Consider the following 56,117-nt stretch of genomic DNA (forward strand, 5'->3'; position numbering starts at 1 on the left):
GCCTCACTGCGGCCACCGGAACGCGCCAGCAGGTCCAGGGCCCGGTTGACGGTGTCGTCGTCCTCGATGGGCCCGGTGAGGATCTCGCGCAGCTGGGCGCCCACCTCGGTCTGTTCACGCATGGCGTAGAGCACGGGCAGGGTGAACACGCCCTCGCGGAGGTCGGTGCCGGGGGTCTTGCCGGATTCGGCGGTCTCGGAGAAGATGTCGATGATGTCGTCGACGATCTGGAAGATCATGCCCACGGCCGCGCCGAATTTCTTCAGGGCATCCACGTGTTCCGGGGTAGCTTCGGCGTGCATGGAGCCGAGGAACCCGGCGGAGGCGATGAGCACGGCGGTCTTCTCGCGGATGACCTTCATGTAGTGGTCAACGGGGTCACCACCGCGGGCACCGACCGTCTCACGCATCTGGCCGGTGACCAGTTCACCGAAGGTCTCGGCGAAGTGGGCGACGGTTTCCATGCCGAGCTGGCTCATCAGCCGGGAGGCGTGGGCCAGGAGGATGTCGCCGGCGAGGATGGCCACGGAGTTGTCCCACCGGGAGTTGGCGCTGGGAACCCCGCGGCGCATGGTGGCCTCATCCATCACGTCATCGTGATAGAGGGTGGCCAGGTGGGTGATCTCCACGACCACCGCGGCCTTGATCACGTTGTCGCTGAGTGGTTTGGCACCGAATTCGGAGGCCAGCAGCGCGAACATGGGGCGGAAGCGTTTGCCGCCGGCCCTGGCGAGGTGGGTGACCTTGTCCACGAGGAAGTCCTCCCCGATGGACAATTCCCTCAGCAGGCGGTCCTCGACCTGCTGCATTGCCGTGTCGATCCTGGCGGTGAGCGCCGGGTCACCAAACTCGACCTGAGATGCGTTGTTTCCTGACGCACCTTCTTGTCCGAGCCCGTGGGAACGGGTTGGAACGGTTCGGCCGCTACTCATTCATCGCTACCTTTGGTGATCGTGGGTGGTTCCCGCCGGTAGATAACCCGGGGATACCAGAAAATGGACGTTATAGCTTTCCGTTTAACCGTAGTCGACAGCAGGGACCTAAAGCACCCTGGGGTGGCTTTCACCCACTGCCCCCTGCGACAATGGAATGCGTGTCTGTATCTTCCGGTGTGTCCTCCTCTGCCTCCCTGTCCGTCGATGTTCTCGTGGTCGGTGGTGGGCCCTCGGGGTCGGCGGCGGCGGTGTACGCCGCCCGGCGGGGCCTGTCGACGTTGCTTATCGACGCCTCCTCCTTCCCCCGCGACAAGACCTGCGGGGATGGTCTCACCCCACGCGCCGTGCACCAGCTGGAGAAACTCGGAGTAGCCGAGCAGGTGACCTCAACCTATTCCAACAGGGGCCTCAAACTGCACGGTTTCGGCGGATCGGTGGAGGCCCCCTGGCCCGAGTCGGTGTTCGGGACCCGTGGGTCCGCGATGACCCGGGCGAGTTTCGATAATCTCCTCTTCGAGCTGGCCCGGTCCCATCCCGAGGTCACCACCTGGGAGAACGCCACCGCAGAGACACCGGTGTTCAACGGCGCGCGACTGGACGCGGTGGAGATCAACCACAACGGCCAGCGGCGCACCGTCAAGGCCAACCATGTGATCGTGGCCGATGGGGTGCGTTCCACCTTCGGTAAGAAACTGGGCCGGATCTGGCACCGCGGGGAGGTCTACGGCATCGCCGCGCGCTCGTACTGCACCTCGCCTGATTCCACGGAACCGTGGATCCACTCCCACCTGGAGCTGCGCGATGAGCCGGGCACCGTCCAGCCCGGGTACGGGTGGATCTTCCCCCTGGGTGACGGCACCGTGAACCTGGGGTGTGGTGCCCTGTCCACCGATCAGCGCCCGGCGAAGGTCAACACGAAGAAACTGCTGGGTTTCTACGCCTCCCAGCAGCGGGAGGAATGGCAGCTGGGCCCGGAGCAGGATGTCGCCTCGGCGATGCTGCCGATGGGTGGGGCCGTCTCCAATGTGGCTGGCCCGAACTGGATGCTCATCGGTGATTCCGCGGCGTGTGTGAATCCGCTCAACGGTGAGGGCATCGATTACGGGCTGGAAACCGCTGAGCTTGCCGTGGAGCTCATCCACGCGTACCCCCGGCGCGATATCACCCTGGTGTGGCCCCATGTGTTGAAGACCCACTACGGTGAGGCCTTCGTGCTGGCGCGTACCGCAGCCAGGCTGCTGACCTACCCGGCGTTCCTGCCCGCGATGGGCCCGCTGGCCTTCCGGGGCCCGTTGAAGAAGGTGGCCATGCCGGCGGCTGCCCGGCTCATGGGCAACCTCATCACCGAGGAGGATAAGGACATCCTCGCCCGGGGATGGCGCCTGGCGGGCAGCACTGTCAGCGCCGCCCGCAGGGGAACCCCACTGTGGAATTCAACCCTGTGAGCCCTGTGAGTTCCTAATCCTCCGGTTTGATGGCCGAGTGCATGGCCACGATGCCGAAGGTGAGGTTCTGCCAGCCGCATTCGGACCAGCCGTTGGCGTTGATCTCCCGGGCCAGGTCCTCCTGGTCGGGCCAGGCGCGGATGGATTCGGCGAGGTAGATGTAGGCCTCGGGGTTGGAGGAGACCACGCGTGCCACCTTGGGCAGCAGGCGCATGAGGTATTCCTTGTACAGGGTGCCGAACACGGGGATCACCGGGGTGGAGAACTCCGCCACGGTGAGGCGTCCGCCGGGTTTGGTCACGCGTGCCATCTCTCGCAGCCCGGCGCGGAAGTCATGGATGTTGCGCAGACCATACGAGATGGTGACAGCATCGAAGCTGTTGTCGGCGAAGGGCAGTGTCATGCCGTCGCCGACCACCATGGGCACATTGCGGTCCTTGCCGGCGGCCAGCATGCCCTGGGAGAAGTCACAGGCCACACACCAGGCACCTGATTTGGCCAGTTCCACGGTGGACACCGCGGTGCCGGCGGCGAGGTCGAGGACCTTCTCCCCCGGTTTGAGATTCAGACGTTCCCGGGTGCGTCTGCGCCACACGCGGTCCTGCCCGAAGGACAGCACCGTGTTGGTGAGGTCATATTTGTCTCCGACGTCATCGAACATTGACGCTACGTCGAACGGGTCCTTGTCTAGAGATGCCTTAGCCACGCTCAACAGTCTATGCCACCAGCGACGCAGGACAACGCCCGAGGGCCGGGCGGATTACACCTCGACCCGGATGGGAACCTCCGCGCGCACGCCGAGCATGCGGGCGACCCACTGTGGCATCCGGGTGACCTCGGCGTTGGGGCCGAAGAAGGTCAGGGGGATGCGGCGGGACAGTGCCACCACATCGGTGTAGTGCTGGAACAGCTGCTCGCACAGGGCGTTCCAGCTCTTGTGGCGCACCCCCTCGCGGGCCGCCAGGCACATGGTCCGGTGGCGGGTGTCGTCGAGGATCCACTCCGCGGCGGCGGGCAGTTTCTCCTTGAAATCCACCACGTCCAGCAGCAGACCGTTGACGCCGTCATCGATGAGGTCGATGGGGCCGCCGGCACGGGGGCCGATGGTGGGCACTCCGGAGGCCTGGGCCTCCTGGATGGCCTGGCAGAAGGTCTCGAATTCACCGGGGTGGACGAACAGGTCCAGGGAGGCGTAGGTGCGGGCCAGTTCCTCGCCACCGAGCGCACCGGTGAAGATGGCATCCGGCATCATCTCGCGCAGGTACTTGGCCTCGGGGCCGTCACCGACGATGACCAGCTGGATGTTCTCGCGACCCGACAGGCTGACCAGGCGCTCCACACCCTTTTCCGAGGCGAGCCGACCGACGAAACCGACGACCTTCTTCGTCCCGGTGGGATCCCAGCTGCGGCGCAGGTCCTCGCTGCGCTTGGAGGGGTGGAACCGCTCGGAATCCACGCCACGTGCCCAGTGGAAGATGTCGTTGACGCCGTGCTCACGCAACTCATCGATGCTCATCGACGAGGGTGCGAGCGTGCGCTGGCAGGTGTTGTGGACGGTGCGGATCCATTCCCAGCTGGCGGCTGCCAGCGGTGCCAGATGGTAGCGCTGGGAGAACCCGGCGACATCGGTCTGGTAGATCGCGATGGCCGGGATGCGCAGCTGCCGGGCGGCGAACGCGGCGGCCCCACCGAGGACGAAGGGGGACGCCAGGTGGATGATGTCCGGGTTGTACTCACGCAGCACGGTGGTCACCGAGGGCAGCGGCACACCGATGGGGAGGGAATCAATGAGGGGGACCCGGACGGTGGGGACACGGACGATCTCAAAGCCGAGGTATTCACCGATCTCCTCCTCGAACTCCCGGGCACCCGGCGCGATGACAAGCGCCTCGTGGCCGTTGGCAGCCAGGTACTCCAATACGCGGAGGACCGAGTTGGTGACTCCGTTGACGTTCGGGAGGAATGACTCTGCAACGATTGCTACACGCATGCGTCTGATTATCTCCATGTCTTACCACCGGGGCGGTGAACCCTGGATGGCTTTATCGAGAACTTTGTTTAATTCTTGGATCAAGGAGGGTGAATTCCCCCTTAACCGGCCCGCTGTCACAGGCTGGCCGGATCCCTGGAGTGTCGTCCGAGGAGCCCGGCTGCCACCCATAATAACCCTGCGATCAGTGTTGCCACACCTGCAACGCTGAGCGCCGGGATGATTGACAGTGTCCATTCGCGGCCCTCCACCTTGACCAGGGTGGGGTCGGTGGTGGCGTAGGTGACCCAGACGCGCTGCCCCTCCCCCAGTCCCGTGGGGTAGAGCAGACCGGTGGCCGGGGAGTGGAAGATGCCGTGTTCATCCTGGAAATCCACCGTGGTGCGCAAGGCTCCCACATCGGTGACCTCCGCCAGCGCACGTCCGGGGTCGGCGGCGATGGTGCGGTCGTTGAGGAACGGGCCGATCACCAGGGCGCCACAGCCCAGGATGGCGGCGATGTAGAGGGCGATCACCGCCTGGCGTGCCCGACGCCGGATTCTCCCCCACTCCACCTAGCGGACCTTCGCGGTGAGCTCGCGCTGCAGGGCGCGGCGGGTGTCGCGGACGGTGAGCGCCTCGATGACGGTGAACCCGGGGATCTCGATGGTGTCCTCCAGTTCCATCAGCAGTTCCTGGAGGGTGTTGGCGCGTCGGTAGTCAACGCCGTAGGCATCACAGAGGTCGGAGATGTTGACGTCGTGCGGGGTGCCGAAGGCCCGCTCGAAGCGGGAGCGCAGGCCGGGGGCGCCGGTTTCCAGGAGTTCGAAGATGCCGCCGCCGTTGTCGTTGGCCACCACGATGGTGAGGTTCTCAGGCCGTGGTTCATCAGGGCCGATGAGCAGACCACCGACATCATGGACGAACGCGAGATCCCCGAGCAGCGCCACGGTGCGCGGGGCCCGGATCTCATCGGGGTGGCGGGACTGGATGGCCAGTGCGGTGCCGATGGCCTGGGAGACGGAACCGTCGATGCCGGCGGTGCCGCGCGGGGAGTGCACATCCACACCGGCGAACGGCAGGCCGACGATGCTCAGATCGCGGATCGGGTTGGAGGCGGCGCAGAACACCGTGTCCCCGGTGCCCAGTCCATCGGCGATCGCCGCGGCGACATGCAGACCGGTGAAGCCGTGGTCCTCCTTCGCCAGCACCTCGCGCACGCCCTCGGCGGCCAGGTCGGAGGCGGCGTCGCAGATCTTCAGCCACTGTTTCTGCTGCTCACCGGTAACTTTCACGCGGGACCCCACCCGGTCGGCGCAGCGGCCGGGATCGGTGATGACATCGGTGCGCGACAGCACGGTCAGTTCGATGCTGGGATCCGTCATCAGTTTGATCACACCGCGGTGCAGGGTGGGGTGCCCCACCACGATGACATGATCGGGACGGGGGTTGACCACATACCCCTCGGCTGAGACCTGTTCCTTGAGCAGGAACTCCGCGGCCAGCGGGTGCACCGGGTGGTAGGCGACCGGGGCGGTGGGTTCGGCGATGGTGGGCACCTCGGCGAGCTCCTCGATCTCCCAGGCCTCGTCACCGGCGATGACCAGTGTGTTGCGGGAGAGATCCACATCGACCACCCCGTGATCCACCCAGCGCTGCTCCCAGTCCACCGGGCCCGGCTCCCCATGCGGCTCGGGCAGGTCCGGTGCCACCAGCGGCATGTCGAGTGCGACGTTGATGTGTCGTGGGCTTTGCGACGCCCCGTTCCCCAACGCCTGGCCGATCCGTCCGACGTGCTCGGGGGCGGCCACCGTGACGGTCGGTGCCAGGGCACCGAAGATGGCGGTCTGGTCGATGGTCTGGCTGGACCCGGTGCCGATGAGGTGTGCGGGGCGGTCCGCGGAGACCACCAGCAGCGGGATGTGGGCGTGGGCGGCCTCGGTGACCGCCGGCAGGCAGTTGGACACCGCGGTGCCGGAGGTCATGATCACCGGCACCGGACGGCGCTGGACGCGCGCCATCCCCAGGGCGAGGAACGCGGCGGAGCGCTCGTCGATACGCACATGCACGCGCAGGTCCTCCCGGGAGAGCACCTCGAGCGACAACGGTGAGTTACGCGAACCCGGGCATAACACCACGTCAGTGATGTGGGGGCTGAGGGCTTCGATGACTTCGCGGGCAAGTTCCTGTGCAGACGTGACGGACATGGAAACCAGTCTAGATCCCGGCCAGGACAGAATAGGATTCCCGCACGCGCTCAAACCACCAGTCGCGCCGGTCCGGGGTCGCGGCCAGGCCTGCCAGACGGTCCGGCTCCGGGGTGATCACGCGGGTCTCCATGAACCCATCGGTGATGGTGTGCGGGGCGGCGACATCCTCGATGAAGAACTGCGAGGTGGCGAGGCCTGCGGCGGCTGGGGGGACGTCGATCAGGTCGTCGTCGTCAAGCTTGGGCAGCGCCGCCACCGCGGCGAGACCCGCGTTCATGCCCACCACCGTGTCCAGGGCGCTGGCCACCGTGATGTCCATGGTGCGCGCCCGCAGATGCGCGGCGACCTCCAGCACGCGGCGCACCCCGCCCAGGGGCGCGACCTTGACCACCGCGACATCCGCGGCCCGCAGCTCGGCGACGCGGTAGGGGTCATCGGAGCGACGGATCGACTCATCCGCCGCCACCCGCGCGAAGATCCCGCGACGTTGCAGGGAGGCCCGCACCTGCGCCAGCTCCTCCACCGTGGCGCACGGCTGCTCGAGATAATCCAACGGCCCGAGGCTCTGCGCGGCTTCCAGTGCCTGCTCGACCGTCCAACCGGTGTTGGCGTCCACCCGGATCACCGCGCCGGGGCGGGCCTCACGTACCGCCTGCACGCGCGCGATGTCATCGGCGAGGGTCTGGCCTGGCTCTGCGACCTTCACCTTCACCGTGCGGCAGCCGGGGAACTTCTCCAGCACGGCCGCGACCTCATGCGCGGGGACGGCCGGCACGGTGGCGTTGACCTCGACGTGGGTGCGCAGCGGCTCCGGGAACCCCTGCCAGGCGGCCTCGATGCCCGCGGCCAGCCACGCGCTGGACTCCACGGCGTCATACTCCAGGAAGGGGGCGAACTCACCCCACCCGGCGGGCCCATCGATGAGCAGGGCCTCACGCGTGGTCACCCCCCGGAATTTCACATTCATGGGCAGGGACACCACGTGGGCGCGCTCGAGGATCTCAGTCAGGGAAGGAAGCGTCATGAGGCTCTAGCTTAGGCCCTGGCTCAGGCTGTATCAGTGCGGGCATGATGGAGGGCATGACATCCACAGACCGTGTGACCCCGCAGCAGATCCGCGACGCCGGACTCGATTGGACCATCAACGACAAGACCATCACCGCCACCTTCTCAACCGGCGACTTCGCCACCGGCCTGGCCCTGGTCAACCTCATCGGCGAATCCGCCGAAACCCACAACCACCACCCCGACATCGAACTGACCTACCCCACCGTGACCGTCACCCTGACCAGCCATGACATCGACGACCTCAGCGAACGCGACCTGCGCCTTGCCCGCCTGATCAACGACCATGCGGAGCAGCTGGGGGTGAAGAAGGCGTCCTGATGCCTTCCGTTCGGGGCGGAGGGGCCCGCCTAAGCTGTATGCATGACCAACTACAGCACCGACAACCCCTTCGACCCGACCCAGTGGGCCACCGTCCCCGGCTTCGATGACCTCACCGACATCACCTACCACCGCCACGTGGGCACCGACCGCCGGGACGGCATCGTCCGCATCGCCTTCGACCGCCCCGAGGTCCGCAACGCCTTCCGCCCCCACACCGTCGACGAGCTCTACCGCGCCCTCGACCACGCCCGCCGCACCTCCGATGTGGGCACCATCCTCCTCACCGGCAACGGCCCCAGCACGAAGGACGGCGGCTGGGCCTTCTGCTCCGGCGGCGACCAGCGCATCCGCGGCCGCTCCGGCTACCAGTACGCAACCTCCCATGACTCCGACGATGCCGTGGCCGACGAATCCACCGTCGACCGCAACCGGGTGAAGGCCGAGGGCGGACGCCTCCACATCCTTGAGGTCCAGCGACTGATCCGCACCATGCCCAAGGTGGTCATCGCCGTGGTCAACGGCTGGGCCGCCGGTGGTGGACACTCCCTCCACGTGGTCTGCGACCTGACCATCGCCTCCCGCCAGGAAGCCCGCTTCAAGCAGACCGACGCCGACGTGGGATCCTTCGACGCCGGTTACGGTTCCGCCTACCTGGCCAAGATGGTCGGCCAGAAATTCGCCCGCGAGATCTTCTTCCTCGGCCGCACCTACTCCGCCGAGGACATGCACCGCATGGGTGCGGTCAACATCGTCGCCGACCACGGCGCGCTGGAGGCCGAGGCCATCCAGGTTGCGCGTGAGATCAACGGCAAATCCCCCACCGCGCAGCGCATGCTGAAATTCGCCTTCAACCTCACCGACGACGGCCTGATGGGCCAGCAGGTCTTCGCCGGTGAGGCCACCCGCCTGGCCTACATGACCGACGAGGCCGTCGAGGGCAAGGACTCCTTCCTGGAAAAGCGCGACCCGGACTGGTCGGAGTTCCCCTACTACTACTAGGGCCTCGGGACATTCCGGGCTGGTGTGGCAAAAACTGTTGTTTTGTGATGGGCGTCCTGGGGTTTTTCCAGCGCCTGCCCCACAAACCAACGGTTTTTGTCGTGGAGCCCAGGGTGTTCATGGGTGCCCTCCCGGGGTGGTGATCGAAATCGTTGTTTTGCGATGGGCGTCCTGGGGTTTTGCGGGGCCGGACACAACAAACAACGATTTCGTTCATGGGGTGCCTGGCGAACCGGCCCCCGGCCCCCCGGCGCCCTCCCACCCACCCCACCCAAAAAGAATTCACTTAAAGTTCATCTGGTTGGTTCTTTTGTACAATGTCCGTCATGTTCGTGCCACCTGGAACGGATGGCACCCCGGCCCGCCCTCGAAAGGCCATGTCAAAGCTGGGCCGAGGCCAACAATACTGACCACCCCAGTACGAACCCTTACCCGAATCCGGGGTTGGCAGAGATGGTCGTCGTCACGCAACCCCTGCTCAGGGGCGCTTTCCCGATGCCCGGATCGCGCCGGTCATGCTGCATACTTCTCAGTTGTGACCGAGTTGATAATTCTTCTGATCGTGATTGTCACGGCGCTTGCCTTCGACTTCACCAATGGATTCCACGACACCGGCAATGCCATGGCCACCTCCATCGCAACCGGCGCCCTCAAACCCAAGGTGGCTGTAACCCTGTCCGCGGTGCTCAACCTCGTGGGTGCGTTCCTCTCTGTTGAGGTCGCAGCCACGGTGGCCAAGGGCATTGTGGATCTGGACCAGTTCAACCTCTCCAACCCCGGGGATTCGCACCAGTTGTTGCTGGTGGTGTTCGCCGGACTGATCGGCGCGATCCTGTGGAACCTGTTGACCTGGTTGCTGGGCATTCCCTCCAGTTCCTCCCATGCACTGTTCGGTGGTCTCATCGGCGCCGCGATCGCCTCCATCGGTTTCGGTGGCGTGGTGTGGGAGGGTGTGCTGGCCAAGATGATCCTGCCGGCACTGGCCGCGCCGGTGGTCGCCGGCCTGGTCGCTGCGATCGGCACCTTCGCCGTCTACGCACTGACCAAACCAGTCGCAGACAAGGACAAGAACCGCTATTTCCGGTGGGGTCAGATCGGCTCCGCCTCCCTGGTCTCCCTCGCGCACGGCACCAATGATGCCCAGAAGACGATGGGTGTCATCTTCCTGGCGCTGGTGGCCACCGGCCACGTGGGCACTGACGCGGACATCCCCTTCTGGGTGAAGGCCTCGTGTGCGTTCTTCATCGCATTCGGCACCTACCTGGGTGGTTGGCGTGTCATCCGCACCCTGGGCAAGGGTCTCGTGGAGATCGACTCACCCCAGGGCATGGCCGCGGAGACCTCCTCGGCTGCCATCATCCTGACCTCCTCCCACTTCGGCATGGCGCTGTCCACCACCCACGTGGCCACCGGTTCCATCATGGGTACCGGCATCGGACGCACGGGGGCGTCGGTGCGCTGGTCGGTGGCCAGTCGCATGGCCATTGCCTGGCTGATCACCCTCCCGGCGTCCGCGCTGGTGGGCATCGTCTGCTGGTGGATCGCCCACGGCATCGGCGCTTTCTCCTCCGATCTTCTCGGTGTGCTCGTGGCCTTCGCCATCCTGATTGCGCTGTCGGTCTACATGTGGCTGCATTCCCGCAAGGCCCCGGTGGATCCGAACAATGTCAACGAGGACTGGGATGACACCACCAACGGTGTTGCCCCCGCACAGAAGAATGCGGAGAAGAACCCCCAGAAGAACACCGATACCACCCAGGAACACGCCCCAGCCACGACCTCCGAGGAGCGCAGCTAGATGAATCTCTCCACCCTCTTCGGCAGTCTCGTCGATGTCACCCTGGTGGGCATCCTGCTGGGTGCAGGCCTGCCCGCCCTCTTCGCACTGGGTATCCGCCTGGCCCACGGGCCTTCGGTGGTGACGGCAGACGGTGCCGTCACCCACCACGCCAGCCCGCTGGGCAAGACCGCCGCGGCACTCTGTTTCGGCATCATCATCTTTGCGGTCGTGGTGGGCATCCTGTGGGTGACCAAGTCGACGATCCATCAGTACTTCGCCTGGGATGTCTTCGGCACCGAGGCTTAAGGCCCGGCAGCCACCATCAACTCATTCACCCCGCCTCGGTTCACCCCGATGCGGGGTTTCAACATTTTAACCAAGGCTTAAATGACCAGCTCACACCCAATAGTTGACACGGTAATCATTTGCACGCTACCTTAATTGACATGTCAACAATCAAGCCACTTGCGCTTCTCCTGTCCCGCGTCCTCCTCGGTGTCATCCTCATCGCCCACGGCTGGGACAAGTTCCAGATCACCGGCCTCGAGGGCGTCAGCGGATTCTTCGCCTCCCTGGGCATCCCCGCTGCCGGGGTCGTGGCCCCATTGGTCGGTGCCATTGAACTCATCGGTGGCATCATGATCATCCTCGGTGTCTTCACCCGCTACGTCAGCGCCGTCGTCGCCGTGGTCATGCTCGGTGCCGCACTCTCCGCACACGTCAGCGCCGGCATCTACGTCACCAACGGTGGCTGGGAGCTGGTCGGTGCCATCGGTGCCGGCATGCTCGCCCTCATCGCCGTCGGCGCCGGCGCCTGGAGCGTCGACGCTGTCCTGGAGCAGCAGAAGACCACCGAGCGCGAGCTCGTCAACGCCTAGGAAACTGCACCACCCACACCGGCGCCTCCTCCGCGAATCCCCACGGGTTCACGGATGGGGTGCCGGTATTTTTCTGCCGGTATAGGTCTTGAAGTGTCGCTGTCTCGGTGCCCGACCCGGTTCCCACTAGACTTTCCAACCATGAACACCCGAATTCTCGAACCGTTGCCTATTGACCCCACCAACCCCGTGGCGATCCTCGGCGACCTCGAGGATGCGATCGCCGGCACCCGCACCTTCCTCCCCATCCCCGCCCGGGACCGGCCACGCGCACAGGCGCTGCGTGATTCCCAGCGCGCCGGGCAGCCCATCGATTCGGGTATCGCCCTGGTGATGGCCACCTCCGGTTCCACCGGCACCCCGAAGGGTGCCCAGCTCACCCCGGCCAACCTGGTCAGCTCCGCGGATGCCACGCACCAGTACCTCGGCGGCGAGGGGCAGTGGCTGCTGGCCATGCCCGCCCACCACATCGCCGGCATGCAGGTGCTCATCCGCGCGCTCATTGCCGGCGTTGAGCCACTGGCCCTGGATCTGAGTGAGGGCTTCGACATCCCCGATTTCGCCCGCGCCGCCCAGGAACTCAAGGACACCGGCGACCGCACCTACACCTCCCTGACCCCGATGCAGCTGACCAAGGCCATGGATTCCCTGGAGGGCATCGAGGCCCTCCGCCTCTTCGACACCATCCTGGTCGGCGGTGCCGCCACCTCGCGCCCCACGCTGGATTCCGCCGCGGAACTCGGCATCCGGGTGGTCACCACCTACGGGTCCTCGGAAACCGCTGGGGGCTGTGTCTATGACGGGCAAGCGATCCCCGGCGCGAAGATCCGGGTGCGGGATGCCCGCATCGAGCTGGGCGGGCCGATGATCGCGCGGGGTTATCGCAACGTCGACAAGCACCCCGACTTCGCGGAACCGGGCTGGTTCCGCACCTCGGACACCGGGGAGCTTGTCGACGGTCGACTCACCGTCATGGGTCGTCTTGACGCCATCATCGATTCCGGTGGGCTGAAGCTGCATCCGGAGGTCCTGGAGAAGGCCATCATGGATCTGGACGGCATCACGGGTGCGTGTGTGCTCGGTGTGCCGGACCAGCGACTGGGGCAGGCCATCGTCGCGGCCTATTCCGGCACCCTCTCCCCCGCCGAGGTGATCCGCGGGCTGGCGGATCTGCCACGGTGGCAGCTGCCCAAGCAGCTCAAGCATGTGGAGGCGCTGCCCATGATCGGGCCGGGCAAGGTCGACCGCAGGACGGTCACCGCCCTGTTCTGACCCCTAATCCTCGGCCTGGCTGAATTCCACCAGCCGCGCCACATCCTCATCGGTGTACACCTTGGCGATCTGCTCATCATTGCCACCGAGGAAGGTGTTGCCCACCACGAGCGCCCCGGCCTGGGTTGTGGGCACCACCGCGAAATGCCGTGGCTGGGCGTAGACCTGGCGGACCGGGTGCCCGGAGCGCAGGGCGCAGACGTGCAGCCAGACGTCGTCGGCACGCTTGCAGGTCTCCAGGAACACATCCCCCTGTGCGACCACGTAGTCGATGAAGCTGGTGGGATAGAGCACCCCGGACACCCCGGTGGCGAAGTGGAGGAAGGAGGCCTCGGAGGTATCCGCCGCGGTCCACTTGACGTAGGGGAGCATGTGGCCGTCGCGAAGCTCGATCCGGTGCGCCCGGTAGGCGACCACCGCGTCGTTGCGCAGATCGCCGATAAACTGGAGACGCTGCAGGAACCACTCGGGGTAGATCATGTCATCATCGACGGTGGCCACCCGCACACCGGTGCCGTGGACCTCACGGAACTGGTTCCAGTACTTGGTATGCGGACCGTACATGCCGTCGCTGCACTTCACCTGCAGACCCCGGCTGACCAGACGCTGGACGGCGACGGGCCACTCCGAGTGGTAATCCGGTTCATCCAGCCACAGCACAATGGGCGCCTGCTGGTACCCGCGGGCCACGGATTCAATGGTGAAATGCACCTTGTTGATGCGTTTGCCGTGGGTGGTCAGGGAGACAATCACCTCACCGGAAGTGGGAATGGTCCGCCGGGAGAATCTGTTGCGCAGCGCCAGGGGTAGCATCCGCAGCAGGGTGAGGAAGATACTCGCCACCTGCCTGATCACATATCCGATCCACATGTTCTCCGTGCCACCTCCATCGATGATTCCCGCGCGACGTTCAAGACTTACTTACCCAGAACACAATAGCGCCAAGTCAGGTAACCGACTGATTATGAACCGCCACCTGCGTTTAGACCCCCACGCCCCGATGGGGAAAGATATGGGCATGTCTTCGACCGCTGCTGATCATTCCCGCCCCACTCCCGCGCAGTGGATGGCGGGTGCCCGCCCACGCACGTGGGCCAATGCCTTCGCCCCCGTTATCGCGGGTTCCGGTGTGGCTGCTCACCACGATAGTTTCGTGTGGTGGAAGGCCCTGCTCGCCCTGGTGGTTGCCTGGGCCCTGATCATCGGCGTCAACTACGCCAACGATTATTCCGACGGCATCAAGGGCACGGATGAGGACCGCACCGGCCCGCTGCGCCTGACCGGTTCCGGGTTGGCCAGACCGGCCCACGTGAAACGGGCGGCGTTCCTCTCCTTCGGGGTGGCCGGGGTGGCCGGACTCGTGCTCAGTCTCACCAGCGCATGGTGGCTGGTGCTGATCGGGGTGCTCTGTGTCCTCGGTGCCTGGTTCTACACCGGTGGTTCCCGTCCCTATGGCTACATGGGGCTGGGTGAGGTGGCCGTGTTCATCTTCTTCGGCCTGGTGGCGGTGCTGGGCACCGAATTCACCCAGACCGGGTCGGTCAGCTGGGCCGGCCTGGCAGCCGCGGTGGGTGTGGGTGCGATCTCCGCTGGTGTGAACCTGGCCAACAACATCCGGGACATCCCCACCGATGCGGACGCCGGCAAGATCACCCTGGCGGTCCGACTGGGTGATGCGGGGGCACGCAGGCTCTACATGGTCCTGGTGTCCATGCCGTTTCTCATGTCGGTGGGGCTGGCATGGGTGGCCACCCCGTTCGCCCTCGTAGGGCTGCTGGTGGCCCCGCTGGTGATCACCGGTGCCCGCCCGGTGCTGCGCGGTGCGGTGGGCAGGGAACTCATCCCGGTCATCGGCGCCACCGGCCGGGCCATGGCGGTGTGGGCGGTGGTCACCGCCGTGGCACTCACCCTGGCGCAGGTCCTGGGCTAGCGGGTGCCGGCCTAGCGGTCAGCCAGTTCGCGCTGCACCCATTCCTTATGGGCCTTTCGCTGGGCATCCCATTCCGCCAGGGCGGCGGAGGCATTCGTCCGCAGCTTGTCGAAGATGAGCATGGACAGCGGGAAGGCCACAATCAGTGCCAGCATCGCTGAGATCAACAGGGGTACCGGGGAGCTGATCAGCAGTGCGATGCCGTGGATGATGGCGGTGAGAACGACGACGAGAAGGACACGCGCGGCACCGTAGATGACCACGTTCTTCCGGGCGGTGCGCTGGACCTGCTGGTCGAGCTCGGGGGGCTGGATACTAATGGACTCACTCACACCTATTCACCCTACTCAACCCCCGCCGGGACTCACGAATGCGCAGAACGAGACGGTTGTTACTTCGACAGGTGTTTTCCGTATTGTGGATATCAACAACATCAACCAGGAGGAGAACGGTGGGACGGCTTCTGTTAATACTGCTCATCATTGCGGCTGTAGTTCTGTTGTGGATGGCGTTCAAGCCATCCACCTGGAAGCGCAATCAGCAGGTGGGAGCGGCCCAGGCACCCAAGCAGGTCAAGGGGCCGGATGATGATGAGGAATTCCTCTGGAACATCGAGAAGAACCGGTTCAAGCAACGCCGGGCCCAGGAGGAGGCGATGCGCGAGGAGGAGGAACGCCTCAAACGCGCCCGCGAGCGGTACCGGCACACCGGGGAGACCTCCGATGCGGAGTCGGAGGATGAATCCGACACCCCGGATGGCGCGCCGGACACCAACGACAAGACCTGACCAGCGGAAATAGAAGATAGTTTAGGCTTACCTGCCCAAACCGGTGGGTGGGGGTTCACACTAAGTCATCCCCCATCTATATTTGATCCATGACCTCCGCTATACCCCTGCCCTCCGTCGGCCGCAACCGGGAGACGACATACCCGGTGTCCCCACCGGAACACCTGTCCAGCGATATCCTCCACCATGCCGAGAAAACCAGCATGTTCTTCAAATCGCTGGCGGACCCGACCCGCCTGTCGATCCTCTACCTGATCGCCACCCACCCGGACGGCAGAGTCAGTTCCAACGCCCTCGCACAGGCGCTGGGCATCTCCGCACCGACGGTGACCCACCACATGAAGAAACTCATCTCCGCGCACCTGGTCACCCGCGAGCAGGTCGGCAAATGGGCCTACCACTCCCTGCACCCAGCCAACGCCGACACCGTGGCCAAGATCTTCGCTGCCGTGACGGCCGCCTGACCGAGACCCCCTCGGGGCGGTACCCGCCGCGGCGGTGGGACGTCGCAAAGCGCCGTGCTTGTCGACGCTCTCTTTTACTCAGTTCCCGAAGGTTGCTCGCCTCACCCGCTCAAGTTTGGCTTTTTGCGATTCACCTATAAGGTGCCCGACCGGCTGAGGATAAAGCACGCGATCCCGTTTCAGAATCGCGGAATGATTCAGATCCGGCAACTGCCGATTACAGAACCGGAGCTTCGACTCATACGTGAATGCGCCGAATGTTGAACCCAACGAACTGTTTTCGGTTACCCACTGATACCGCGAACTCTGAACCAACTGATAATCAATGGCTCTCCCCACTAACGATGCAACCCAATCAGCAAATTGAATATTGGATGAGAGTTCACTATCGATATGCATCGGGGGCTCCACTATTTTTCTCATATCTTCGTGAGCTGCAGCCCGGCCAAGGATGTGTTGATACATGACCGGCAATCGTTGTTGACGCGATTTCTCGTTGATCTGGTCTGCCATGACAAGGATCTGCTGCTGATTAGAGTGTGCATACCGCGCTAAACGATTCAGGGTTTCCCGCATAGCTGATGCTTCTCTTTCAATTATTTCCTCTGCCCCGAGGTTGGTCTCCTTCGGGGAGCCGATCGGTTTCTCATCGGCATAATAGAAAAGCTCTCCCCCAAAGTTTCTCAGTTGACGAATGAGAGATCCCAATACCCTCAGGTTTTGTGGCCTCTCCTCTGCCACCTTGGCATAGAGCAGATTTGCGCCCTTGACTTCCCACCCACCCGGTCTGCCGGCCCTTTCAAATTCGCTCGCATAAAGTGTGCGCTTTTCTTGCGTGAAACGAGAACCGAATTCTCGGGCAGATTCAGCCGGAATCACAAAACCCGCATAACCGAAAGCAGGGCTCTGAGAATATTTCTTATGATCCGGTGAGATATAAGCCCCCGGTTGTCCTATCTCATCAATATAGGCAAGAAGCATAGTAGCAGTGTACCTATCCACTGCATCAGATCAGCTATCGTTGGGATACCTGCAGGTAGAAACAGCCATGGATGAACGTTTCCCTAAACGCGAAAACCCACGCAAATGCGTGGGCTTCGGAGTTGGTGCCCGGGGCGTTCTTGCCATTACGACTCATCCCTGGCTTCCTTGAAAAGTAACCTTACCTACGCTCCGACAACATGACAAGACTTCAGACCCCCTACCCCCATGTCAATTCTCCAGCTGCGTCGCAAAGCAAAACGCGTCTGGGTACCTTCCCCAGACACAACAACGGCCCGCAGGATGATTCCTGCGGGCCGAAGGTTTCGTGCGGGTTAGTTCAGTCCGGCGTAGGAGTGCAGACCGGAGACCACCATGTTGATGAAGAACTTGTAGTTCCCCCAGCTCGGAGCATAACAGCAGGTCACAATACGTTTAATGCGTCCAATACGTCCACGGCATCCACCAGGAATATCCCGGGAAAGGGGGAAATCTGGGGGAAATCATGTAGCTCAACCCCACAAGGTTCGAGTCCTTGTGGGGAAGCTTTACATCACACTCCCAGCCCAGCAGATTCACACGCTGGCCTGGGGGTTCCTCTTTTCACCACGGAGCCTGGGGGAACCTCGGGAAAGGTGAAAGAACCTCGGGTGTCGTGAAAATGTCGTGACTCCTACCCCACTGCGTGGGAACTTATCCCGGTGCGCCGGGAGTCTAACAGGACATGATCTTCTTCGACGCTGACTATGAATGGATCCTCGCCCGCAACCGCCGAGAGCTCATCGACGCCCTTCTGTAGCGCATCAACCCCGACAATGATGACCACCTCCTCCGGCTTGCCGCGGCATGCCTCGGATGAGAGGAAGAGAAAGTGATATTCATAGATATGGACATGCCGCAGGGCGTGATCCATCAAACCTCAAAATCTTGTCTTAATTTTGAGTAAAAAATACGATAGCGACGAAAACTTGCCACTTTTATTAGGGAGATTGAAAACAGATGGATTGGGTAAGCATTCTTATCGGCGCGGCCATCGGTGGTGGTTTATCTTGGTTCATTACTTGGGCCTACTACCGAAAGTCCCTGCAGCAACAGGAACAGCTGAGGCAGGTGGACGCTGCGGAGCGCGCTGCGCAAAGGGCAGCTGATGCGGAGAGGAGGGCGCGCGATAGCGAACGGGCGGTCCTCTATAAAAATCGTGAGAGCAGTTACAATGAGCACCAAGCCAAGCCAGATAGAAGATGGGATCTCACGGTGAATTCTAATGGCACTTTGACTCTGGTGAATCGTCGTAAGGCAATTTCAGGTTTCTTTGAAATCATGTTGCATTCCCCGGATGCGGTTGGCACAAGAGAGCCGGTTGTGAGGCATAGTGCTTTGGGGGAAAGGGGAAGTCTCACTTTCCCCCTGCCTGGCGGAATTAATGAAGTCGACGGGATTTTCGTCCAGACTTATGAGGGCCTTGGCTACCCAGAGCAAGAAATAGTCCCAATCCATCCGAAATATACGATGGCAGATTTCCGTGATCCTAGGATATCTCCACAATAAGAAAAGCTGTCCTCCTCCGGTAAATCCGCGCCGGGGCGGGTGGTTTTGTGCGGGTGTGGGTGACGTGGGAGTGGGGGTGGTCCACCGGTGGGGTGGCGAGCTCCCGGTACGCGCGTTGAGTCTGACGTTTTTGGGTGCGGATCAAGGCATCAGTGAGGTAGCACCAGGCTTTCTCCAGTGCTTCGATGATGGGTTTGAGGCTTTCGCTGATCCGTTCCATTACGGGTTCCATGGATCTAGGGTCACGGGCAGTCATGATTTCTCCGGAATGGGTAAAACCCCGCACGTGGTGTGCGGAGCGTAATTAATGACGGTGGACGCGCCAGTTGCGCTAAAAATGAACTTGTTCTTAATTCAATTCCTTGTCTATTTGTGCGATGGAGCTGCACTGAATGGTGCAGACTGGAAGACGATTCTTGGGTTAGTTCCGAATGCAGAAAGTTGGATACCGATGGAATGGCTAAGAATGTCACTCGATTTCTTAAGCACCCTGGCGTGGCCAGTAGTAGTCTTATGGGTCGCGTTTCTGTTTAGGAATCGTCTCGACGGACTGATCGGTAGAGTTTCGAAAGTTTCTGCTGCTGGGGTTAGTGCGGAATTTGAGCAAGAAATTGCGAACCTGAACAGGTCCGTACACGCCACATCTGATGAAGCTGCCCGGTCTCACGGCGATGATTCCCCATCTACGGGCGGAGTTTTACAGCATTCGGCGAATGCTACAAACGGGCTCCCGAGATCATTTTTGATAGAGGCTCGGGAAGTAGCTGATACTTCTCCTACTGCAGCAGCAGTATTAGGGCGTATTGCTCTGGAACTAGCTCTTGATGAACGCGAATTTCCCGGTAGTGATCCGAAGAGGCCGAAGAGGCCGAAGAGGCCGTCTCAGCATTTAGATGATCTGCGTCCACATATTGGTGACACTGTCTACAGGCAATCAATATCAGCGCTAAACCTCGCCAATAAGGCTGCGCATGGTATGGCTGCTGACTTGACTGCGTTTGGAGCCAACCAGCTTCTCGACACAATCGAAGTGCTAATTAAGGAGATTTCTACCACTTGACCTCCTGCTGAACTCTTAGGGCACTAGGATCAGTCAACTGATTAGTCGTGAGTGTCAGGTTCTACAATGAATGAAGGTTCTTGCGGCCATGATTTCTTCCGAGTGAGTGAAGCCCCACCGGTGGGTGGGGCTTCACTAGTAGCGAGGAGATAAGAAACCTGGGCTCCGTAGTCTTCGAGGCCTAAAGTCCAAAATTGTTGATCAGGTATCTTTACTTTCCCGATTAACGACGTTGTTGGGCAGGTGCATTCTCGCGGTGGCTTCCCGGAGGTCACTTAATAGGTCTTCGAATTGCGGTTCGGGATAATGAGATCCGAGATCAGCTGCTGGAAAAATATCTGTATCTGAATATCTGTTATCTTCACGAAGTGCTTTCCCAATAGTGGCGCTTACCTCCTTTAGGCTCCCGTCCGTGGCAACAAGCTCGAGCATGTCCCATGCCTGGATCACCTTACGGCGCCCGATGTATGCAACTTCTCCGACAATTTGTTCCTCCTTAAGCCGTTCTTCAAAAGTTGGATACTCTTCATCCGCCCGGTTTTCTCGAACAGTAAGACGTGTCTCGGCTATTGCAGCTTGCTGTTCTCGCAACATGTGTAGGAAGCGTTTTACTGCTTCTTCCTGCCGCTCAATATTGGCATAGGCTCGTTCTTGAGAAGTCCTCCTCTCTTCCTGAGCATGCTCATCCTTTTTAAGTTGACGCTCATGCTTACGGTCACCATTCCGGTTTATGTATTGAACACCACCGGTAACTAACCCTCCGAAGATTGCTGCCAGCGCTGGCAGTGCTTGGGAAACTACTTCAGTCCATTCCATGTACCGAGTCTACTTTTCGCCCAGTCCTTGTGCTCCCTGTAGTCACACCGAGTACATGTCCGCATAGCGGAACCTACTGGCTCAATCTTGTCGTTGAGGATGTGGCCGTCGAAGAAGCACCACGCCTGGTTGAAGGCCAAGGCCAGCACATGAGTGATGCGTTGCCACAAGTTAGGTGTTCTCATTGGGTGCTCTCTTTCGGGTTGAGATAGAAGCCGGCTATCGCCTTCGTCAGGTGATGGCGGATATGCGCCTCCACAAGCTGATCGGGTGCCTCGGCTACAGGGAGGCTGAGCCGGACTGTTGCCTTGTTGTCATAGAAGAAAACCGTCAAGTAAGCGGTTCTCGTGGAGAGGAAGAACGACTCTTCATATCGCCAGGTGATCTTCATGCCAGGACGGAACAGCCCCTTGCAGATCTTCCCCACACGTTCCTTGTAGGTGGTCACGATTGCTTTTCCTTCCAGTCGCACATGGCGATGATGGCCTCGGCGTACCTCCGGGCCTGTTTCACGGTTGGGAAGCTGTGGTGGATATCAAAGTCGAGGTGCTTCTTCCCGAATTCTTTGACATCACCGACCCTGCCGCCGGTGACGTAAGAGGTGCCGAATTCGTCCTGCTGGACTTGCAGGGTCATGGTCTCCACGTCCTTCCGAGAGTGGTTGCTGACATCGTCATCCCGGCTGATGCACAGATGTCGTAGATGGGGCGGTGGGGTTTGCGGTGGTGGGGTTGGGTGCCCAGCTCATCCAAGAGCTGGTCGGTGTAGTGGCCGGCGAACTCGTCCAGGAGGTGGTGTAGTGCTCCTGGGTCGCTGAACTGTGTCCCGGCGGCCAGCTTCACCGAGGTGGCGTCCAGGGACCGGTGGTGGAACTTCTCCAACACCTCCGGCATGCTCCGGGCAAGGAATGACCGGTCGAATGTCACTGATGACCCCAGCATGGGGAGCTTCTTATCCGTCCACCGCTCCATGAACCGACGGGCCTCCAAGCTGACATTCGAGGGTGGTTTACCCATCCCATCGACCAGATCAGCCCACAACCCCGAATCCTGGTGCATCTTCTGGACCACATCCCCCACCCGGCGGATAGCGATGTGATCGTCCCGGTGCTGCACCACACTCGACCACGACCCCAACGGGCGAAGGTGCTGATCAAAAGCCACCATCCCGATTTCGAGGATGATGTCGAAATGCGCATCCAGGCCCGTGGTCTCCACATCCAACCCAATGAACGCGGCGGTCATGTGTCCCTCCCGGCGCGTGGTGTGCGTCCGAAGGATCTGGATGAGTGGGTGGAGTCGATGCTCGAGGGCCGGCCGTGGGCGAAGGGTAGGCCGTTGGCGGCGTCGACGGCGCGGAAGAAGCGGTCCCAACTGTCGGCGTTGTTTTCTCATGCGGTGCGTGACGGTGTGGTTGCACGTACTCCGTTTACCTCGGAGGTGCGGAAGGTTACGGCGGTGACGGTGGTTGATGATGACGATGACGAGTCGGTGGTGGATCGACTGTTGACGTTGGATCAGATCACCACGCTGATTGATTCCGCCGAGCATGGTGCGACGTGGGAGGAGGTGGTCTATGTCGGCCGGCGGAAGATCTCGATTGAGAAATCCACCCGCAAGTCGTTGGCCACTGCGGTGCTGCTGGAGATCGGGGCGGGCACGGGCCTGCGCGCCGGTGAGGCCGGGGGGCTTAACGTTGGGGATTGGAACCGGGCAACTGGGATGCTCGAGGTGCGCCGGCAATCAAAGGTGTCAGCCAACGGCACCCGCAAGTTGAAGACCCTGCGGTCTCGTCGTGAGGTGCCTGTCCCCGACCGCCTGGGCGAGATCCTCACCCGGTACCTTTTCGAGAACCCCGGGCCGTCTGACCGCCCCCTGCTGCTGACCACGCGGCAGACGAGGTGGACGGCGCGCGCCATCGGCGGCAGAGTCAGATCGCTGCGCCCCATCATTGATTGCGATTGGGTGCGGTTCCACGACCTCAGACACTTCTATGCCACGTCCCTGATCTCCGGCGGCCTACCGATCACGGCGGTGGCTGAGCTCCTGGGCCACACCCCTGCCACCTTGCTGAAGATCTATGCCCACTACCTGCCCGAGGACTCCGACCGCGCCAAGCGGATCATTGATGGAGTCCTCGGGGATAGGGGAAATCAGGGGGAAATCCGCCAACCCAACCTGAAGCTGGTCCAGGGCTAAAACCCTGTGAACTGGTGTTAGTTCAGTCCGGCGTAGGAGTGCAGACCGGAGACAACCATGTTGATGAAGAACAGGTTGAAGACCATGGTGACCAGGGCGACGACGTTGATCCACGCGGCCCTGGTGTCACGCCAGCCCACCGTGGCGCGGGCGTGAAGGTAACCGGCGTAGAGGATCCAGGTGATGAAGGAGACGGTCTCCTTCGGGTCCCAGCCCCAGAAACGACCCCAGGCGGCCTCCGCCCAGATCGCGCCGAGGATGATACCCAGACCGAAGACCGGGACCGTCCAGATGGCGGTCTTGTAGGCCAGGTTGTCCAGGGTCTTCGCTGACGGCAGTGGCTTGGCCACGGCACCGAAGAAGCCCTTCTCACGACCCTTGGGCTGCCACATGCGCAGCAGGTACAGCAGGGAGGCGATACCGGAGACGATGCCGATGGATCCACCGATGGAAACGGTGGACACGTGGATCGGGAACCAGAAGGACTGCAGCGCCGGGACCACCGGAGCGGAATCGGCGTAGAGTTCGGTGCCGCCGTAGAACAGCAGGGCGATCATCGGGGTGATCACCCAGGGCCACATCACACGCAGCTGCGGGCGCTGCAGGAGAAACGCGGCACCGGCCATGGCACCGAAGGTGACCACGAGGACGTACTCGTAGAGGTTGCCGAAGGGGAACCGGTCCGCGGACAGCCCACGCAACACGATGGAGACCAGGTGCACGATCACGCCCAGCCACACCAGGGTCTGGGTCATGTTCGCGAGCTTGCGGGCGCTGGCCTGACGGGCCTCCAGTGCCTCATCGGCAACCAGGCCATCATTGATGTCAGCCGCGCCGGGCAGATCGTGGTCGTCGTTGAAGTGGTCCCGATCGAGGGCATCGACGGCACCGGCCGCGGTGCTGCCACCGGCGGTACCGGCACCGGCACCCGTACCAGTGCCCACCAGTTCCTTCACCCGTGAAGCCTCGCGGCGGGCATCGATGACGCCCTGGATCTTCACGTAGTAGACCAGTGAGATGATCAGGGCCAGTGCGTAGATGATGAAGGCGCTGGCGAAAGCGGTATCCGAGAAGGTCGCATAGGTCTGATTGACCGGCATGGATTCATCCACCCTATTCATTGGAAATCATGGGATTTTATTGACACCCTACCCCCTTGCGCTGGCGGAAACTAATGGGAAACTCATGCTCCGGCAGGTGGTGGCAGGGTTGGTGATGGGCCTGTTCAGGCCTGTTAACTACGGTCGGGAAGCAACTGTCTGCTAGTCCCGGTCGGCGTCATCGAAGTAGACCTCCTCATCCTCATCCGTGTCCTCTAGGCCGAGCAGTTCGCGGTGGAAGTCCTCGTACTCGGCGCCCCAGCCGGCGCGGTCGGTGCGGGCGAGGCCGCCGGTCTCCACGCGGGTGGTGCCATCGGGCTGCGGGTACATGCGCACCCAGATGCGGCGACGGCGCACGGTGAGCGAACCAACCAGGGCGGCCAGGGAGATGACCGTGGTCACCAGCACCCAGTTCTGGGTGGGGTCGCGGCTGATCTGGTAGTTGGCGAACTCGGAGGCACCGTCGAAGGTGATCTCCGTGCCGTCATCCAGGGTGACGGTGTCCCCCACCTGGAGGTTGACACGTTCGATCTTCTGCAGCTGGCCGCTGTGCATCAGGGAGGGGTCCAGGCTGAACAGCTGCTGGCCACGGCCGGTGTCCAGACCGTTGTCACCGCGGTAGATGTCGATGGCCACGGCCGGGTCACGCATCGCCGGGTAGGAGGAGGTGAGCAGTTCACCGTTCTCCCCGGCCCACTCGGCGGTCGGGGCGAACAGGCCCTGGATGGCCAGCTGGTTCTGGCGGCGGTCAAACAGATCCGGGTACAGGCCGGCCGGGGGGTCGAAACGCATGACACCGGAGGACAGGAAGAAGGTCAGGTCATCCGGGCGCCACTGCACGGTCTGGGTGCGGGTCTCCCCGTTGGGCCAGGTGACCGTGAAGGTCGGGGCGAAGCCGTGGCCTTGGAGGTAGACGCGGTCGCCCTCGACGCGCAGGGGGTGGTTGACGCGCAGCTCATAGTCGGTCCAGGTGTCCGGATCGTTGAAGATGTCATCGCCGACGGCGTAGGAGATATTCGAGCGGAACATCTCGGCCTGGCCGCTGGGCAGGTAATCCGCGCTGAAGTCGTGGGCCTCGAAACAGAAGGTGGTCAGGCCGGTGCCGTCGAAGTTGGCACCGGCACGGAAGGAGTCGAAGTTGGCGGTGGCGGTGTTGCAGAACACGGAGTCCTGGGTGTTCTGTTCACCGTCGGTGACCACGATGACCATGCCCTCGTAGTAGAAGAACCGGCCCAGGCCGGCGGTGATGATCATGCCCACGATGCCCAGGTGGAACACCAGGTTGAAGAACTCACGGATGTACCCCTTCTCCGCGGAGATCGACCGGGCACCGGCGCGGTCCTCCTCGGCGGTGAAGGTGTTGGTCCGCCATCCCTTGAGCAGGCGCAGGGCGTTGTTCTCCACCTCGTCGACAGGCTGGTTGACCACCCCGGTGCCGTGGTGCTGCAGACGCGCGAGGTTGCGCGGGGCGCGGACCACGGGGGTTTTCATCGCCTTGTAGTGCTCGATGGACCGGGGCAGGATGCAGCCGACCAGGGAGATCAGCAGCAGGACGTAGATGGCGGTGAACCACGTGGAGGAGAAGACGTCGAAAAGCTGCAGGCGGTCATAGACCTCCGCGAGGCGCCCGTTGTTCTCGATGTATTCGACCACGTTGGATTCGTTGAGGGACCGCTGTGGCAGCAGGGCGCCCGGGATGGCCGCGATGGCCAGCAGGAACAGCAACGCCAGGGCGGTACGCATGCTGGTCAGCCAGTTCCAGGACTTCCGCGCGTAGACCTTCACGGTTTTAAGCATTGTCGTTGCCGGTTCTCTTCCTGTGGTTCAAACGGGGTATGAAAGGTTATTCAGTTATCGAAAAGGGGCTTCCGGGCCGGGTCGCGCGGGGTGTGCTTTACGACGCCGGTGGCGGGGCCTTCACCCCGCCCAGGGTCATCATCAGATGAGGGTGGCACCGTACTCCACGGTCCACTGACGCACCCAGTTGATGAAGATGGCCCAGGAACCGGACAGCAGTGCCACACCGACGAGGATGAGCATGACGCCACCGAAGATCTGGATCTGGCGGGAATGTTTACGCAGCCAGTCCACACCGGTGATCGCACGCGAGGAACCCAGGGCGATGAGCAGGAACGGCAGGCCGAGCCCCATGCAGTAGCCGAGTATGAGGATCACACCGCGCAGGGCGGTCATGCCCTCGGTACCGGCGGAGACGGAGATGATCGCGGCCAGGGTCGGCCCCAGGCACGGTGTCCACCCCAGGGCGAACACGCCACCGAGCAGCGGGGCACCCACCCAGGTGGTCCAGCGTTTCGGGGCCATGCGGGTGTCCCGCTGCAGGGCGGGCACCATGCCCATGAACACCAGTCCCATGAGGATGGTGATCACACCGCCGATGCGCATGAGGGTCTCGGCGTTGAGGGTGAGCATGCTGATCGCACCGAAGACGGTGACGGTGGCCAGGACGAACACCACGGTGAACCCGAGGATGAACAACAGGGCGGCGGTGCCCACCTGGAGGCGTTTGGTCTTGACCATCGTGCCACCGGAGGTGTACTCCACATCCCCGCCGACCACGCCGGCGAGGTAGGAGATGTAGCCGGGTACCAGGGGCACCACACACGGGCTGGCGAAGGAGACGAGGCCGGCGGCCAGGGCAGCGAGGATACCCAGGAACAGGGGGCCGGAACCGACGATGTCAGCGAACTGCTGGCCGATCCCCTGCGCCAGAATGATCTCGTTCATCTCAGGCCTCTTCCACCAGTGGCAGAGCCACGTCGAGGATCTCATCGGCGGTGATCTCGCGGAGGAACACCGCGGCGGGGCGGTGCTGTTTGTCCAGGACGATGGTGGTGGGGATGACCGAGGCCGGCACACCACCGAGCTGGGCGGCGGTCATGAAGGGTGGATCGTAGATGCTCGGGAAGGTCAGGCCGTTGTCCACCGTGAAGTCCTGGGCGATCTCCCGGGAGTAGTCACGGACATTGATGCCCAGGACGGTGCCACCCGGGGTGGAACCGTCACCGGCTGTCTGGAGCTGTTCGTGGATCTCCTGCAGGTCATCGGATTCCGAGCGGCACGGCGCGCACCACTGCCCCCAGGCGTTGAGGACAACCACCTGGTTCTCGTAGTCGGCGAGGTTGATCTCGGTGTTCTCATCCATGAGGGAGTCACCGCTGATCTGGTCGAGGGGCTGGCGTTCATCCTCCTCGTAGAAGATGTCCATCTGTCCGCCCGGCGAGTGGAACTGGAAGGTGCCGCCGACAGCCACCGCGTCGGTTCCCGCAGTGTCCTCGGCGCTGCAGGCCACCAGGGTGGTGGACCCGATGATGGCGGCACCGATGGTGGCTGCGATTTTCCTGACACGCACGGTTGATCAGAGCTCCTGTGCTGGTTCGGTGTAGTGGACGTCCACGATCTGGTCGTCCTGGAACACCAGTGAGGTGACGGAGGCCAGGTCACACTGGCGCTTGGCCGGGTTGTGCCACAGCCGCTGGCCCCGGGCGGCACGTTGGATGCAGACGATGGGCAGCTGGTGGCTGACCAGGATCGCCTCGCGGCCCTCGGCGGCCTCACGGGCGCGGTCGACGGCCTTCATCACGCGCGCGGCGATATCCACGTAGTGCTCACCCCAGCTGGGCTGCAGCGGGTTGTACATCAGCTGCCAGCGCACGGGGTTGAGCAGCTGGGAACGCCATCCACGGGTGCGCAACCCCTCGAAGCGGTTGCCGGCCTCCAGGAGATCCTCATCGGTGTGGAGGTCCAAACCGGTGACCTCCACGAAGGGTTCGGCGGTTTCCTGCACGCGCTGGAGCGGGGAGGCCGCGAGGTAGGCCACATCGTGGTCGGCGAAGGCGGCCGCGGTGGTCGCGGCCTGTTTCCGTCCGCGTTCGGAGAGCGTGTATCCGGGCATGCGGCCGTAGAGGATCTTCTCGGGGTTGTGTACCTCGCCGTGGCGGACGAGGTGGACAATCGTGGAGCTCATGACACCTTAGGGTTCAGGGTGGGGCCCGGCCTCAGGTGGCACCGGACCCCGGAAGGGGGTTCTGGTTGTTATGCGGTGGCAGCCGCAGCCGCACGGGCGGCGGGAACCAGGGCATTGTCGATCTTCTGGAAATCATCGTCCGTCAGGGCCGAGGACACAAACCAGGTTTCGAACACACTCGGTGGGGCGTAGACACCGTGATCGAGCAGCGCGTGGAAGAACGGTGCGAACCGGAAGGTGTCAGCGTTCTTCATGTCGGTGAAGTTGTGCCCCTCCCCCTCGGCGAACCGGATGGAGAGCATGTTGGAGGCGCGCTGGATGTGGTGCGCCACTCCCTCGCGGGTGAGTGCGTCGGAGATCAAGCCGTGCAGGCGGTCGGCGTTGGTGTCGATGGTGCGGTAGACCTCCTCGGTCGCCGCGCTTAACGACGCCCGGCCCGCCGCCACAGCCACCGGGTTACCGGACAGCGTCCCGGCCTGGTAGACGGGGCCCTGCGGGGCCAGCATGTTCATGATCTCGGCGCGACCACCGAAGGCTGCGGCCGGCAGACCACCGGAGACGACCTTGCCGAAGGTGACCAGGTCCGCACGGACCTTGTCCACACCGAACCAACCACGGTAGGAGGTGCGGAAACCGGTCATGACCTCATCGAGGATGAGCAGTGCGCCGTCGGCATGCGCGATGGCCAGCAGATGCTCATTGAAGTGGTTCTGCGGTGCCACGGTGCCCATGTTGCCGGCGGCGGCCTCAGTGATGATGCAGGCGATCTGGCCGGGGAACTCGGCGAAGGCGGCACGCACGGCCTCGATGTCGTTGTAGGGCACCACGATGGTGTCGCGGGTCTGCGCACCGGTGATACCGGGGGAATCCGGCAGGGCGAAGGTGGCCACACCGGATCCGGCGGAGGCCAGCAGGGAATCCACGTGGCCGTGGTAGCAGCCGTCGAACTTCAGGATCTTGGGGCGCTGGGTGTAACCGCGGGCCAGACGGACCGCGGACATGGTGGCCTCGGTGCCGGAGTTGACCAGGCGGACCTCCTCCACGGAGGTGCGGTTGATGATGTCCTGCGCCAGTTCCACCTCACCGATGGTGGGGGCACCGAAGGACAGTCCGTCGACGATGGTCTTCTGCACCGCCTCCAGCACGGCCGGGTGGGCGTGTCCCATGAGCATGGGACCCCAGGAGCAGACCAGGTCGACATACTCATTGCCGTCGACGTCGATGAGGATGGAGCCATGGGCCCGGTCGATGAACCGGGCCTGGCCACCGACGGAGCCGAAGGCCCTCACGGGCGAGTTCACACCTCCCGGGGTGAACATCTTGGCTTTTTCAAACCACTCGATGGAACGGGAGACGTTGGCGGAAGTACCCGACGGGGAAGCAGACATATCAACCATTGTATTGATTCAACCTCACAAACCAATCCTGCGGATTAACGGGGGAAACCTATGCATGGAGCAGTCGTTCGACTGCGGCCTTCGCATCGGTGATGATGGCGGGCACTCCCACACCGGAAGCCCAAGCTCCGATGGCTTCGAGCCCGTTAACCTTGGAAATCTCTGTGCGGGCCCGGGCGACGGTGGCGATGTGGTCAACACCATAGTTCGGCAGACCCCCGAACCACCGCTGGACAAAGATTTCGGACAGGCCGGCGACGCGGCCATCGAAACCGGTGATGGTCTGGAGATCATCCAGGGCCGCATCAACCAGGTCGTCCTCATCCATGCGGGCGGTGGCCTCGTCGCCAAGCCGTCCGAAGGACGCGCGCACCAGCGCGCCGCCCCGCTTGCCCAGGTGGGGCCACTTCTTCGAGGAGAAGGTGAACGCCTTGGCGGTGATGCCCGGCTCGCCGCTGGCCACGAGCACACCGGAGACATCCGGCAGCCCCTCGGCGGAATCAAACCGCATGCCCACCACGGCCGATGATGCCAGCTGGATGGTCTTGAGGTATTCGGTGGCACCGGGTGCGACCTCGCGCAGCAGGACCGCCGCGGTGGGGGCCGGTACGGCGAGAATCACCCGGTCATAGGTGCCCTCTCCCCCACCCTTGATCTGGAAGCCACCGCCGTTGACCTGGGCGATGGCGGAGACGAAGCTGTCGAGGTGGATGTCGGCACCGCACTGATCAGCCAGGGCCTCATAGAGTTCGGCGTAACCGCCACGGAAGGCCTGGAACACCGGGGTGGTCTCGGAGTTCTTCCGCGCCTCAGCGCGTTCGGTCTCCACGAGTTTCACCGCACCACTCAGGGTGACGGGCTCGCCGGACTCCGCCAGGCGGTCGAGCGCCTCTGCCAGGGCCGGGACGGTTGCCCGGATGCCCAGGTCATCAGCGGAGGAGGAGTACACCCCACCCAGCAGCGCGGAGACCAGGACATCGGCGACCTCATCGGAGTACCTGGCGCGCACCAGCGCGCCCACGGAGGCGTCCCCGCCGACCTGCCAGTCGACTGGGGCGGTGCCGGCTTCAGCGTCGATAAGCACCCGGGTCTCCTCGGAGAGGATCTCCTCCAGGCCCGCGGAGGAGGACGGGATGCCCATGACACCGCCGCGCGGCAGGGGGCGCAGTCTCCCACCGGCGTAGAGCTGCGAGCGGGCACCGGATGGGGTGACCAGCGAATCGCCGAGGCCGAGTTCGTGGAAGAACTCGGTGGCATCGGCGCGGGTGGCCAGGTAGGCCTCCGCACCCATGTCGGTGGGGCCGGATTCGAACGGGACGGTGAAGAGTTTGCCACCGATGCGTTCACCCGCCTCCAGGACATCGATGTGGGTATCCGGGTCGGCCTTGTGGATCTCATAGGCGGCGGTCAGGCCGGCGAGACCCGCGCCGATGATGGCGATGCGCATGTGTGAAAACCCCTCGTGGTCGAAATTAGGAAGCGTGGATGATGGAGACAGCCTCGGTGATGTCCTCCGCCACGGTGTTCGGCAGGACGCCGTGACCCAGGTTGAAGATATGGCCGGTGGCGTTGCCCGCGGCGATCGCGGCGGCGGCCTCACCCTTGATGCGGTTGACCTCGCGGGTCAGTGGTTCGGTGCCAGCGAACAGCAGCGCCGGATCCAGGTTGCCCTGCAGGACCTTCGGGCCGGACACCGCGGCGATGCGCTCGGCTGCCTTGTCCAACGGTACGCGCCAGTCCACACCCATGACCTCGGAGCCGGCGCGACTCATCGCACCGAGCAGCTCACCGGTGCCCACACCGAAGTGGATGCGTGGCAGCTGGTACTGCTCGACCTCCTCCAGGATCCGGGTGGAGTACGGCAGGACATGCTCGGTGTAGTCACGTTCGGTGAGGAAGCCCGCCCAGGAGTCGAACAGCTGCATGGCGTCGATACCGGCGTCGATCTGGGTTTTCAGGAAGTTGACCACGGTGGGCACCAGGCGTTCCATCAGCGCGTGCCAGGTCTCCGGCTCGGCGTGGATCATGGCCTTGGTGCGCTCGTGGTTCTTGGAGGGTCCGCCCTCGACCAGGTAGCTGGCCAGGGTGAAGGGTGCACCGGCGAAACCGATGAGGGCCTGGGTGTCGGTCAGTTCATCGAGGATGATGGAGATACCCTTGGACACCTCGGTGACCTCGTGGTCGAGGATGGGGAGGTTGTCAATATCCGCCCGGGTGCGCACCGGCTGGTCCATGACCGGACCGCGGCCGGGGACGATCTCCACGCCCACGCCCGCCGCACGCAGGGGGACGACGATATCGGAGAACAGGATCGCGGCGTCGACATCATGACGGCGCACCGGCTGCATGGTGATCTCGGCGAGCAGTTCCGGCATGAAGCAGGAATCCAGCATGCTGATGCCCTCACGGACCTTGAGGTACTCGGGCAGGGAGCGTCCCGCCTGGCGCATGAACCACACCGGGGTGCGGGTAGGGGTCTTGCCGTGGGCGGCATCGAGGAGGGGGGCGTTGTTCAGGACACGACGCGTTGCGGGGATCAACTGAGAAGACATGGTCTCAATAGTGCCCCATCCCCCCAAATTTGGGAAAAGAAGCCCCACCTTATATTGATGGCGGGTGTCCACCTAAGGGTGGAGACGGGGTTCAGCTCAAGGCCAGGGAGGGTTCAGAACCGGCGCGCCCACCCGGAGCGCCACTCGATCACCACGGTGGAGGCCAGCATGAGCACGGTGGCCGCCATCGGGTGCAGCACACCGGCCATGGCCGCCAGCACCGTCACCACGTTGTATCCCCAGGCCAGGACGATATTGCCGTTCATCAGGCGGACATACCGGCGGGCCAGCAGGAAGAGCCGGGGCACGGAGCTGACCTCACGGCGCAGCAGGATGACATCGGCGGCCGGATCATCGGAATCATCGCGGATCTCCGCCGGGTCATCGACATCCATGAGCATGCCCACATCCGCCACCCGCAGGGTGTCCAGGACGGAGCTGTCCCCCACCATCGCCACCGTGGAACCCCGGGTGTGGATGGCACGTACCGCCTGCGGTTTCTTCCCCGGCGCGATACCCGCCAGGACGTGGGTGATGCCGAGACCGTCGGCGAAGCGCCGTGCCACGGGGTAGGTGTCACGGCTCAACATGACGGTTTCCACACCGAGGTCCTCCAGGTCGGTGATCGCATCCTGGGCATCGAGGCGTTCCTGGTCGTGCAGGGTGATCACACCCCGGTCCCGGCCCTTCCACCGCACAATGAGCGGGGCACCGCCGGAGATCGCCGCCGCGGCCAGGCGCGGGCTGAGTTGGGAACGGACCTCGGTCATGGAGCTGGGACGCCACAGCAGGGCCTCCACGGCACGCAGGCGAATGACCCCGTCGGAATCACGCAGGGGTACCTCGACGGTGCCGTGGAAGGAGCCCTCCTCGGTGATGTCGACGGTGCCCACCTCGATCCAGTGGGGGATGTCCTCACCGCCGGCGCCGGTGTCGCGGGCTTCGCGGGCCGCGCGAACCAGTGCCTGGGAGACCGGGTGGTCTGATTCCATGGCCAGGGCACCGGCGACGCGGAGCACCAGTTCCGGGTCCTCGCCCTTGTCCGCGGTGACGGTCTCGACGTTCATCACCCCGTCGGTGAGCGTGCCCAGGCGGTTGAAGATGACCGTGTCCACATCATCGATGATGCGCAGGGTCTCACCGGAACTGACCAGGATGCCCTGGCGTGCGGCGGCCTCCACGGAGTTTCTGGTGGCCAGGGCCGTGGACAGTGCCAGGGACATGGGTCCTACACCGGCGAGGATGGACAGGGCGGTGAGGAAGGCGGCGTTGACGTTGCCGGTGATCAGCGCCCACAGGATGAAATCCCCCACCGCGAGGGTCAGGGCCACCGGCACCAGGGTGGCGGCGGACCGCAGTGCCGCCCGGTTGTGCCGGTTCTCCTTGACGGTGGCTTCCCGCACCCACCGAGACACCGCCGCGATGCGGGTGCGGTGCCCGGTGCGCACCGCCCGGACCTTGATCTCGCGTTCCAGGTTCAGGACCCCGGCGAAGACCTTGTCCTGGACCTTCACGGTGCGCTGGTCATGCCCCATGATGATGCTCGCGGCGATGCGGGTGCCGCCACCGATGATCACCCCGTCCACCGGGATCACGGACCCGGGTGGCACGATCACATCATCGTTGACGCGGACCTCCTGCAGGGGGATCTGCAATTCCGCGGGCTTGCGGGTCAGTTTGTGTTTGCGGACCACGGTCACCGGTCGTTGCGGGTCGATCTGGAGTCGTTCCAGCTCCGCGAGCAGGCTGGACTGCGCGGTACGGCGTGCCAACAGCCGGCCGCCGAGCAGGAGCACGGTGATGCCGCAGGCGACATCGAAGAACACCTCACTCTCGGAGTGCACACCGTAGTTGAAGGCGAACCAGGTCAGGTTGGAACGCCACCCCGGATCACCTGCCGGGGTGAAGATGAGCATGGCTGATGACCACGCATAGGCTGCCAGCACCGCCACGGAGCTGGTGGCATCGAGTGCCGACAGACCACGGCGCACTCCTCCGGCCGCCGCCCGGTGGAAGGGCCAGGCCCCCCACGTGACCACCGGCAGGGACATCGCGGCCGTCACCCACTGCCAGTAGTCGAACTGCAGCGACGGGGTGGAGGAGATCACCAGCACGAACAGTGCCAGGGGCAGGGAGAGCCAGAAACGCAGCGGGGTGATCAGGGCACGGGCGGTGAACAGCACGTCCCCCGTGGCACCGATGTCCCCGGCGGGATTACTGCCCCGCCTGCGGGAGAGGAATCCGGCCTCCCGGGCGCGGAGCACCTGGGTTTTCTCCTGCCTGGCATGCTGGCGCACCCGGGGGCTGATCCGACGCGAATCACCCCGGCTGCGGCTGTGTTCCAGTCGTTTCTGATGGCTGTGATCGCCGGCCAGCCGATGGGACCGGCGGATGAGGGAGGAGGTGGTGAGGTGGGCGCTGACTCCAAACCGTTCAAACACGCGGATCAGCCGCTCCGGGTCTTCACCCTCATTGGCGGATATCCAGGCGGTGGCCGAGGGGTAGACGATGGTGGCCGCCACGCCCGGGATCTCCTCGAGCGCCTTCTCGATGGGAATGAGTGAGGGGGCACCCTCGAGGTTCTCCAATTCGAAGGCCAGCGAGACCTTCCGGGCCGGGGCCTGCTCCTCCGCATCCTCCGGGGTGTGCCGTTCGGCGTTCACCCCGACGCCTGCCTTGAGTGCGGCGGACCTGGCCAGGGTGATCGCCTCGAAGACGGAGGTGTCCAACTCCCGGTCACTATCGGCATCAGCCGCACCGGTGTGATCACCTGCCTGCTCGCTGAACTGATCACGTGGCTGATCAGCTGACTGCTCACGCAGCTGATCCGGGTGACGGTCCTGCTCAGTCACTGGGCATTCCTTTCCTGAGGAACGACGCAGGTGAGGTGGAGGGAGGGAAACCTGCTGCCCAAAGTATAGGGCCGCAGGTGCCCATCATTACAGGCACGCCGACGCTGCGTGCTTGCCGACGACCAACCTACCCACGCATCTGCTTGGTGCGGTGATTCTGGGCGACCAGCTGATTGACGTCCGGGCGGAACAGCAACAGACATCCGGCGGCGAGCAGCAGCGCGATGAGGGCCAGCGAGGGACCCCCGGCGCGGGTGACAAAAGACAACAGGTCTACCAGCATCACCAGCAGCGCGATGACCAGCAGCAGCCGACGGATGTTCTTGCCGCCGCGGGGCACCTGGGAGATCAGGGCCGCGACGACGATGCCGGCCAGACCATTGACCAGTCCGATGAATTTCTGGTTGTTTACCACCACCTCCTGGTACTCCATCTCGGTATCGGCGGGGCCGGTGTATCCGGCGGTGTAGAGCACCAACCCGGTCAGGACCATGAGGATTCCCGCCCCGATGAAGAAGGCGAATGCCCACTTGAGGGAGGGGGGAATGCCCGTGCCGTCATAGGGTTTCCGAGGACGGCGGTTGGGGTCATCGCCGCCGGATGCTGGTGTCGGGAACATGGTGGGCACGGTGGACTCCAATGGTGTGGTGCGGGGAAGCACGGGGTCAGGGGTACAGGTGAGAGAGGCGTGGTGTCGGGGATTATACGGGGTGTCCGTCAGCGGTGCTGGCCAGTGCCGGCAGTCACGAGCAGGTACTACTCCACTCCCCCACCGCGTAACCGGCACCCCTCACACAGCGGCTACTTCAGCAGCTTCTTCCCATCGCCTGGGCCCAGCCAAGCCAGGGCCTCGGGTCTGCGTGCCAGCAGATAGGCGAGGACACCGGCCACTGCGGCAATGATCTGGACGGAACCGTCAACCGCGAACAGGGCGAGGGGGACGTCACCGGTGGGGCTGGCGAGGAAGAGGAACATCGCCCGGAGGGCGAAGAAGAGGCTGAAGATCATCAGGAGCATCAACGCGGTGGGCATGCGCTTACCCCGTTTGTTGACGGTCAGGATCATCCAGGCGAGCACACCGACGATGATGAGGTTGAGCAGCCCGACCAGCAGGGTGGCGGCGGTGACCGATGCGTTGATCACCGCATCGGAGACACCCTCGGCTGCGTCCTGACGCCGGGCTGCGGCACGCATGGCGGTGGGGTCGAGCAGCGCCATGACCACGTTGAGGATCTGGTGGAGCAGTTCCAGTCCCACCATCGCCGACCAGAGGATCAACATCTGACGGATGGTCTCGGGTTGCTCCCCGCCGGAACCACCGGGCCTCCCGTCCTCACCCCGGATTCCGACAGGTGTGGATCCGGGGCGTTGTGGTGGCGTGGTGTGGTGTCTACTCGGCGTGCTCATAGGGTTTCCAGTTTAGCGGGTGTCAGCGGTTGTTCAGTTTCCGCGCGGCCTCGGTGGCGAAGTAGGTGAGGATCTGGTTGGCGCCGGCGCGTTTGATGGAGATCAGTGATTCCATCATCACCGCATCGGTGTCCACCCAGCCGTTGCGTCCGGCGGCCTGGATCATGGCGTATTCACCGGAGACCTGGTACGCGGCCACCGGCACCGGGGACATCTCGGCGACGCGGGTGAGCACGTCCAGGTACGGAAGGGCGGGCTTGACCATGACGAAATCCGCGCCCTCGGCAATGTCGAGTTCCACCTCGAGCAGGGATTCCCGCAGGTTGGCGGGATCCTGCTGGTAGGTGCGACGGTCGCCCTGCAGGGAGGAACCCACGGCCTCACGGAAGGGGCCGAAGAAGGCGGAGGCGTACTTGGCGGAGTAGGCCATGATGGCCACGTCCTGGAAACCCTCGGCATCCAGGGCTGCACGGATGGCGGCGATCTGGCCGTCCATCATGCCCGAGGGGCTGACAATGTGGGCACCGGCGCGGGCCTGCGCCACGGCCATCTGCTGGTAGAGGGGCAGGGTGGCGTCATTGTCCACCACGGCCGCACCGTGGCGGTCGGTGGTGACCACACCGCAGTGGCCGTGGTCGGTGAACTCATCCAGGCAGGTGTCGGCCATGACCAGGACATCATCGCCGAATTCTTTACGCACCGCCGCGAGCCCCCGGTTGAGTACGCCCTCCGGGTTCCAGGCCTGGGAACCGTCGGCGTCCTTGTCGGCGTCGACAGGCACACCGAACAGGTCCACGCAGCGCACCCCGGCGTCGAGTGCCTCGTGCACGGCGCGCAGCAAAGATTCCTCGGTGTGCTGGTGGACACCGGGCATGGAGGTGATCTCGCGGGGTTCGGTGATGCCGTCGGCGAAGAACATCGGCAGGATCAGATCCGCCGGGCGCAGGGTGGTCTCGGCGGTCAGTTCACGCATCGCCGGGTTGGCGCGCAGACGACGGGGACGGCGGATGAGGTGGTGGCTGTAATCAGCAGGTGTGGACACAGGTGGGCCTTTCTCAACGGATGCGTGGGTGGATTGCACTCAATCATAGGTCGGCGGGTGGACATCAACGCCCACCCTGCAGATAACCTGCCTAATCCCCTCACCGGGATCCCCGCCTCCCCGGTTCGCCAAGACCGCTGCGAAGCCTCCAACGCTTCGTCATCTCGACGGCGATCGATGGGGTGGCCTCCTGCCCTCGTCGGTGACGACGGCCGGGGTCGCCAGGTTATGACTGCTCGGCGGGGAACTTCTGCCCCTGGGGTTAAACCGGGAGGACAAAACAGGCGCATCCCTGCTGGGTGTCCGGGCTCAACCATGGGGGAAGCATCCAGGGCGCGCAGGAAACCCATCTCCACCGGTGCAACCTAGGCGTCGGGGCAGGTGAATCCCGTTGTTCCGGGCTACTGTTCACGTAGCTCCTCCCGGTCGTGGAGGAAGAAAGCGCCCAGGGAACCGGCCAGGGTGGCGAACACCGCCACGGAGTACACCGCCAATATCAGGTGCAGCAACTTGGCAAAGGGATCGTCGGTGGTGATCCCGGTGCCGGTGATCGTGGTCAGGGCTGCTTCATAGAGTGCTGTGGTGTAGTCCGTCTCCGACCCCATGACGTAGAGCAGTTGACTGGCGGCCAAGATGACCACCACGGTGATCGATACCAGCCAGCCGATCCGGTTCGACAACAACCGTCCGGCAGACCGGGAACCGCGCACCCCGGCGGAGAGAATGCCACCAACCCGCGTGGCCCGGGTGATCCGTGCCAGTCGCAGGGCCCGGACCGCCTGTAATGCCCGGATGAACCGTAGGAACGGCAGCAGCAGGAAGATAACCTGCCACCAGTTGCGACGCCAGAATTCTGCCTGGAAGCCGGCGATATAGGCGCGCAACACAAACTCGGCGACGAACAGCGCCCAGAACACCCACCCGGTGATGCTCAGGATGCGCACCCACCCCGGTTCGGTGACAAGGAGCTGGCCCAGGGCCACGAAGAGGAAGACCACCCCGAGAAACCCCATCGGTCGGTCCAACCGGGTCGCCAGGATCTCGGCTGCCTCCACCCGTTCAGTCCGCGATGACCATCGGCGGCTCATGATATTTCGACCTCCAGAAAATGAGGGGACGCTCTTACCGGGTTGTCTCGGCTCATACCGCCTGTGGCAGAAGCGGTGATTCTGGGCCGAACGGTACAGGTACCCGTCTCCGCACCCCTGGTGTTCACTCCTGCGCCATATCAGGGCTCACGACGGGGTGGCACGTGTGAGGTCTTTTCTCCCCTTACGTAGCCCGATCTCATAGGAGGTGACGGCGATCAGGGTGACTATGACCAGCGGGAGGATGAAGCCCGCCATCACAGCGGTAAACCCCTCCAGGGCATCGTGCTCGGTAGCTGCAAGGACAAGATAACCCGTGTAAGCCACATACAATCCGAGGAAAACCGCCCCCTCCCACCGTGCCACCACAAAACCGGTGAAGACAATGGGCAGCAGAGCTGCTGCTACGGCCAGCATCACCGGGATATCAAAGGCGATGGCGGCGCTGGACACCGGGATGCCGTCGAGGGAAATCAGGGCGGGCAGTCCGAGCACCACTCCGATGTTGAAGATGTTGCTGCCCACGATATTTCCCACCGCGATGTCCCGTTCACCACGGCGTACCGCGGTAATGGAGGTCACCAGTTCAGGCAAGGAGGTACCGATGGCAACGACGGTCAATCCGACCACGAGACTACTGATGCCCAATCCGGTGGCAATGTTGACCGCCCCGTCGACCAGGAGGGTGGCCCCACCCACCAGCAGCGCGATTCCGACCACTATGAGCAGGAGGGATTTGAGAGTGGATGTGGCAGGTGTTTTTTCGTCTCCGTCCCCGGTATCGGAGGCGGCGGTGGTCTCCGTGGAATCGACCGGGGGCCGTGCGCTGCGACGGCTGGCAACAATCGTCCACACCGTGTGTGCAACGACCACGCTGAACAGGATCACACCATCGACCGCGCTGATTACCCCATCGAGGGCCATCACGAGCAACCCGGCCGATAGAACGACCATTACGGGAACATCGAACCGTACCAGTCCGCGTGTGACGACCAGGGGGAGGATCAGGGCGGAGAGTCCGAGAATAAACAGGATGTTGACGATATTGCTACCGACCACATTTCCCACAGCCAATCCGGGCTCATCCTGCCAAACCGCCCCGATGGTAATCGCCAGTTCCGGCGCGGATGTAGCTGCTGACACGACGGTCAAACCGACCACCAGTGAGGAGATTCCCACCCGGCGGGCCAGCGCTGACGCACCTCGCACCAGAAGTTCCCCGCCTACAACCAACAGCACCAGTCCGACAATGATGCGTCCCACATCCAATAATCCCATGCCCCGGAGTGTACCGAGATCACGGTTTCATCGGGATCGTGGAAAGGCAACATAAAACATCACGAAATTACCCACCTGGGCGTTCCTTAAAAGAGCACAACCCATGTGTCCTGGACACAAACGCCGTGTCGGATCAGACAACAGAACGCGCCACACCCAACCTGATGTCCGCCGGGCGGCATGGGTTCGCGGGGACCGCTTATCCAGGATTGAAGATCACGACGCTCCACTAAGACGCTTTACGACGCCGCCGCCTCTTCCTCGGAGGCGGCAGCTCGCCCTTCGCGCGAAGGTCGGCGACGTGATCAGCCAGGGCATCGACCAGGTCGGGAACCTCGGCGATCTCGGGCATGACATCCACACGCAGGCCCAGTTCGCGGGCGGTGTCCGCGGTCATCGGGCCGATGCAGGAGATGATGGTGCGCGGGTGGGGCTTGCCGGCGATGCCGACGAGGTTGCGCACGGTGGAGGAGGAGGTGAAGCACACCGCATCGAAACCACCGGTTTTGATCATGTCGCGGATATCCACGCTCGGTGGCGCGGCCCGGACGGTGCGGTAGGCGACCACGTCGTCGACTTCCCAGCCGAGGGCGACCAGCCCGTCGACAAGCACATCCGTTGCGATGTCCGCACGTGGCAGCAGGACGCGACCGACCGGGTCGAGTTCCTCAACGTATTCGGGGAACACGTCGACGATGCCCTGGGCGTTCTGGCGGGTGCGCGGTGGCAGCAGCTCAGGGGTGATGCCCAGTGCGCGGATCTCGGCGGCGGTCTTCTCCCCCACCGCGGCGATGCGCACACCGGCGAAGGAGCGGGAATCCAGGCCGAATTCGGTGATCATGTCCCAGACGGCGCGCACGGCGTTGACGCTGGTGAGCACGACCCACTGGTAGCGGCCCTCGACGATGCCCTTGATGGCGCGTTCCATCTGCGCCGGGTTGCGCGGTGGCTCCACGGAGATCGTCGGGACCTCCTGCGGGATGGCACCGTGGCTGGCCAGGCGCGCGCTCATGGCGGCAGCCTGGGGCTTGGCGCGGGGAACGAGCACACGCCAGCCGTAGAGGGCGCGGTTCTCCCACCAGGAGTACTTCTCCCGGTCGCTGACGCCCTCGCCGAGGGTGACCACGAGCGGGCCGGGCAGCTCCGCATCCAGTTTGGCCAGGGCGCCGAGGGTGGTGTCGTAGGTGCGCTGCATGCGGGTGGTGCCGTTGACGGTGACCGATACCGGCAGCTCCAGGGGCAGGTCCCGGGTTTTCAGCTCCGTGGCGATGGTGGCCAGGTTCTCGGCGCGGGCCTGGAGCACCAGCGGCTGCGGTGCGCTGGCCAGCTGGTCCCAATCAACGTCGTTGCCGCTGACATCGGTCTCGGTGTAGGTCGAGCCCAGGGCGATGCCCGCGAAGGCGGGGACGGTGCCGGGCAGGGACATGCCGGGCACCACCTGGAAGCTCATGCCGGCCTCGGACACGGCGGTGATCTCGGCCAGGGTGCTGTCACTACTCAGCGGGTTGCCGGTGACCAGGCGGATGACATCGCCGCCCTTGGCCAGCTGTTCAGCCAGGATGCGGGCGATCTCCTCCGGGCCGGCGTGGTCGACCTCGATGATCTCGGCTGCGGTCGGGGGCGCGGGACGTGGTGGCTTACGACGCGCACCGCCCTCCTTCGCCTCGGCGCAGAGCCGTTCGTACTCCTCCTCGGCCGCCTGGAGCTTATCCTCCGGGACGGGAAGTTCAGCGGCGACGAAATCCCGCACGCTGGACAGCACCTGGGCGTCGGTGACGGCGCGGACGGTATTCCCCAGGACCTCGCGGGCGCGGACAGTCAATAGATCCGGGTTGCCGGGGCCCGCCCCCACGAAGATGACCTTGCCTGGAATCAGCTCTTCACCCGGCACCTCATGGGGTACCAGTGACACAAGCCTGCGTGCAACGTGCGTTTCAACCCCGGTGGTCTCGGGAACCTGGCTGGTTCCGATCCCCCTGGTATCAGCCATCTCGGCCTTCTCGGCGATAGTCATCAATATCTTTTCTAGTTCTTGTCCCGGACAAAACCCGTACTCATCACCAGACGGCACCAACCACCCGACTACAATCAGCATCAAGCTCTCATGCATATCGGACGGCCCAGCCGCGGTGGATGATGGGCACTGACCATGCCCGGATGGGGACGTAACTGGTCGGCGCACAAATTCACGCCCTGTCAAGCCGGGCGGCTCCCACTGGGATCCGCAACCGATGTGGTCAAAAGCGACCACCCGCTTGAGGGGCGTTCACCGTGTGGTATATACACGATAATTCAGTGTGCCCGTTTTACGAAAACGGTATGTTTTCCCAGCTTAATATCCTACCGTTAGCCAACTCACGGCCCTGCCCCATTCCATGGGACAAAATGCCGGCCGGCATTCCAGAAAAACCCCCGATACCAGTGGTTCAGGCAGTTCAGCTTTGTGGACCCAGACCTTGTAACATGCTGGCTTGAACCCGTGTCCCGCGTTCCGGTGACGGCACACCCTGCGATCACCCCTCCCCCACAGTGTCGGGCCCTTGTTCTTCCATCGGAGCCTGACACCGACATCACATGCTGTTGTGTGCCATTGCATGCCCACAGCGGTTCCGCTACCTTGATGCCCTCGATAGAATCTGAGGTAGGAAGTTCACAACAATATAAGGACCGTGATGGGCGCATGACACGCTTATTCGAGATGAACCGGATGCGGCATTTCTACGTCTGGTTGGCGGTGTTTCTCCTCGTCAATATCATCGCGGTCAATATCGGTATAAACATTGGACTCGATGCGCACACCGCGGTGGTCATCCCCCTGGCGATCCTCACCATCGTCCTGCTCACCCACCTCATTCGTTCCTGCATTGCACCGCGGATCGGTCTGGGCACACCCGCGCAGGTTCCGGCTGCCCGCATGTGGTTCTACCTACCGCTGTGGTTGCTGGTGGCCTGGCCGCTGTCGCAGGGGCTGCGCACCGATCTCACCCTGATGCTGCTCATCACCATCATCGGGCACTTCATCGCCATCGGCATCCTGGAGGAGATCCTCTTCCGTGGTTTGCTCTTCCGGGCCCTGCTCGATGAGGGCAAACCGGTGCGGGCGGTGATCATCTCCACGCTGACCTTCGGTATCGGCCACGCCTTCAGTCTCCTGATCGGACAGGGCGTGACTGACACGGTGTTCCAGATCATCAATGCCACCGCTGTGGGATTCATCTTCACCATGATCGTCTACCTCACCCGCAGCCTGCATGTGGTCATCGCAGCCCACATCCTCTACAACATCATGGCCACGGTGACCGTGATCTCCGAGGGGTACACCCTCCTGTTCGCGGGCCTGACGGTGGCGCTGATCTACGGTGCCTGGTTGCTGCATCTCACCGGGGTGCGGCCCCGAGTCCAGAGCAACCGGCCCAGGCCCGCGGGAGCTGTCCCCGCGCTACCCTAGACAGGTGCCAACATTTACCGAGCACAAATTGCCCGGGCATGTCATGATGAAACTTTGTCGGCACACTCCCCCGGTGCCCGTTGATTCTTCATCCCGAAAGGCATTTCCATGTCCCAGCGTATGTTCACCCGTCGTACCGCCACCACCGTCCTGGCGCTCGGTACCTCAGCTGCTCTCCTCGTGGGTTGTTCCGAACCGGAAACCGAGGACACTATCGCAACCGGCACCACGGGAGCCACCTCCGAGCAGGCATCGTCGGCGGAGCCGGTGACCATCACCGTCTACACCTCCGAGCCGGAGGAGAAGGTCGATGAGATTAACGCAGCATTCATGGAGGCCAACCCGGATATCAAGGTGGAGGTCTACCGCGCTGGCACTGGTGACCTGAATGCACGCATCGCCGCGGAGAAGGCCTCCGGATCGATTGAGGCGGATGTCCTGTGGGCCGCCGACGCCCCGACCTTCGAGTCCTACGCCGAGGCCGGTGACCTCGCCGAGCTGGAAAGCGTCGATTCTTCCGAGGTGATCGAGGAGGCCCGCGACGAGGAGAACTTCTACGTGGGCACCCGCATCATCCCGACCGTCATCGCCTACAACACCTCCATCGTCGATGAGGCGGATCTGCCCCAGTCCTGGGCTGACCTGACTGACCCGAAGTATGCCGACAAGCTGGTCATGCCTGATCCGGCTGTGTCCGGTGCGGCCGCCTTCAACGCCTCGGTGTGGAAGAACGAGCCGGCCCTGGGTGAGGAGTGGATCAACGCGCTCGGTGAGAACAACCCGATGATCGCCCAGTCCAACGGTCCGACCTCCCAGGAGATCGCCAGCGGTGGCCGCCCGATCGGTGTCGTGGTGGATTACCTGGTCCGTGACCTGGCTGCCGCCGGTTCCCCGATCGCCACCATCTACGCCGAGGAGGGCTCCCCCTACATCACCGAGCCGGCCGGTGTCTTCGCCGACTCCGAGCAGAAGGAAGCAGCCGAGCGCTACATCAACTTCCTCATCTCCGTCGAGGGTCAGGAACTGGCCGTGGAGCAGGCCTACCTGCCGGTCCGTGAGGATGTCGCAACCCCGGAGGGCACCCCTGAGCTGTCCGAGATCGCCCTGATGACCCCTGATCTGGAGGTTGTCACCGCGGATAAGGACGCCGCGGTCGAGGTGTTCCAGAACGCGATGAACTAACCTGCGTCTACTGTTTCACGCATGCGTTCATCCTCCTCGTTGACCTTCATGCGGGCGGGTGTGTGGCTGATTGTCATCGGCCTGTTCATCTCCCCGCTCGCCCTGGTGGTCAGCCTCGCCCTCGGCGGCAACCAGATCCCGCAGCTCATGCAGCAGGGTCTGGGTACCGCCGTGTGGAATTCCACCTACACCACGCTGCTGTCGGCGGCCGGGGCGGTGATCATCGGCACCGCCATCGCCCTGCTGTTGGACCGCACCAACGCCTATGGGCGTGGTGCCCTGCGTCTGTTCCTGCTCTCCCCGCTGCTGATCCCGCCGTTCATCGGGGCTATCGCCTGGCTGCAGTTGTTCGGCCCCAACCAGGGGCTCAACCGGTTCTTCGGCACCCAGCTGTGGGATATCTACGGCGCGGACGGGGTCACGGTGTTACTCATCGTGCACTCCTACCCCATCGTCTATGTGGTGATGGCCAATGCGCTGCGCCAGCTGCCCTCCGACCTGGAGCAGGCCGCGCGCATCTCCGGCGCCGGCACCGTGACGGTCCTGCGCACCATCACCCTGCCGCTGCTGCGCCCGGCACTGCTGTCGGCGTTCACCCTGACCGCGGTGGCCAACCTCGCCGACTTCGGCATCCCCGCCCTGATCGGGTCCCCGGCGCGCTTTGAAACACTGGCCACCATGATCTACCGCTTCATGGAATCCGGCACGGTGGACAATCCCCTGCAGACGGTCTCCACCATCGGTGTGGTCCTGTTGTTCCTGGGTATCGCGGCGGTGGTGGCTGATTACCTGGTGTCCCTGCGTGCCACCACCCAGCTGCAGGACACCGGTGTCCCGCTCACCTTTGACCTGGGCAGGGCACGTTTACCGGTGACCATCGTCGCCTGGATCATCGCACTGGCCTTCACCCTCGCCCCGATCCTGGGCCTGGCCTACCGGGCGCTGCTGCCAGCCCCCGGTGTGCCCTTCACCCGGGAGACCATCACCCTGGGCAACTTCGAGGCCGCGCTGAACAACCCACGAGTGATCGAGGGGTTCACCAACTCGGTGACCCTGTCGGTGGCCGCGGCGGTCATCTGTGGTGTGCTCGGCTGGCTGGTCGGTCTGCTGGTCACCCGCACCCGCCATGTCACCAACACGCCGATGACCCTGGTGGTGCTGCTGCCCACCGCCCTGCCGGGCATGATCATCGGTGTGGGCTGGTTGATCCTGGGCCGCTACACCGATCTGTACAACACCCGCTGGATCATCCTCGGTGCCTATGTCTGTGCCTTCACCGCCCTGGTGCTGCAGGCGGTGCGGGCACCCCTGGCACAGTCGCCGCTGGCGATGGAGGAGGCCGCCCGCATCAGCGGCGCCGGCCGGGTGCGCGCGCTGCTGGGCACCACCGGGGCCATGACCATCCCGGCGGCGATCGCCGGTGCCGTGCTGGTCCTGGTCACCGCGGTGCGTGAGCTCACGGTCTCGATCCTGCTCATCGCGCCGGGCACCACCACCCTGGGTGTGCAGGTGTTCAACCTGCAGCAGGCAGGAAACTACAATCAGGCATCCGCGTTGTCGCTGATGTTCGCCCTCATCGGTATCGTGGCGCTCTCGGTCACGGTCCGGGGCCGGAAGGAGAGGTAGGCACAATGTCCTCCATCACCATCACCGATCTGTCGGTGACCTTCGCCGACGGCACGGTGGGGCTCGACCACGTCAACATCGATGTGCACCCGGAGGAGTTCGTGGTGCTGGTCGGCCCGTCCGGGTCCGGCAAGACCACCCTCTTGCGCACCGTCGCCGGGTTCATCGCCCCCTCGGGAGGCAGCCTCACCATCGCCGGTGAGGACATGACGCACGTCCCGCCGGAGAAGCGGCGCATGGGCATGGTGTTCCAGCAGCATGCGGTGTGGCCGCATATGTCGGTGGCGGGCAATGTGGCCTATCCGCTGAAAAGGGCGGGGATGGATCGGGCGTCGATAAGCAGGCGCGTGGAACGCGCACTCACGCTGGTGGGGCTCGACGGGTTCGGCAGGCGCTCACCGGCGAGCCTGTCCGGTGGGCAGCGCCAGCGGGTGGCGTTGGCGCGCGCGGTGGTCGCCGACCCCACCGTCCTGCTTCTCGACGAAGCCCTCTCCGCCCTCGACGAGCCCCTGCGCGACTCCCTGCGCCGCGAACTGGTCGCCCTGACCCGGCGCGAGGGGCTGACCACGGTGCATGTCACCCACGACCGCGCGGAGGCCATCGCGATCGCCGACCGGATCGTGGTGCTGGATCAGGGGCGTGTGCAGCAGATCTCCACCCCATCGGAACTCATCGAGGCGCCGGCGAGTGCCGCGGTGGCGTCCTTCATCGGTGACGCCACCCTGCTGCCGGCCACCATCGCCGGTGAACATGTGGAATGCTCGGTGCTGACCACCGCCTGGAAACGCGACCAGGTCCGGGAGATGGCCACCCTGCACCCGGGTGATGCCGCCACCATCGCGGTGACTCCCCTGACCGTCACCGTGGTCCCACCCGGCACCCCACGGTCCATCGAGGCGGTGATCACCTCGGTGCTCTTCGAGATCACCTCCTACAGCATCACCGCCGAAACCTCCGGCGGGCAGAAATTCCGGGCGCAGGTCACGGGCACCACACCCCATATCGGTGAGACAATCGGACTGGAGATCGTTGAACCGCTGGTCTATCCGGCATAGAGAAAGGACTCGTGTCATGTTGCAGGCTCTATTCGGGGGCGGCCCCGACCGCGGGGAGATCGACCGGTTGCGGATGCGGGTGGGCGAACTGGAGCGCACTGTCACCCGGCAGCAGCAAACCATCGACATGCTCATGGCTGAACTCGGGATGGAGGCCTCCTCCCTGCCCGCCTCGCTGCGCCGGGACCCCGATATCCTCCACCCCGAGGTGATCGCCCTGCTGCGCGAGCGCAGGGAGATCCCGGCCATCAAACGCCACCGTGAGCTGACCGGTGCGGGTCTGCGCGAGGCCAAGGAACTCATCGACCGGGAGAAGGGGAAATACCTCTAGCGACGTTCGCTCGCAGCAGCAGTGGGCGTGGACCTGTGGTGTACCACCCGGCGAATAACAACACGAGGATGATCACATCCACCACATCCCCGCCGTAGTACATCACCTGCGCACCCCTGCGGGCATCCTCCACCCCCACCCCGGCCGGCGGATAGGCGTACAACCATTTGCCCAATACCGAGTGCGCTGCGATGAAGGCCACCATGACACCGGCACGCACCCGGAAACCGGCACGATGCGGCTGGGGATCCGGGCTAATCATCGCCGCGGTGAACACCACCCCGGCGATGATGACATGCAGATGCACCAGCACATGAACGGTCAGCGAGGCATGCATGAGGTGGAATAACGCCGTGGTGTAGAGCACCCACAGCCCCCCGGCGTTGAGCAGCGCCGCTGTCACCGGATGCGAGAGCACCCGGACCGGCCGTGAACCCAGCACCCGGGTGAGCAGGCGGGCCAGGCCGGTGGGTAGGACCCGCAGCGCCAGGGTGATGGGGGCAGCCAGCACCAGCAGCAGCGGCCCGATCATGCCGATTAGCAGGTGCACCCACATGTGTTCGGTGAATCCGGTGGTGGCTGCCTGTACCAGTGGCCCGATCATGCCCGCCGCGATAGACACCAGCCCGCCTGCCCAGAGGATGCTGCGCCACACCGGCCAACCCCCATCGAGCCGCCGGGCGGAGAACCCATAGGCCAGGCCTGCTGCCACCAGCAGGAGGGCGACGATGATCTCCACCTGATGATGGTGGTCATGTCCCATGCAGAAGATCCCTGTTCAACCGGTGGTAGCGGGTTAACCACAGGCCGGCCAGGCCGATGATGATCAGCACCACTGCGCTGCCGATCCACACCAGATCGTAGACAAACAGATCCACCCCGTAGCGGATCTGGTGAATACCCAGGATCTTGTGGTTGACCAGCCCGTCGAAAAGTTGGAACACGCCGACGCCCAGGGTCACCGCCGCGGCCCACCTACCCCAGGGCACCCGGATGTGTTGGCGTACCCCAGCCAGCATGAACAACCCCCACACCGTGATCAGCCAGGTCAGGGCATGGAAGATGCCATCGGAGAGCAGGGCGATGCGGGTGGTGGACAGGTCATAGAAATGGTGCCACTGCAGGCCCAGGTGGAAGACGAACAGATCGATGATCGACCCGGCGATACCGCAGCCGAAGAGGAATCCGGAGATGATCATCCGGCGGTCCAGTCGGAAACTGGTGTAGCGACTGTCGTGGAGACGGTCCGTGACAGGGCCGGGCTGATGGTCGGTCATGGAGGGTCACGCTCCTTTTCGACGCCGGGGACAGCGGAGCCTGGTGTGATAGCTGCCACAGTACCAGCGGTGTCATCCGGGAGACCGGGCACAGAAAAACCGCCTGCCCCGGGCGAAATTCCCGGGGGCAGGCGGTGACAGGACAGTTCTACAGTGACAGGAACGTTGCGCGCATCCGCTCCACATCGGGCTCCAGCCCGGTGAACAGACGGAAGGCGTCAACCGCCTGGTGGATCGCCATGCGGGTGCCATCCAGGGTGCGGCAACCCAGCTCGCGGGCGTCCTTGAGCAGCTGCGTCTCGATCGGCATGTACACCACATCGCCCACCCAGTGGCGGGGGGTCAGGCACGAGGTGTCGAAGGCGGTGCCCGGGTGGGCGAGCATGCCCATCGGGGTGGCGTTGACCACGCCGTCAGCGGCGGCGATGGCTTCCTCCACGCCACGGGCATCGATGCCGTGAACAGCTTCGCGGCCGATGGCGGAGTTGATGGCGTCGGCAAGCGCCTGGGCACGAGCCGGATCCAGGTCCGCCACCTGCAGCTGCTCCACCCCGTGGGTGACCAGGGAGTAGGCCACGGCATTACCCACGCCGCCGGCCCCGACCTGCACCACGGTGGTCATGGTGGCATCGGGTAGGCCCTCCTCCAGTCCGCGGGCGAACCCGGTGACATCGGTGTTGTGTCCGCTCGTTCGACCGTCCTCACCAATGACGACGGTGTTGACCGCACCCAGCTGGGCGGCCTGCTCGGAGACCTCATCCAGCAGCGGCAGGACCGCCTGCTTGTAGGGGTGGGTGATGTTGAGGCCGTTGAAACCGGTGGAGCGGGCGGCGTCGAGAAGCTCCTGGAGAGAGCGACCACGGGCACGGTCGGTGAGGGTGTCGATGCGGCGGTAGACGGTGGCCGCGCCCTGGGCGAGGCCCTCCGCCTCGTGCATGGCCGGGGTGCGGGAGAGGGAGATGTCCTCGCCGATCAGTCCGAGGAGAATGCTGTCGTGGTTCATTGCTGTGCTGCTGTCCTTTGAAGATGGTTGGTGGCGAGGATATCCACGGCGAAGCCGTACCCGTCCACGCCGGCACCGGCGATGACGGCCGTGGCAGCCGGGGAGATATAGGAATGGTGGCGGAAGCTCTCCCGCGCGTGCGGGTTGCTGATGTGTACCTCCACGGTAGGCAGCTCGGAGGCCTTCACTGCATCGAGCAGTGACACGGAGGTGTGGGTGAGCCCACCTGGGTTGAGCACACACCCGAGGTGGGTGCCCCGGGCGCGGTGCAGGGCGTCGATGAGATCGCCCTCGTGGTTGCTCTGCACCGCATCCACTTCAAGGCCGTGGTGTGCAGCCCGTGCACGGACCAGTTCCACCACATCATCTAAGGTGGCATGTCCGTAGATCCCCGGTTCGCGTAGGCCCAACATATTCAGGTTGGGGCCGTTGAGCAGCAGAATCCTGCCCGTCATCATCAGTGTCCTTTCTCGGTGGTGTCTCATCTGGTCCTACCGCGGAACCCCGCGCTCAGCGTCGCGGATCGTACGGTACTGGGCGGCGAGCCGCACCGGTGCGTTGGTCTCGCCCCAGCCGGTGAAACCACCCCGGCGTTCCACCACCTCGATGAACATGGTGCCCAGGGTGCGGGTGTAGAAGTGGAGGAATTCCCCGCCGGTGTCATCGCGGTCATAGAGCAGGTTGTTCTCGCGCAGCAGATCCAGGAACTCCGGGTCGAGATCAAAACGTGCCTGCAGATCCTCGAAGTAGTTCTCCGGAACGGGGAGGAACGCCAGGCCACGCTTGCGTGCCCTGCGGGCCACAGCGATGATATCGGTGGTGGTCAGCGCGATGTGCTCGGGGTAGGCGGCGTCCAGGAAATCACCCTGTTCCCCGTCCTCGGGGGCGATGCTGAGCAACAGGCGCACGGCGTCATTGGGTGAGCTCATCACCTGGTTACTGATCAGGCCGATGGGGCTGGGGAACTCATCGCGGTCGCGGGCCTCCAGTGCCATGAGGGAGGTGTAGAAGAGGATGGACTCGTCGAAGTGCTGCCAGGGCTGGGCGAGGTTGATGTGGTCAATCCCGGTGATGAGGCTGGCGGACACCCGTTCTGCTTTTTCCACACCGAACTCATCGAGCCAGGTGGGGAACCCGTCCGGGCTGACCTCACCGAAGAACACCTCGGTGCCATCGGGGGCGTAGGCGCCCCGCAGGTCGGCCTCATCATCTTCGCGGGTCCGGGCGATGGTGCCCGCCTGGAGGAGCCGGGCGCGCTGCTGCGCGGAGGCCGGATCCGGGGTGGCGAAGCCGAGCCCGGTGATGGTGGTGGCGGCCCCGGTGGGGCCACGGTCACCGATGACGATGCGGACCGGTCCCTGGGTCCAGACCTGGAAGTCGGACTTGCTGCGGTGGTGTCCACCGAGCTGGAAGCCCAGCTGGTGGAGCACACGGATGGTCTCCCCCAGCCGTCCGGTGGAGATCTCGAGGAAATCCACACCGGCGGGTTCTGCGACCTCGGGCAGCGGGGACAGCTCGAGGGCCACGTCGCGCTCGCCCTCGGCCAGGGCGTGCCAGGTCTGATCTTCCAGCCAGCGCAGGGAACGTAGACCATCCACGGCGGTGCGGGCCACATCAGCCTTGCGGAAGGAGTCGTTGAAGATCTCCAGGGAGATCGGGCCGTCATATCCCGTGCGGGCGAGGTGGGTCATGACTTTCACCAGGTCGAAATCGCCTTCCCCGGGGAAGACCCGGTGGTGGCGGGACCAGGACAGGATGTCCATGCTGAGCTTCGGGGCGTCGGCAAGCTGGACGAAGAAGATCTTCTCGCCCGGGATCTGCTCCACCGCGTCGGTGGACCACCCGCGGGAGAGGATGTGGAAGGTGTCCAGGCAGGTGCCCACCTGGGGGTGGTCGGCCATGTCGACGATGCGCTGGGCATGTTCGAAATCATTGACGAACCGCCCCCAGGCCAGTGCCTCGTAGGCGATGCGAACCTGGTAACGCTGCGCCAGATCCCCGGCGCGGCGCAGCTGGCTGGCGAAGAGTTCATCATCGTTGATGGTTGCGGTGCCGACATTGGAGCACAGCAGGATGGTGTCGATCCCCAGCCGGTTCATCAGTGCGAACTTCGCCTCCATGCGACGGAGATTCCGTACGAACTGCTCCTCCTCCACCCCCTCGAAATCCCGGAACGGCTGGAAGAGATCCAGGGTCAGACCCAGGTCTGCGGCCCGCTGCCGGATCTGCTCCGGGGAGTGGGGGGAGACGGTGAGGTCCTGTTCGAAGATCTCCACGCCGTCAAAACCGGCGTCGGCGGCGGCCCGGAGTTTCTCGGCGAGGGTTCCTGATAAACAGACTGTGGCGATCGACGTGCGCATTAGCGGTAGGACTCCTGTGCATCATGGTTGTCAGTGTTTTCCTGGGAGGTGGCACCGGCATGCACGCCGGGGTTCCTGCCCGTACGGGTCACCGATCCATCAGCACCCACCACGACGGTGGTCGGGCGTCCGGCGACGGTGGTGACACCGGCGCGGGCGAGGTCTGCTGCCTCACCACGGGCAAGGTGCAGGGCATCAATCTCATCGAGGTTGAGGTCCCTGGTCTCCTTGGCGGTCAGGGCGGCACCCGCAGCGACGAGGCAGACCACGCCGACGAAGATGGCGACCTGTACCCAGTTGTCACCCTCGGTACCGGCCAGCAGGGAGGCGATGACCGGGGCGAAGCCACCGGAGACGGCGAAACCGATCTGGGTGCCCAGCGCCAGGCCGGTCACACGCACCGAGGTGGGGAACATCTCGGCGTAGAAGGCCGGCCATACCGCATTGGACATGGAGTACAGCAGTCCGGACATCACAATGCCCATGATGAAGATCATGGCCCAGTTACCGGAATGGATGGCCCCCAGGTAGCCGTTCATGGCCAGGCCGGCACCGAGAGCACCGAGGATGAAGACGGGGCGGCGACCGAAGCGGTCCGCCAATGCACCGGAGAACGGGATGGCCAGCAGGGCGACCAGGTTGGCCACCACGGGCACCAGCAGCATGGTGGAGCGGTCGAGGCCGACCACGTTGGTGGCAAACGATAGGGACCACACGGTGAAGACAACGTTGACGGAGTTGATCATGGCGGCCACGGCAACACGGGCGACGGCGGCCTTGTGGTACTTCAGGGTCATGGCCAGTGGGGACGGGCCACCAGCGATCTCCTGCTGGTTCTCACGGAAGGCCGGTGGCTCCTCCAGTCCACGGCGGATCAGGAAGGCGACGAGCACGACCACGGCGGAGAGCCAGAACGGCACACGCCAACCCCAGCTCAACAGGGCGTCCTCACTGAGGAAGATGGTGAAGGGGATGAAGACGGCCGTGGCCAGCAGGGTTCCGAACTGGGTGCCGTGCAGGGTCCAGCTGGCGGTGAGAGCGCGGCGGTGTTCGGTGGCGTGTTCCAGTGAGACCGAGATCGCACTGGATTGTTCACCCGAGGCGGACAGGCCCTGGATGATGCGGCAAAGGACCAGCAGCGCCGGGGCGAGGTAACCGACCTGGTCGAAGGTGGGCAGGCAGCCCACGAGGAAGGTGCTGGCTCCGATGAGGAACAGGCACAGCATGAGCACGAATTTACGGCCATAGCGGTCGGCGAGCGGCCCCATGATCAGCGCACCGAGCGGGCGGACAACGTAGGCCACGCCGACGGTGGCCATGGAGGCCAGGATCGCGACACCCGGGGCGGTGTCCTCGGGGAAGAACAGCTGGTTGAGCACCAGGGCGGCGGCGGTTCCGTAGACCGCGAAATCGTAGTACTCCAGTGCTGAACCGATCCAGCTGGAGAGCGCGGCCTTCTTCGGGGTCTTTACGGGGGCGGTACCGGACGCGGCATCCGGAGTGATGTTATCCCCGTTGTCGCGGGGATCCGGGTTCACAGAACCCTGTGTGTTCTTACTCATCATCGTTCCTCGTTTTTAGGATTCTTAGGGTTCTTGCGGGACCGTTCAGAGGCCAGTGCCTCAGCAGTGCCTTATCAACGTCTCGTCAGATCGGTGGTCTGGGTGAGGCGTGATTGTGGCACCTCCGCCGGTGGCGGGTTGTCTGCAGCTATCGTCCCGGGTGTGGGTCGAGCTACAGGTAGGGGTTATCTGGGTCCTGATCTACCGGGCTCCAGGCCATGCAGAGGATCTGATGTGTCCCTTGCGATGAAGACTATTCACCTGTGATCTATAGTACAAATGCATATAGCGCAATTTGGATATGCATACTTCACATACTGGGCACGTCGACCGCCCTGAACAGGAGCCCCCGAGATGAACATGGAACAGCTGAGATCATTCGTGGAGGTGGTTCGCCATGGCCAGATCTTCCGCGCGGCCGAGGAACTCCACATCTCCCAACCCGCCCTGAGCAGGCAGATGGCCGCGCTGGAGGCAGAGGTCGGCGCGCCACTGTTGGCCCGTCACTCCCGCGGGGTGCACATGACCAAGGCCGGTGAGGCACTCCATGATGAGGCCGTGGAACTGCTCAACCGGATGCAGTCGGTGGTTGATGAGATCAGATCGGGTGAGCACCTGATTGTCAGCATCAACATCGGGGTGCCACCCGGATTACCCAGTGCCTGGCTGCGGGAGCGCCTGAGCACCAGGGGGGAGAATTTCCGCGTCTCCCTCATCGAGGCCCCCACCGATGAGCAGCTCATCATGCTCAAACAAAAGAAGTTGGACATCGCCCTGGCCCGGCGCCAGAGTGAGGCCTTCCCCACCCACCTGGTATATCAACAGCGTCTGGGCATCGTGATCCGGGAGGAATCGGCACTGCATGAGACGCTGCGCCACCGGGAATCCGCCACCCTGGAGGACATGGAGGGGCTGCGCGTGTTGGCCCATTCCCGCGGTGAGGTCCGCGTGCAGGAGGAGATCCTGAAAAACGCCATGCTGTCCGCCGGGGTGGCCGCGACCTGGATCTTCCGTAAATTCGGGCAATACAGCGCCCTGATCGCCGACCTGGTGGAGGCCGATGTCGCCCTGACCACCAAGACCTCGGCGGGCAAGAACTTCCCCGGCTGGGTGTGGATCCCCCTGGTGGGCGAGGATGCCGCCGGTGATGATCTGGTGGTGCGGACCTGGGCCACCTGGAATCCGCAGCCCTCCCCCGAGGTGACCACCCTGCTGCGGCGTTTCACCGAACCCCTGCTCATGCCACCGGAGACCGTGGCCCCCACCACCCCACTCAGCGCAGCAAAAACTCCCCCCGACACCACCTCACCGGCGGCATCAGAGGGAGACGCAACGACAACCTAGGCCTGGTCGATGGCCTCAATGAAGGGGTCGAGATCACCTGGGTTGCGGGAGGTGATCAGCTTCCAGCCGGCGGTGTCGCACACCTGGACCGGCACATCGTGCCAGTTCGCACCGGCGTTTTCCAGGTCGATCCTCACGGAGACATAGGAGGTGAGGTTCTTGTCCCGGGCGAGTCCGGCGTCGATAAGTGTCCACGGCGCGTGGCAGATCGCCGCCACGGCACGGCCCGCCCCGGCCTGTTTCTTCAGCACCGCGAGGACATCATCATCCAGGCGCGCATTGTCGGCGTTGACGGTGCCGCCGGGCAGCAGCAGTACGTCATAATCGTTGTTCATGTGGCTGGCCAGATCACCGTCGACGGGGAATTCCAGGTCCCAGTCCTTATCCCCCACCACCGTCTGGACGGGCTTGCCGTTCGGGGTGACCACGGTGACCTCGTGCCCCAGCTCCCTGAGCTTGTCGACGGGCACCACCAGCTCATCCTTCTCGGTACCGAAATCGGTGGATACAACAAGAATCTTCTTCGACATGTACTTCTCCTTAGGCAATTGGTGCTTCGGATCGTGTGACCCCGATGGTAGCCAAACACGACCAATGTGTCAGAGAAGGCAGGTGAAGCGACGGGTAACCGTCAGCGGACCGGTGCCAGTTCGGAGGCGTAGCGGCGGGCGTCCTGGGTGGAGACCACGATGCGGCCGATGCTGACCTTGTCCAGCTCGATGACCAGGCCCGGGTCTTTCCGGCGGCACACGGAGAAGATATTTTCGTGGTTGCTCTCCTCGTCCCTCTCGGAGGTGTGGGTGCCGGCAACAAACAGGCCGGGGATGCGCATCAGGCCGCGGGCCCCGGTGGCCTCGACGGACCCGAGGGCGTCATCGACAACCTGGATGTCGCGGATCGCGCGCAGGGGGACGGTGAGATGACTGCGCCGCGCACCGATCTTCTCCCACCAGGACAGGTGGATGGTGAGGTGCTTCTGGGTAATCTTCAATTCAGCCACAACAACGGGTCTCTTCCACGTGCCGGGGCGAGCAACCTCGCCGGTTCAGATCAGGTAAAGCCATTCTTGCACGAACTAGCGAATTAATCGCCACCGAAAGTCAGACTGTGACCCAAGTTTACGGTGACTGGCGGGGTGGCCTACGGGAGTACCTAACCCAGCAGGGTGGCTGCACCCTGTTCGATGAGCTGGGCCGCGACCTGCTCCGCGATCTCCTCGGGGCGCTCGCCCGCACCCTGCGCGGAGAAGACCAGCTGCTCGGAGCCGTCGAGGGCGAAGACACCGGCGGTCAGGGTCATGGTGTCGCCGGCGTAACCATCCAGGGTGGCGTGGGCGGCCACGGGTGCGGTGCAGCCGGCCTCCAGGCGGTTGAGCACGGTGCGCTCGGCGACGGCGGTGACATAGGTGTCGGCGTGCATGAGCATGTTCAGGCCGGTGATGATGTCCTCGTCCTCCACACGGCACTCGATGGCCAGGGCGCCCTGGGCGGGGGCTGGCATGAGCATGTCGGGGTCGAAAACCTGGGTGGCGCGGTCCTGCATGCCCACCCGTGACAGACCGGCGAAT

Annotated in this window: 58 protein-coding genes (2 of these 58 cut by a window edge); 19 read left to right on the plus strand and 39 right to left on the minus strand. The window is 63.9% G+C overall.

Annotated elements, in window-relative coordinates:
• Positions 1-932: the 5' portion of a polyprenyl synthetase family protein gene (locus tag H9627_RS04170; RefSeq protein ID WP_191732749.1), read on the minus strand. Its footprint begins 121 nt before the window's first position; the window shows 932 of its 1,053 coding nt (coding positions 1-932); its start codon is at positions 930-932; the stop codon falls past the left edge of the window.
• Positions 933-1,084: 152 nt separating this feature from the next.
• Between H9627_RS04170 and H9627_RS04175 the strand changes: the two genes are divergently transcribed.
• Positions 1,085-2,380 (plus strand): geranylgeranyl reductase family protein, encoded by a 1,296-nt coding sequence (locus H9627_RS04175; protein WP_191732750.1) that lies wholly within the window; start codon positions 1,085-1,087, stop codon positions 2,378-2,380.
• Positions 2,381-2,393: 13 nt separating this feature from the next.
• On the opposite strand, the gene H9627_RS04180 is transcribed toward H9627_RS04175, so the two are convergent.
• From H9627_RS04180 to H9627_RS04200, 5 genes are all read right to left on the minus strand, one after another.
• A complete protein-coding gene (locus tag H9627_RS04180; RefSeq protein ID WP_191732751.1) occupies positions 2,394-3,086 on the minus strand; it encodes a demethylmenaquinone methyltransferase in 693 nt (230 codons plus the stop codon).
• A gap of 54 nt (positions 3,087-3,140) precedes the next feature.
• Positions 3,141-4,370 carry a glycosyltransferase family 4 protein gene (locus H9627_RS04185; RefSeq protein WP_225213449.1) on the minus strand — a complete coding sequence of 410 codons (1,230 nt, stop codon included), beginning with the start codon at positions 4,368-4,370 and terminating at the stop codon, positions 3,141-3,143.
• 116 nt (positions 4,371-4,486) lie between these two features.
• Entirely contained in the window at positions 4,487-4,924 is a 438-nt protein-coding gene (locus H9627_RS04190) for a DUF3592 domain-containing protein (RefSeq protein ID WP_191732753.1), read from the minus strand.
• A complete protein-coding gene (gene menD / locus H9627_RS04195) occupies positions 4,925-6,556 on the minus strand; it encodes a 2-succinyl-5-enolpyruvyl-6-hydroxy-3-cyclohexene-1-carboxylic-acid synthase (RefSeq protein ID WP_191732754.1) in 1,632 nt (543 codons plus the stop codon).
• 10 nt (positions 6,557-6,566) lie between these two features.
• A complete protein-coding gene (locus H9627_RS04200) occupies positions 6,567-7,583 on the minus strand; it encodes an o-succinylbenzoate synthase (protein WP_191732755.1) in 1,017 nt (338 codons plus the stop codon).
• A gap of 56 nt (positions 7,584-7,639) precedes the next feature.
• On the opposite strand from H9627_RS04200, the gene H9627_RS04205 reads away from it, so the two are divergent.
• From H9627_RS04205 to menE, 6 genes are all read left to right on the plus strand, one after another.
• A complete protein-coding gene (locus H9627_RS04205) occupies positions 7,640-7,945 on the plus strand; it encodes a 4a-hydroxytetrahydrobiopterin dehydratase (RefSeq protein WP_191732756.1) in 306 nt (101 codons plus the stop codon).
• 42 nt (positions 7,946-7,987) lie between these two features.
• A complete protein-coding gene (locus tag H9627_RS04210) occupies positions 7,988-8,947 on the plus strand; it encodes a 1,4-dihydroxy-2-naphthoyl-CoA synthase (RefSeq protein WP_191732757.1) in 960 nt (319 codons plus the stop codon).
• Positions 8,948-9,482: 535 nt separating this feature from the next.
• Positions 9,483-10,745: an inorganic phosphate transporter gene (locus H9627_RS04215; protein WP_191732758.1), complete on the plus strand. Its 1,263-nt coding sequence runs from the start codon at positions 9,483-9,485 to the stop codon at positions 10,743-10,745.
• Entirely contained in the window at positions 10,746-11,033 is a 288-nt protein-coding gene (locus tag H9627_RS04220; RefSeq protein ID WP_191732759.1) for a hypothetical protein, read from the plus strand.
• A gap of 140 nt (positions 11,034-11,173) precedes the next feature.
• Positions 11,174-11,605 (plus strand): DoxX family protein, encoded by a 432-nt coding sequence (locus H9627_RS04225; RefSeq protein WP_191732760.1) that lies wholly within the window; start codon positions 11,174-11,176, stop codon positions 11,603-11,605.
• 141 nt (positions 11,606-11,746) lie between these two features.
• Positions 11,747-12,877, plus strand: a complete 1,131-nt coding sequence (gene menE, locus H9627_RS04230) for an o-succinylbenzoate--CoA ligase (protein ID WP_191732761.1) — start codon at positions 11,747-11,749, stop codon at positions 12,875-12,877.
• A 3-nt stretch (positions 12,878-12,880) separates the two neighbouring features.
• On the opposite strand, the gene H9627_RS04235 is transcribed toward menE, so the two are convergent.
• Entirely contained in the window at positions 12,881-13,747 is an 867-nt protein-coding gene (locus H9627_RS04235) for a glycosyltransferase (RefSeq protein ID WP_191732762.1), read from the minus strand.
• Between the two features lie 148 nt (positions 13,748-13,895).
• On the opposite strand from H9627_RS04235, the gene H9627_RS04240 reads away from it, so the two are divergent.
• Positions 13,896-14,807: a 1,4-dihydroxy-2-naphthoate polyprenyltransferase gene (locus tag H9627_RS04240; protein WP_191732763.1), complete on the plus strand. Its 912-nt coding sequence runs from the start codon at positions 13,896-13,898 to the stop codon at positions 14,805-14,807.
• An 11-nt stretch (positions 14,808-14,818) separates the two neighbouring features.
• Here H9627_RS04240 and H9627_RS04245 read toward each other — a convergent pair whose 3' ends face one another.
• The gene (locus H9627_RS04245; protein ID WP_318247753.1) at positions 14,819-15,139 is read right to left on the minus strand and encodes a DUF4229 domain-containing protein; all 321 of its coding nucleotides are present in this window, start codon (positions 15,137-15,139) and stop codon (positions 14,819-14,821) included.
• Positions 15,140-15,258: 119 nt separating this feature from the next.
• On the opposite strand from H9627_RS04245, the gene H9627_RS04250 reads away from it, so the two are divergent.
• Together H9627_RS04250 and H9627_RS04255 are read left to right on the plus strand one after the other, a co-directional pair.
• Positions 15,259-15,594, plus strand: a complete 336-nt coding sequence (locus H9627_RS04250) for a hypothetical protein (RefSeq protein WP_191732764.1) — start codon at positions 15,259-15,261, stop codon at positions 15,592-15,594.
• Between the two features lie 89 nt (positions 15,595-15,683).
• On the plus strand, positions 15,684-16,058 hold the full coding sequence (locus H9627_RS04255) for an ArsR/SmtB family transcription factor (RefSeq protein WP_225213451.1): 375 nt from the start codon (positions 15,684-15,686) through the stop codon (positions 16,056-16,058).
• A gap of 78 nt (positions 16,059-16,136) precedes the next feature.
• Here H9627_RS04255 and H9627_RS04260 read toward each other — a convergent pair whose 3' ends face one another.
• Together H9627_RS04260 and H9627_RS04265 are read right to left on the minus strand one after the other, a co-directional pair.
• Complete coding sequence (locus H9627_RS04260) at positions 16,137-17,039, minus strand: DUF3800 domain-containing protein (RefSeq protein WP_191732765.1); 903 nt, start codon at positions 17,037-17,039, stop codon at positions 16,137-16,139.
• 673 nt (positions 17,040-17,712) lie between these two features.
• Positions 17,713-17,952: a hypothetical protein gene (locus tag H9627_RS04265; protein ID WP_191732766.1), complete on the minus strand. Its 240-nt coding sequence runs from the start codon at positions 17,950-17,952 to the stop codon at positions 17,713-17,715.
• Between the two features lie 86 nt (positions 17,953-18,038).
• Here H9627_RS04265 and H9627_RS04270 point away from each other — a divergent pair, with 86 nt between their 5' ends.
• The gene (locus H9627_RS04270) at positions 18,039-18,587 is read left to right on the plus strand and encodes a hypothetical protein (protein WP_191732767.1); all 549 of its coding nucleotides are present in this window, start codon (positions 18,039-18,041) and stop codon (positions 18,585-18,587) included.
• Here the strand turns inward: H9627_RS04270 and H9627_RS04275 are convergent.
• Positions 18,568-18,807, minus strand: coding sequence for a hypothetical protein (locus H9627_RS04275; protein ID WP_191732768.1), 240 nt, complete (start codon positions 18,805-18,807; stop codon positions 18,568-18,570). The two genes, H9627_RS04270 and H9627_RS04275, sit on opposite strands and share 20 nt — an antisense overlap.
• Positions 18,808-18,894: 87 nt before the next feature.
• Between H9627_RS04275 and H9627_RS04280 the strand changes: the two genes are divergently transcribed.
• Complete coding sequence (locus H9627_RS04280; protein ID WP_191732769.1) at positions 18,895-19,647, plus strand: hypothetical protein; 753 nt, start codon at positions 18,895-18,897, stop codon at positions 19,645-19,647.
• 201 nt (positions 19,648-19,848) lie between these two features.
• Here the strand turns inward: H9627_RS04280 and H9627_RS04285 are convergent, their stop codons facing one another.
• From H9627_RS04285 to H9627_RS04300, 4 genes are all read right to left on the minus strand, one after another.
• On the minus strand, positions 19,849-20,463 hold the full coding sequence (locus H9627_RS04285) for a hypothetical protein (RefSeq protein ID WP_191732770.1): 615 nt from the start codon (positions 20,461-20,463) through the stop codon (positions 19,849-19,851).
• Positions 20,464-20,644: 181 nt separating this feature from the next.
• Positions 20,645-20,911, minus strand: coding sequence for a hypothetical protein (locus H9627_RS04290; protein WP_191732771.1), 267 nt, complete (start codon positions 20,909-20,911; stop codon positions 20,645-20,647).
• Positions 20,908-21,099, minus strand: coding sequence for a hypothetical protein (locus tag H9627_RS04295; protein ID WP_191732772.1), 192 nt, complete (start codon positions 21,097-21,099; stop codon positions 20,908-20,910). The genes H9627_RS04290 and H9627_RS04295 overlap by 4 nt, the downstream gene beginning before the upstream one ends.
• Complete coding sequence (locus H9627_RS04300; RefSeq protein WP_191732773.1) at positions 21,096-21,707, minus strand: exonuclease domain-containing protein; 612 nt, start codon at positions 21,705-21,707, stop codon at positions 21,096-21,098. The genes H9627_RS04295 and H9627_RS04300 overlap by 4 nt, the downstream gene beginning before the upstream one ends.
• Between H9627_RS04300 and H9627_RS04305 the strand changes: the two genes are divergently transcribed.
• Complete coding sequence (locus H9627_RS04305; RefSeq protein ID WP_191732774.1) at positions 21,654-22,661, plus strand: tyrosine-type recombinase/integrase; 1,008 nt, start codon at positions 21,654-21,656, stop codon at positions 22,659-22,661. The two genes, H9627_RS04300 and H9627_RS04305, sit on opposite strands and share 54 nt — an antisense overlap.
• A gap of 17 nt (positions 22,662-22,678) precedes the next feature.
• Here H9627_RS04305 and ccsB read toward each other — a convergent pair whose 3' ends face one another.
• From ccsB to H9627_RS04380, 15 genes are all read right to left on the minus strand, one after another.
• Entirely contained in the window at positions 22,679-23,761 is a 1,083-nt protein-coding gene (gene ccsB, locus H9627_RS04310) for a c-type cytochrome biogenesis protein CcsB (protein WP_191732869.1), read from the minus strand.
• Positions 23,762-23,923: 162 nt separating this feature from the next.
• Complete coding sequence (resB, locus tag H9627_RS04315) at positions 23,924-25,558, minus strand: cytochrome c biogenesis protein ResB (RefSeq protein ID WP_191732775.1); 1,635 nt, start codon at positions 25,556-25,558, stop codon at positions 23,924-23,926.
• A gap of 141 nt (positions 25,559-25,699) precedes the next feature.
• A complete protein-coding gene (locus H9627_RS04320) occupies positions 25,700-26,506 on the minus strand; it encodes a cytochrome c biogenesis CcdA family protein (protein ID WP_191732776.1) in 807 nt (268 codons plus the stop codon).
• 1 nt (position 26,507) lies between these two features.
• Positions 26,508-27,131, minus strand: coding sequence for a TlpA family protein disulfide reductase (locus H9627_RS04325; protein ID WP_191732777.1), 624 nt, complete (start codon positions 27,129-27,131; stop codon positions 26,508-26,510).
• 6 nt (positions 27,132-27,137) lie between these two features.
• On the minus strand, positions 27,138-27,746 hold the full coding sequence (locus H9627_RS04330) for a histidine phosphatase family protein (RefSeq protein WP_191732778.1): 609 nt from the start codon (positions 27,744-27,746) through the stop codon (positions 27,138-27,140).
• A gap of 68 nt (positions 27,747-27,814) precedes the next feature.
• Positions 27,815-29,143: a glutamate-1-semialdehyde 2,1-aminomutase gene (hemL, locus tag H9627_RS04335; RefSeq protein WP_191732779.1), complete on the minus strand. Its 1,329-nt coding sequence runs from the start codon at positions 29,141-29,143 to the stop codon at positions 27,815-27,817.
• 49 nt (positions 29,144-29,192) lie between these two features.
• Positions 29,193-30,590 carry a protoporphyrinogen oxidase gene (locus tag H9627_RS04340; RefSeq protein ID WP_191732780.1) on the minus strand — a complete coding sequence of 466 codons (1,398 nt, stop codon included), beginning with the start codon at positions 30,588-30,590 and terminating at the stop codon, positions 29,193-29,195.
• Between the two features lie 25 nt (positions 30,591-30,615).
• Positions 30,616-31,695: a uroporphyrinogen decarboxylase gene (gene hemE / locus H9627_RS04345; RefSeq protein WP_191732781.1), complete on the minus strand. Its 1,080-nt coding sequence runs from the start codon at positions 31,693-31,695 to the stop codon at positions 30,616-30,618.
• Positions 31,696-31,808: 113 nt separating this feature from the next.
• The gene (locus tag H9627_RS04350; RefSeq protein ID WP_191732870.1) at positions 31,809-34,424 is read right to left on the minus strand and encodes a heavy metal translocating P-type ATPase; all 2,616 of its coding nucleotides are present in this window, start codon (positions 34,422-34,424) and stop codon (positions 31,809-31,811) included.
• Positions 34,425-34,674: 250 nt separating this feature from the next.
• Positions 34,675-35,208, minus strand: coding sequence for a hypothetical protein (locus H9627_RS04355; protein ID WP_318247754.1), 534 nt, complete (start codon positions 35,206-35,208; stop codon positions 34,675-34,677).
• Between the two features lie 140 nt (positions 35,209-35,348).
• Positions 35,349-35,954 carry a hypothetical protein gene (locus H9627_RS04360; protein ID WP_225213452.1) on the minus strand — a complete coding sequence of 202 codons (606 nt, stop codon included), beginning with the start codon at positions 35,952-35,954 and terminating at the stop codon, positions 35,349-35,351.
• Between the two features lie 22 nt (positions 35,955-35,976).
• Complete coding sequence (gene hemB / locus H9627_RS04365) at positions 35,977-36,996, minus strand: porphobilinogen synthase (protein WP_191732782.1); 1,020 nt, start codon at positions 36,994-36,996, stop codon at positions 35,977-35,979.
• Between the two features lie 401 nt (positions 36,997-37,397).
• Positions 37,398-38,084: a hypothetical protein gene (locus H9627_RS04370; protein WP_191732783.1), complete on the minus strand. Its 687-nt coding sequence runs from the start codon at positions 38,082-38,084 to the stop codon at positions 37,398-37,400.
• Positions 38,085-38,231: 147 nt separating this feature from the next.
• The gene (locus H9627_RS04375; RefSeq protein WP_191732784.1) at positions 38,232-39,362 is read right to left on the minus strand and encodes a calcium/sodium antiporter; all 1,131 of its coding nucleotides are present in this window, start codon (positions 39,360-39,362) and stop codon (positions 38,232-38,234) included.
• 229 nt (positions 39,363-39,591) lie between these two features.
• Positions 39,592-41,376 (minus strand): bifunctional uroporphyrinogen-III C-methyltransferase/uroporphyrinogen-III synthase, encoded by a 1,785-nt coding sequence (locus tag H9627_RS04380; RefSeq protein WP_191732785.1) that lies wholly within the window; start codon positions 41,374-41,376, stop codon positions 39,592-39,594.
• 666 nt (positions 41,377-42,042) lie between these two features.
• Here H9627_RS04380 and H9627_RS04385 point away from each other — a divergent pair.
• The 5 genes from H9627_RS04385 to H9627_RS04405 all read left to right on the plus strand — a co-directional run bounded on the left by H9627_RS04385 (position 42,043) and on the right by H9627_RS04405 (position 47,004).
• Complete coding sequence (locus H9627_RS04385; protein WP_191732786.1) at positions 42,043-42,810, plus strand: CPBP family intramembrane glutamic endopeptidase; 768 nt, start codon at positions 42,043-42,045, stop codon at positions 42,808-42,810.
• A 108-nt stretch (positions 42,811-42,918) separates the two neighbouring features.
• Positions 42,919-43,992, plus strand: coding sequence for an ABC transporter substrate-binding protein (locus tag H9627_RS04390; protein WP_191732787.1), 1,074 nt, complete (start codon positions 42,919-42,921; stop codon positions 43,990-43,992).
• Positions 43,993-44,013: 21 nt separating this feature from the next.
• Positions 44,014-45,618 carry an ABC transporter permease gene (locus tag H9627_RS04395; RefSeq protein WP_191732788.1) on the plus strand — a complete coding sequence of 535 codons (1,605 nt, stop codon included), beginning with the start codon at positions 44,014-44,016 and terminating at the stop codon, positions 45,616-45,618.
• Between the two features lie 5 nt (positions 45,619-45,623).
• Entirely contained in the window at positions 45,624-46,673 is a 1,050-nt protein-coding gene (locus tag H9627_RS04400; protein WP_191732789.1) for an ABC transporter ATP-binding protein, read from the plus strand.
• Between the two features lie 16 nt (positions 46,674-46,689).
• On the plus strand, positions 46,690-47,004 hold the full coding sequence (locus tag H9627_RS04405) for a hypothetical protein (protein ID WP_191732790.1): 315 nt from the start codon (positions 46,690-46,692) through the stop codon (positions 47,002-47,004).
• Here the strand turns inward: H9627_RS04405 and H9627_RS04410 are convergent.
• The 6 genes from H9627_RS04410 to H9627_RS04435 form a co-directional block, all read right to left on the minus strand.
• Positions 46,973-47,767, minus strand: coding sequence for a cytochrome c oxidase assembly protein (locus H9627_RS04410; RefSeq protein WP_191732791.1), 795 nt, complete (start codon positions 47,765-47,767; stop codon positions 46,973-46,975). The two genes, H9627_RS04405 and H9627_RS04410, sit on opposite strands and share 32 nt — an antisense overlap.
• Positions 47,757-48,281 carry a DUF2243 domain-containing protein gene (locus tag H9627_RS04415; protein WP_191732792.1) on the minus strand — a complete coding sequence of 175 codons (525 nt, stop codon included), beginning with the start codon at positions 48,279-48,281 and terminating at the stop codon, positions 47,757-47,759. Before H9627_RS04415 ends, H9627_RS04410 begins: the two co-directional genes overlap by 11 nt.
• A gap of 148 nt (positions 48,282-48,429) precedes the next feature.
• Positions 48,430-49,284, minus strand: a complete 855-nt coding sequence (locus H9627_RS04420) for a quinate/shikimate dehydrogenase (NAD+) (RefSeq protein WP_191732793.1) — start codon at positions 49,282-49,284, stop codon at positions 48,430-48,432.
• On the minus strand, positions 49,281-49,739 hold the full coding sequence (aroQ, locus tag H9627_RS04425) for a type II 3-dehydroquinate dehydratase (protein WP_191732794.1): 459 nt from the start codon (positions 49,737-49,739) through the stop codon (positions 49,281-49,283). Before aroQ ends, H9627_RS04420 begins: the two co-directional genes overlap by 4 nt.
• Positions 49,740-49,775: 36 nt before the next feature.
• On the minus strand, positions 49,776-51,644 hold the full coding sequence (locus H9627_RS04430) for a bifunctional sugar phosphate isomerase/epimerase/4-hydroxyphenylpyruvate dioxygenase family protein (RefSeq protein WP_191732795.1): 1,869 nt from the start codon (positions 51,642-51,644) through the stop codon (positions 49,776-49,778).
• Positions 51,644-53,209: an MFS transporter gene (locus H9627_RS04435; RefSeq protein WP_191732796.1), complete on the minus strand. Its 1,566-nt coding sequence runs from the start codon at positions 53,207-53,209 to the stop codon at positions 51,644-51,646. Before H9627_RS04435 ends, H9627_RS04430 begins: the two co-directional genes overlap by 1 nt.
• Before the next feature lie 351 nt (positions 53,210-53,560).
• Here H9627_RS04435 and H9627_RS04440 point away from each other — a divergent pair, with 351 nt between their 5' ends.
• Positions 53,561-54,550, plus strand: coding sequence for a LysR family transcriptional regulator (locus tag H9627_RS04440; RefSeq protein ID WP_191732797.1), 990 nt, complete (start codon positions 53,561-53,563; stop codon positions 54,548-54,550).
• Here H9627_RS04440 and H9627_RS04445 read toward each other — a convergent pair.
• The 3 genes from H9627_RS04445 to hemC form a co-directional block, all read right to left on the minus strand.
• Positions 54,547-55,080, minus strand: a complete 534-nt coding sequence (locus H9627_RS04445) for a type 1 glutamine amidotransferase domain-containing protein (RefSeq protein WP_191732798.1) — start codon at positions 55,078-55,080, stop codon at positions 54,547-54,549. The genes H9627_RS04440 and H9627_RS04445 overlap by 4 nt on opposite strands.
• Before the next feature lie 101 nt (positions 55,081-55,181).
• A complete protein-coding gene (locus H9627_RS04450) occupies positions 55,182-55,550 on the minus strand; it encodes a hypothetical protein (protein WP_191732799.1) in 369 nt (122 codons plus the stop codon).
• A 152-nt stretch (positions 55,551-55,702) separates the two neighbouring features.
• Positions 55,703-56,117: the 3' portion of a hydroxymethylbilane synthase gene (hemC, locus tag H9627_RS04455; RefSeq protein WP_191732800.1), read on the minus strand. Its footprint extends 485 nt past the window's final position; only the last 415 of its 900 coding nucleotides appear in the window; the start codon falls outside the window, past its right edge; the stop codon is at positions 55,703-55,705.

The sequence above is a fragment of the Corynebacterium gallinarum genome, assembly GCF_014837045.1.
GTDB classification, from domain to species: Bacteria; Actinomycetota; Actinomycetes; order Mycobacteriales; family Mycobacteriaceae; genus Corynebacterium; species Corynebacterium gallinarum.

What these genes read in the sequence shown, in the direction of transcription:
- H9627_RS04175 (WP_191732750.1), top strand. Translation starts at nt 1,085, where the DNA reads ATGGAATGCGTGTCTGTATCTTCCGGTGTGTCCTCCTCTGCCTCCCTG.
- H9627_RS04185 (WP_225213449.1), bottom strand. Translation starts at nt 4,370, where the DNA reads ATGCGTGTAGCAATCGTTGCAGAGTCATTCCTCCCGAACGTCAACGGA.
- menD (WP_191732754.1), bottom strand. Translation starts at nt 6,556, where the DNA reads ATGTCCGTCACGTCTGCACAGGAACTTGCCCGCGAAGTCATCGAAGCC.
- H9627_RS04200 (WP_191732755.1), bottom strand. Translation starts at nt 7,583, where the DNA reads ATGACGCTTCCTTCCCTGACTGAGATCCTCGAGCGCGCCCACGTGGTG.
- H9627_RS04205 (WP_191732756.1), top strand. Translation starts at nt 7,640, where the DNA reads ATGACATCCACAGACCGTGTGACCCCGCAGCAGATCCGCGACGCCGGA.
- H9627_RS04210 (WP_191732757.1), top strand. Translation starts at nt 7,988, where the DNA reads ATGACCAACTACAGCACCGACAACCCCTTCGACCCGACCCAGTGGGCC.
- H9627_RS04220 (WP_191732759.1), top strand. Translation starts at nt 10,746, where the DNA reads ATGAATCTCTCCACCCTCTTCGGCAGTCTCGTCGATGTCACCCTGGTG.
- H9627_RS04225 (WP_191732760.1), top strand. Translation starts at nt 11,174, where the DNA reads ATGTCAACAATCAAGCCACTTGCGCTTCTCCTGTCCCGCGTCCTCCTC.
- menE (WP_191732761.1), top strand. Translation starts at nt 11,747, where the DNA reads ATGAACACCCGAATTCTCGAACCGTTGCCTATTGACCCCACCAACCCC.
- H9627_RS04235 (WP_191732762.1), bottom strand. Translation starts at nt 13,747, where the DNA reads ATGTGGATCGGATATGTGATCAGGCAGGTGGCGAGTATCTTCCTCACC.
- H9627_RS04240 (WP_191732763.1), top strand. Translation starts at nt 13,896, where the DNA reads ATGTCTTCGACCGCTGCTGATCATTCCCGCCCCACTCCCGCGCAGTGG.
- H9627_RS04255 (WP_225213451.1), top strand. Translation starts at nt 15,684, where the DNA reads ATGACCTCCGCTATACCCCTGCCCTCCGTCGGCCGCAACCGGGAGACG.
- H9627_RS04260 (WP_191732765.1), bottom strand. Translation starts at nt 17,039, where the DNA reads ATGCTTCTTGCCTATATTGATGAGATAGGACAACCGGGGGCTTATATC.
- H9627_RS04265 (WP_191732766.1), bottom strand. Translation starts at nt 17,952, where the DNA reads ATGGATCACGCCCTGCGGCATGTCCATATCTATGAATATCACTTTCTC.
- H9627_RS04270 (WP_191732767.1), top strand. Translation starts at nt 18,039, where the DNA reads ATGGATTGGGTAAGCATTCTTATCGGCGCGGCCATCGGTGGTGGTTTA.
- H9627_RS04275 (WP_191732768.1), bottom strand. Translation starts at nt 18,807, where the DNA reads ATGGAACGGATCAGCGAAAGCCTCAAACCCATCATCGAAGCACTGGAG.
- H9627_RS04280 (WP_191732769.1), top strand. Translation starts at nt 18,895, where the DNA reads ATGACGGTGGACGCGCCAGTTGCGCTAAAAATGAACTTGTTCTTAATT.
- H9627_RS04285 (WP_191732770.1), bottom strand. Translation starts at nt 20,463, where the DNA reads ATGGAATGGACTGAAGTAGTTTCCCAAGCACTGCCAGCGCTGGCAGCA.
- H9627_RS04295 (WP_191732772.1), bottom strand. Translation starts at nt 21,099, where the DNA reads ATGACCCTGCAAGTCCAGCAGGACGAATTCGGCACCTCTTACGTCACC.
- H9627_RS04305 (WP_191732774.1), top strand. Translation starts at nt 21,654, where the DNA reads ATGCGCATCCAGGCCCGTGGTCTCCACATCCAACCCAATGAACGCGGC.
- H9627_RS04300 (WP_191732773.1), bottom strand. Translation starts at nt 21,707, where the DNA reads ATGACCGCCGCGTTCATTGGGTTGGATGTGGAGACCACGGGCCTGGAT.
- ccsB (WP_191732869.1), bottom strand. Translation starts at nt 23,761, where the DNA reads ATGCCGGTCAATCAGACCTATGCGACCTTCTCGGATACCGCTTTCGCC.
- resB (WP_191732775.1), bottom strand. Translation starts at nt 25,558, where the DNA reads ATGCTTAAAACCGTGAAGGTCTACGCGCGGAAGTCCTGGAACTGGCTG.
- H9627_RS04320 (WP_191732776.1), bottom strand. Translation starts at nt 26,506, where the DNA reads ATGAACGAGATCATTCTGGCGCAGGGGATCGGCCAGCAGTTCGCTGAC.
- H9627_RS04330 (WP_191732778.1), bottom strand. Translation starts at nt 27,746, where the DNA reads ATGAGCTCCACGATTGTCCACCTCGTCCGCCACGGCGAGGTACACAAC.
- hemL (WP_191732779.1), bottom strand. Translation starts at nt 29,143, where the DNA reads ATGGTTGATATGTCTGCTTCCCCGTCGGGTACTTCCGCCAACGTCTCC.
- H9627_RS04340 (WP_191732780.1), bottom strand. Translation starts at nt 30,590, where the DNA reads ATGCGCATCGCCATCATCGGCGCGGGTCTCGCCGGCCTGACCGCCGCC.
- hemE (WP_191732781.1), bottom strand. Translation starts at nt 31,695, where the DNA reads ATGTCTTCTCAGTTGATCCCCGCAACGCGTCGTGTCCTGAACAACGCC.
- H9627_RS04360 (WP_225213452.1), bottom strand. Translation starts at nt 35,954, where the DNA reads ATGAGCACGCCGAGTAGACACCACACCACGCCACCACAACGCCCCGGA.
- H9627_RS04370 (WP_191732783.1), bottom strand. Translation starts at nt 38,084, where the DNA reads ATGAGCCGCCGATGGTCATCGCGGACTGAACGGGTGGAGGCAGCCGAG.
- H9627_RS04375 (WP_191732784.1), bottom strand. Translation starts at nt 39,362, where the DNA reads ATGGGATTATTGGATGTGGGACGCATCATTGTCGGACTGGTGCTGTTG.
- H9627_RS04380 (WP_191732785.1), bottom strand. Translation starts at nt 41,376, where the DNA reads ATGACTATCGCCGAGAAGGCCGAGATGGCTGATACCAGGGGGATCGGA.
- H9627_RS04385 (WP_191732786.1), top strand. Translation starts at nt 42,043, where the DNA reads ATGACACGCTTATTCGAGATGAACCGGATGCGGCATTTCTACGTCTGG.
- H9627_RS04390 (WP_191732787.1), top strand. Translation starts at nt 42,919, where the DNA reads ATGTCCCAGCGTATGTTCACCCGTCGTACCGCCACCACCGTCCTGGCG.
- H9627_RS04395 (WP_191732788.1), top strand. Translation starts at nt 44,014, where the DNA reads ATGCGTTCATCCTCCTCGTTGACCTTCATGCGGGCGGGTGTGTGGCTG.
- H9627_RS04400 (WP_191732789.1), top strand. Translation starts at nt 45,624, where the DNA reads ATGTCCTCCATCACCATCACCGATCTGTCGGTGACCTTCGCCGACGGC.
- H9627_RS04405 (WP_191732790.1), top strand. Translation starts at nt 46,690, where the DNA reads ATGTTGCAGGCTCTATTCGGGGGCGGCCCCGACCGCGGGGAGATCGAC.
- H9627_RS04410 (WP_191732791.1), bottom strand. Translation starts at nt 47,767, where the DNA reads ATGGGACATGACCACCATCATCAGGTGGAGATCATCGTCGCCCTCCTG.
- H9627_RS04415 (WP_191732792.1), bottom strand. Translation starts at nt 48,281, where the DNA reads ATGACCGACCATCAGCCCGGCCCTGTCACGGACCGTCTCCACGACAGT.
- H9627_RS04420 (WP_191732793.1), bottom strand. Translation starts at nt 49,284, where the DNA reads ATGAACCACGACAGCATTCTCCTCGGACTGATCGGCGAGGACATCTCC.
- aroQ (WP_191732794.1), bottom strand. Translation starts at nt 49,739, where the DNA reads ATGACGGGCAGGATTCTGCTGCTCAACGGCCCCAACCTGAATATGTTG.
- H9627_RS04430 (WP_191732795.1), bottom strand. Translation starts at nt 51,644, where the DNA reads ATGCGCACGTCGATCGCCACAGTCTGTTTATCAGGAACCCTCGCCGAG.
- H9627_RS04435 (WP_191732796.1), bottom strand. Translation starts at nt 53,209, where the DNA reads ATGATGAGTAAGAACACACAGGGTTCTGTGAACCCGGATCCCCGCGAC.
- H9627_RS04440 (WP_191732797.1), top strand. Translation starts at nt 53,561, where the DNA reads ATGAACATGGAACAGCTGAGATCATTCGTGGAGGTGGTTCGCCATGGC.
- H9627_RS04445 (WP_191732798.1), bottom strand. Translation starts at nt 55,080, where the DNA reads ATGTCGAAGAAGATTCTTGTTGTATCCACCGATTTCGGTACCGAGAAG.